Origin of the sequence: Rathayibacter sp. PhB1 (assembly GCF_004362935.1) — a bacterium.
Taxonomy (GTDB): domain Bacteria; phylum Actinomycetota; class Actinomycetes; order Actinomycetales; family Microbacteriaceae; genus Rathayibacter; species Rathayibacter festucae.
This window is the reverse complement of the sequence record NZ_SNYD01000004.1, coordinates 452,290-507,938: the sequence shown is the minus strand read 5'-3', so window position 1 is coordinate 507,938 and position 55,649 is coordinate 452,290. Positions and strand designations below refer to the sequence as shown.

Here is a 55,649-nt window from a genome sequence, read left to right as displayed (position 1 = left end):
GCCGACGCGGTCGTCGCGGCGCACGCGCTCCGCGAGGTGCTGCGCGAGGCGGGCCTGGAGTCGTTCGTGAAGACCTCCGGCAACCGCGGGCTGCACGTGTTCGCGCCGATCGTGGCCGAGCACGAGTTCCTCGACGTGCGGCACGCGGTGATCGCCGCCGGTCGCGAACTCGAGCGGCGGATGCCCGAGCAGGTCACGACGGCGTGGTGGAAGGAGGAGCGCGGCGAGCGGATCTTCGTCGACTTCAACCAGGCCAACCGCGACCGCACGATGGCCGGCGCCTACAGTCCGCGGCCGCTCGCGCACGCTCCGGTCTCCTGCCCGGTGGAGTGGGAGGAGCTCGACGGGATCGATCCGACCGCGTTCACGATCCGCACCGTTCCCGAGCGCCTGAGCACGACCGGCGACCCCTGGGCGCGGATGCACGACGCCCCCGGCACGCTCGACGCGCTGCTCGGCTGGTGGGAGCGCGACCTCTCCGCGGGCCTCGGCGAGCTGCCCTTCCCGCCCGACTTCCCGAAGATGCCGGGCGAGCCGCCCCGCGTCCAGCCCAGCCGCGCGAAGAAGCCGGCGGCGGCGTCCGCGGAGGACGCCGCCGAGTAGCGTCAGCCCAGCACGTCGCCCAGGTCGTACGCCGTCGGCTGCTCCAGCTGCTCGAAGGTGCACGAGCCGGCGTCGCGGTCCGGCCGCCAGCGCTCGAACTGCACGGTGTGCCGGAACCTCGATCCCTCCATCTGGTCGTAGCGCACCTCGAGCACCGTCTCCGGCCGCAGCCGGACGAACGAGGTGTCGCGGCTCCCGGAGAAGCGACTGCGCTCGCCGTCGCCGCGCACCGTCTCGCCGTCCGCGTCCCGCTCCACGACGGCGGCGAGCTCGTCGATCAGCTCGACCCGCCGGGCGTCGGTGAAGGCGGAGGCGCCGCCCACCTGCCGCAGCGTCCCGTCGGTGTCGTACAGGCCGAGCAGCAGCGAGCCGAGCCCGGGCTTCGAGGTGTGCTCGCGGTAGCCGATCGCGATCACGTCGGCCGTGCGGTGGTGCTTGATCTTGAGCATCGTCCGCTTGCCCGGCGCGTAGGGCGCGGCCAGCGGCTTGGCGATCACGCCGTCCAGCCCCGCGCCCTCGAACCGCTCCAGCCAGTCGCGGGCGAGCGCCTCGTCGTCGGCGGTCCGGCCCAGGTGCACCGGCGGAGTCACTCCGTCCAGCAGTGCGGCGAGCGCCTCGCGCCGCGCCGAGTACGGCTCGTCGAGCAGGCTCCGGCCGTCCACGGCGAGCAGGTCGAAGGCGACGAGCATCGCCGGGGTCTCGGCCGCGAGCATCGCGACGCGGCTGGCCGCCGGATGGATGCGCTGCGAGAGCAGCTCCCAGTCGAGCCGCTGCGCGCCGCCGGGCCCGGTCGCCAGCACGATCTCGCCGTCGAGGACGCAGCCGTCGGGCAGCAGCCGGAGGAACGCCTCGACCAGCTCGGGGAAGTAGCGGGTGAGCGGCTTGGAGCCGCGGCTGCCGATCTCGCAGACTCCGCCGGAGACGGAGACGATGGCGCGGAAGCCGTCCCACTTCGGCTCGTAGGAGTAGCCGCCGTCGACCGCGTCCTGCGCGGGCACGGCGGCGACCGCCTTGGCGAGCATCGGGGCGAGGGGGAGGGGGAACGGGAGGTCCATCCTGCGATCATCCTCGCCGCGGCCGCCCCGGCGCACCCCTCCCGCAGAGGCTCCTCCCCAGGGTCGAGCGCGTGACGAACAGATCACAAGCGCCACTCCCGGTACCTTTCGCGCCAGCGGATACGGAAGACTGCGCCTCATGAGCATGTGGGGACAGCACTCCGGAACGCGCGCCAGACCAGACCGATCGGCGCGTCCGCTCCGAAGAGGAGCTGTGACCCTCGAATGTCGGAACGACGCCGGACGGAGCCGCCGCTGATGGCGCGCACCGCCGTCTCGGCCGCCCGGCAGCTGTTCTCGCGCTCGCGGCGCAGCGACTCCCCCGGGGAAGGGGAACCCCCGTACGGAGTCGAACCCGACGTGACCGAGTACCTGCCGGCTCCGGCGCGCGACGAGGAGGCTCCCCGCCGGGACGCCCTCCTCGAGCAGCACGCCCCTCCGGCGCACGCGGATGCCGGGTTCGTCTTCGACGTGCCTGCGCCCGCGATCGGCGAGTACTGCGAACTCGACGCGGATGCTCTCGAATTCCCCCATCCGGGGGTCGCCTCCTTCGTCCCCGATCTCTCGCGCCCGGTCCGCGGCGGAGGATCGCACAGTGCGTTCCGCAGCCCGCCGCCGCCCGCCCCGGCGCCCGCTGCGCCGTCGCCGATGATCGACCTCCCGCGCGACTTCGCGCCCTCCGAGGAGATCGAGGAGTCGCACACCCGCGAGCAGCAGGCCGAGGAGTTCGCGCCGCCGGCCCCGCCGTCGCGCTTCGAGCCGCAGCCCGTCGACGCGCAGGTCTTCGACGCGCCGCCGGCGCCGCCCGTCCTCGCCCCGCCGCTCGCCGAGCAGCCGGTCGAGCCCGCCGCGGAGGAGACCGACGAGACCGAGTGGTCCGGGGCCGAGGAGCCCGCGGACCTCGAGTTCGACGGCACCCGTCTCGCCGCGCCCCGGCCGCCCGCGGCTCCGCCCGCCGACGCGCAGCCGGTCGACGCGCAGTTCTTCGAGCCGCCGACCTCCGCGCCGTCCGCCCTCCAGCCGCCGGACCCCGTCGATGCCGCGCCGCCCGTCGCGCCTCCGCTTCCGCCGGTGCCGCCCGTCGCGCCGCCGCTCCCGCCGGCACCGATCGTCGACGCCGCGCTCCTCCGCGGCTTCGCCCTCGCGCCGACCGACACCGACGGCCCCGCCCTCGCGCCCGTCATCGGCGAGGTCTGTGAGCTCGACACCGAGCACCTCGAGTTCCCGCACCCGAACGCCGCCTCCTTCGTCCCGGTCCAGGGCCGCAGCCGCGGCGCCTTCGGACTGCTCCTGCCCGATCCGGCCCGCCGCTCCGCGCCCGTCGAGCCCGAGCGGTACGACGCGCCCGAGCAGTACGACGAGCCCGAGCAGTACGACGCGCCCGAGCAGTACGACGAGCCCGAGCAGTACGTCGCGCCGCAGCAGTACGTCGAGCCGGACCAGTACGACGCACCGCCGCAGTACGACGCACCCGAGCGGTTCGCGCAGGAACCCGAGCTGCACACCGCCCCGCAGCACCGCACCGAGGACCCCGCCCAGGACCTCTTCGGCGAGCGCTTCCTCGCTCCCGCGCCGTTCCCCGGCCGCAGCGACTCCGACGGCGACACCCGCGACGACGACGACGCCCCCGGCTTCCTCGCGCCGCCCGTGCCCGCCACAGCGCACCAGTGGCACGGCGCTCCCGTCTCCGCGGAGGCCGCGGACGACGAGGGCAGCCCCCGCCCCCGCCGGAAGACCGTCCTGATCGTCGCCGGCATCGGCGCCGCCGTGCTGCTCATCGGCGGCGCGCTCGTCGCCGTCCCGCTGATCACGAACGGCGGCGGAGACGGCGGCAGCGCCACCGGCCCCGTCGCGGCCGCCGCTCCCGGCACCACCGAGGCCGCCGTCGCCTGGGTCGCGGACACGATCGACCCCGCCTCGGTGCTCCTGGTGCAGGACGACCTCGTCGGCGACGTCACCGACGCCGGCTTCCCCGGTGACACCGTCGTGTCGGAGTCGACGCTCTCCGCGGCGGCACCCGACTCGGCCTGGCGCGCGGCCGACTACATCCTCGTCACGCCGAGCCTGCGGGCGAGCGCGACCGGCGAGACCGAGACGGCGCTCGACAACTCGGAGGCCGTCGCGAGCTTCGGCAGCGGCGACACCGCCGTGGAGGTGCGCCGCGTCCTCGACCAGGGCACCGACCAGGCCGCCGCCGCGGCCACCGTCCTGACCGCCGCGCGCGCCTCGGCCGGCGGCCAGCTCGCGGCCAACCCCGCGCTGACCACGACCGACGCCGCCCGCGCCCTGCTCGAGGGGGGCCGCGTCGACTCGCGGCTCCTCCTCCTGCTCGGCCAGCAGCTCGCCTTCACCCCGCTCTCGGTCGCCGACTTCCCCGTCGGCACCAGCGAGGTCGACGGCGTCCGCCACCGGATGATCCTGTCCGGCTACAACGGCGCCGCGCTCCCGGCCGACGCCGCCGCGCTGCAGAGCGCGACCACCTGGCTCGGCAGCCAGTCGGGCGACTTCGTCCCGACCTCCGTCGAGTCGACCCCCGAGGGTCTCCTCGTCACCCTCGACCTCGATGAGCCGACCGGGCTGCTCCCGGGCGCTCAGTAGCACGACCCACCCGAAGGACCCGCCATGAACCCGATCCGCCCCCTCCGTCTCGCGCGCGCCGCGCTCGCCCTCGCCGCGGTGTCCGCGCTCGCCGCCCTCGGCGCCGCGCCCGCCTCGGCGGCCGAGGCGCCGCCGGCCACCGGCTGGGTGCGGGTCGCGCACCTCTCGCCCGACACCAAGTCGGTCGACGTCACCCTGACCGCCCTCGGCGGCGGCGGGGCGAGCTTCGAGCTCGACGGCGTCGCCTACGGCGCGGTCTCGCCCTACTGGACGCTGCAGCCGGGCACCTACGTCGTCGCGATGGTCCCGTCCGACGCCCCCGAGGGCACCGCCCCGGTCATCGAGCAGTCCGTCGACGTCTCGGCCGGCACCCCGCTGACCGTCGCCGCCCTCGGTCGCAATGCCGTGCTGCGCACCACGGTCTTCACCGACGACCTCACCCCGCCCGCCGACGGCCAGGCCCGGGTCCGCGTCGTCCAGGCCTCGACCACCGCGAGCCAGGTGGACGTCGCCACCACGACCGGCACGCTGCTCGCGACCGGAGCCGCCCAGGGCACCGCCACCGGCTACACCAGCGTCCCCGCCGGCCCGTGGAGCCTCGACCTCTCGGCCGGCGCCGTGACCGCGAAGGCCGACCTCGACCTCGCGCCAGGCTCCGTCGCCTCGCTCTTCGTCCTCGACGACGCCTCGAACGGCCTCGTCGTCTCGCCCGTGCTCGACTCGGCCGCCATCGGCGACCTGCCCACGGGCGGCATCCAGACCGGAGGCGGCGCCACCGCCGTGCACGTCGCCTCCACCACGTCCGCCGCAGCGCCGCTCGTCGACGGACTCCTCGGCGTGCTCTCGGTCCTCGGCGTCTTCGCCGCGGTCGCCGGTGCCCTCGCCCTGATCGCGCGCCGCTCCTCGGTCGGCACCGGCCGAGCGAGCTGATGCGCCGCCTCGCCGGAGCGGGAGCCGCCCTCGCGGCGCTCCTGCTCCTGGCCGGCTGCGCCACCGCGGGGGAGGAGGCCGCCCCCGCGGCGACGCCCGCCGCCTCCTCCGCCGCCCCCGCCACCACGGCGCCGGCCACCCCGTCCCCGGGTGACGCGGGCGCGCTGCAGAACCCGGTCGCCGCCGCCGCTCCCGCCCGCTCGGCGGTCACCCCGGTCCGCGTCGTGATCCCCGCGATCGGCGTCGACTCCACCCTCGAGTCGCTGACCCGCGACGACACCGGCTGGATCCAGCCGCCCGTACAGGTCGACGAGGCCGGCTGGTACCGGGACGGCGTCGTCCCCGGCGACGTCGGCCCCTCCGTCATCGCGGGTCACGTGGACTCGCGGATCGGCCCCGGCGTCTTCCTGGACCTCACGGCCCTCGTCCCCGGCGACACGGTCGACGTGATCCTTTCCGACGGCAGCACGCGCACCTTCTCCGTCACCGGCTCCGTCTCGGTGCCCAAGGAGGACTTCCCGACCGAGGACGTCTACGGCCCGAGCCCCACTCCGCAGCTGCGGCTGATCACCTGCGGGGGAGTGTTCGACGACTCCTACGGCCACTACGTCGACAACGTCGTCGTCTCGGCCGACCGCATCGCCTGACGGTCCGCCGTGACGGCGCCCGACTCGGAGGCGGCGCGCCGTTTCGAGGCGTAGCGTCGAGGACTATGAGCACCTCTTGGAAGCGCTGGGTCCCCGCCGCCGCCGTCCCCCTGGTCGTCGTCGCCGCGGCCGTCACCCTGCCCCTGTCCGCGAGCGCGGCCGGGGACCTCCCGGAGAAGTCCGCCGCCGACCTCCTGACCTTCGTCGCCGAGAGCGACACCACCGCCTTCTCGGGCGAGGTCCAGCAGACCTCCGCCCTCGGGCTCCCCGACCTCTCCGCGCTCGGCGGCACCGGCTCCAGCGCGCAGGGCGCGGACGACGCCTCGGCGACGAGCGCGCTGATGGAGCTCGCGACCGGCTCGCACCAGGCCCGCGTCTTCGTCGACGCCGAGCACGGCGCGCGCCTGCAGGTCCTCGACCGCCTCGCCGAGCGCGACGTCGTCGCCACGAAGGCCGACGGCGTCTGGATCTACGACTCCGCCGAGAACTCCGCGACCCACCTGCTGCCGCCCACCGGCGACACCTCCGCTCCGCCGACCGAGGCTCCCGCCGGCGAGATCCCGACCCCGTCCTCGGTCGCCGAGCAGTTGCTCGCCTCGATCGACCCGACCACCACCGTCGCCGTCGGCTCCGACGTCCGCGTCGCCGGCCGTGACGCCTACGAGCTCGTGCTCACCCCGCGCGACAGCAGCACCCTCGTCGGCTCGGTCACCGTCTCGATCGACGGCGAGACCGGCCTGCCCCTCGGCGTGGCCGTCACTCCCGTCGGCGGCACCGCGCCCGCCTTCAGCGTCGCCTACACGAGCATCGACGTCTCGGCGCCCGACGCCGCGATGTTCTCCTTCACGCCGCCCGTCGGCGCGGAGGTCACCGAGAAGGCCGCACCGACGCACGAGCAGGACGCGTCCACCGACGCCACCGACGTCCCGGCCGCGCCCGAGGGCGACTCCGGCGTCACCACCACCGGCACCGGCTGGGGCTCGATCGTCGAGCTGCCGGCCGGCGACGCCGAGCCGCTCGCCCAGCTGGACGCCGTGACCACGGCCGTCGACGGCGGCCGGGTGCTCTCCTCCGCCCTGTTCACGGTCCTCCTCACCGACGACGGACGCGTCCTCGCCGGCGCCGTCCCGGTCGACGCGCTGACCGCCGCCGCCGGTCGGTGACGACCGGAGAGCTCGCGGTCGAGACCCGGGGCCTCACCAAGCGCTTCGGGCGCCAGGAGGCGGTGTCGGGTCTCGACCTCGCCGTCCCGCGCGGCGCCGTCTTCGGCTTCCTCGGGCCCAACGGCTCGGGGAAGACCACGACCATCCGGATGCTCCTCGCCCTGGCCGCGCCGACCGAGGGCGACATCACCGTCCTCGGCACGGCGATGCCGCGCGGCGCCGCCGAGGTGCTGCCGCGGGTCGGCGCGCTCGTCGAGGGGCCCGGCTTCTACCCCTTCCTCTCCGGCCGCGCGAACCTCCGCCGGTTCGACGCCGCCGAGGCCGGCACCTCCGCGCGCAGCCGCGACAGCCGGGCGGAGGAGGCGCTCGCCCGCGTCGGCCTGTCCGCCGCGGCGGGCAAGAAGGTCGGCTCCTACTCGCTCGGGATGAAGCAGCGCCTCGGCATCGCCGTCGCCCTGCTGTCGCCGCGCGACCTGATCGTCCTGGACGAGCCGACCAACGGGCTCGACCCGCAGGGCACCCGCGAGGTCCGCTCGCTCGTGCGCAGCCTCAACGCCGACGGCACGACGGTCCTCGTCTCCAGCCACCTGCTCGCTGAGATCGAGCAGCTCTGCACCCACGCCGCCGTGATGCGCACCGGCCGCCTCGTCGCGCAGGGCGGGCTCGACGAGCTCCGCGGCGACGCGGCCTCCCTCGAGCTGCTGACTCCCGATGTCGTCGACGCCCAGCGCGCCCTCGTCGAGCTGGGGCTCGCACCTCGGCTCGTCCCCGCCGAGCACCCGATCGATCCGCCGCTGGTCGTCGCCGCGATGCCGACGACCGCCGCTCCGGAGTCCGTCGTCGCATCCCTCGTCACCGCGGGCGTCCGCGTGCGCGGCTTCTCCGTCCGCCGCCCCTCGCTCGAGGAGCGCTTCGTCCAGCTCACCGGGGAGGGCTTCGATGTCGAGCGCTGAGACCACCGCCACCACCGCCGCCGCCCCCGCCCGCACCGGGCGCCGCCTCGGCATCGGCTCGCTCCTCGTCTCCGAGCTGGCGCTGCTCTTCCGGCGCCGCCGCACCTGGGCGCTGCTCGCCGCCCTCGCGGCCATCCCGATCCTGCTGGCGGTCGCCGTCCGGCTGTCCGGCGGCGACGGCGGCGGGCCCTCCTTCGTCGGCGCGATCGCCGGCAACGGCCTCTTCACCGGCTTCGCGGCGATCACGGTCGCCGTCCCGCTCTTCCTGCCGCTGACCGTCGGCGTCGTCGCGGGCGACGCGATCGCGGGGGAGGCGTCGCTCGGCACCCTGCGCTACCTGCTGGTCAGTCCGGTCGGCCGGATCCGGCTGCTCGCGGTCAAGTTCGCCGCCGCGATCGCGTTCTGCCTCGCCGCGGCGCTGACCGTGATGGTCGTCGGCATCCTGATCGGCCTGGCGCTCTTCCCGGCCGGCCCGGTCACCCTGCTCTCGGGCACGACCGTCCCGCTCGCGGACGCCGTCGGCCGCGCGCTCGCGATCGCGGTCTACGCGGCGCTCTCGCTGGTCGGCCTCGCGGCGATCGGCCTGTTCATCTCGACGCTCACCGACGTCCCGGTCGGCGCGATGGCCGCCACGGTGGTCGTCTCGATCGCGGCGCAGATCGTCGGCTCGCTCTCGCAGCTCGACGCCCTGCACTCGTTCCTGTTCACCGACCGCTGGTTCGACTTCGCCGATCTGCTGCGCGATCCGATCGCCTGGAGCTCGTTCGGCGAGAACGCGCTCCTGCAGCTCGCCTACGTCGCCGTCTTCGGCTCGCTGGCCATCGCGCGCTTCACCACCCGCGACGTCCTGTCCTGAGCCGGAAGCACCGCCGATACGACGGAGGCCGCCCTCCCCGCAGCAGCGGGAGGGCGGCCTCCGTCGTTCGCGAGGCTGAGCGTCAGCCCTGCGGCGTGATGCCGAAGGTGACGGAGCCGCCCTCGTCCACCTGCGCGTCGAGCACCTTGTCGCCGAGGGCCACGGAGGCGGCGACGTCGAGGAAGACCCGCGCACCGTCCTGCTCCACGACCGCATCGGTGGTCTCCGGGGCCGGCGCGACGGCGACGGCGAAGTTGCGGGCGTCGAGGTCGTCGCCGCTGATGCGGAGTCCGCCCTCGACGGGGGTCTCGGTCTGACCGGTGATGGTCTTGACGACGGTGCTGGCGTTGTCGGTGAGCGTGAGCATCGGGTCGTTCCTTCCGTCCGTGATCGATGAGGGAGCCACGATGCCGAGATCCCCGGCCCGTCTCAACCCGGAGCCGCGGACGTGGAGGGGATGCACACCTCCGCGTCCCTCACCGCAAGCCACGGCAAGGTTTGCCTTGACGCGGAAAGTTGCCGCAAGCTACCGTGGCCGTCACGTGCACCCGCGCTCTCGACGACGAGAAGAGGACGACCCCGATGAGCTTCCCCGCCCGCCGCGTCACCCTCAGCGACGTCGCCGCGGCGACCGGCGTCTCGGTCGGCACCGTCTCGAAGGCGCTGAACAACCGCGGCCAGCTGAGCGGCGACACCCGCGGGCGGATCCTCGCCGCCGCGGCCGAGCTCGGCTTCGCGCTGCCGGCCGCCGCGAGCGGGCCGGCCCCGGAGCAGCGGGTGCTCACCATCGGCCTGGTGACCTCCGACGACATCGGCCGCTTCAGCATCCCGGTGATGTGGGGCCTCGAGGACGCCTTCCCCGCCGAGCAGGCCTCGGTGCTGCTCAGCAACTCCCGCGGCGACCGGGTCCGCGAGCGGCACTGCGTCGAGATCCTCGCAGCCCGCGGCGTCGACGCGATCGTCGTGATGACCAACCTCACCGGCCCGCGCGCGGCGCTGCCCGCGACCAGCGTGCCGATCGTCTACGTGATGGGCTCGTCCGACGACCCGGCCGACATGTCGGTCGTCGTCGACCAGACCCAGGGCATCCTGCTCGCTCTGGAGCACGTCGCCGCGCTCGGCCGCCGCGACATCGCCTACGTCGCCGGGCCCCGCCTCGACTACTCCGCCCGGATCCGCGCCGAGGCGGTCCAGGAGCACGCGCCCTCCTTCGGCCTGCGCCTGGTCGGCGACCGCTCGCTCTACGGCAACTGGACCGAGACCTGGGGCCGCCAGGCCGCGCAGATGCTGCGCCAGCGGGTCGAGCCGGTCGACGCGGTGCTCTGCGGCAGCGACGAGATCGCCCGCGGCGTCGCCGACGGCCTCCGCGAGGCCGGCGTGAGCGTCCCGCACGACGTCGCGATCGTCGGCTTCGACAACTGGGCCGCCGCGGCGATGAACTCCCGTCCCGCGCTCACCACGGTCGACATGAACCTCGAGGAGCTCGGCCGGGCGGCCGGCGCCCGCGCGCTCGAGGCGATCGACGGCCGCGCGCGTGCCGGGATCGAGGCGCACCCCTGCCAGCTGATCGTCCGCGACTCCACCTGATCCGGCGCTCACCAGCGCCGCCCGCACCCGCCCGCACGCGCGCACCGACCGCACGCACGCACCGACCGCACGCGCGCACCCGACCGCACGCACCGACCGAACGACGAGGGACCGACGATGCACTCTCCTCTCCGCCTGCTCGACCCGCACCTGCCCGACCTGACCCGCCGCCGCGCGCTCGCCCTCGGCGGCGCGGGTCTCACGGCCGCGCTCGGCCTGACCGGCTGCTCCGCCGTGCTGCCCGAGGCCGACGTCTCCGCGCCCTCGTTCGCCGCCGCCCCGAGCGGCACGATCCGGTTCTGGTGCCGCAGCGTCGCCTTCACGCCGGCCCAGCTGATCGTCGAGAAGTACCACGCGGCGCAGAGCGCGGTCCGGGTCGAGCTGACCGTGCTGCCCGAGGGGCAGATGGTCACCAAGCTCGCCACGGCGATCCGCGCGGACGCCGTGCCCGACGTCGTCGCTCCCGACTCGGTCACCACCCCTGTCTTCAGCTCCCGCGAGGCGCTGACCGACCTCACCCCGCTGATCCAGGCGCTGCCCTACGCCGACCGGCTCAACCGGCCGCTGCTCGACGTCGCCTCCTACGACGGCAAGGTCTACGGACTGCCCGCGCTCTCCAACGTGTCGCAGCTGTTCTGGAACAAGCGCCTCTACGAGCAGGCCGGCCTCGACCCGGAGCAGGGACCGACCGACTTCGACCAGTACCTGACCCACGCGCGGGCACTCCAGCAGCTCGACGGGGTCTCCGGGGTGACCTTCACCGGCAACTCCGCCGGCATCCTCGGCTACGTGATCCAGCCGCACTTCTGGGCCGACGAGAGCCCCTTCTACGACGGCGTCGTCGGCCGCCAGCGCGCGACCGTCTCCGGCAACGAGCCGCTGCGGCGCACCCTCGAGCTCTACCGCACCTTCGAGCAGGAGGGCCTCGCCCAGCCCGGCGCCTCGGCCGACAGCGGCACGGCCTGGGGCAAGGACTTCCTCGACGGCACCGTCGGTCTCTTCCCCGGCTCCTACGACCTGATCGTCGGCGGAGCCACCCCCGAGTTCCTCGGCGACCTCGGCGTCAGCGCGTTCCCCGGCCCCGACGGCGGCGTCTCGCAGTTCTCCGGCGGCGCGGTGCTCTCCATCCCGCGCGGCGCGAGGAACCCCGAGGCGGCCTGGGACTTCATGCGCTTCGTCACCGAGCTGGAGCAGCAGTCCGAGCTCGCCGCGCTCGGCTGGTACCCGGTGCGCGACGACGTGCTCGAGACCGGCTTCGTCGACGAGTTCCCGCTGATGGTCCCCGGGATGGAGCGGATGAACGAGGGCTTCGCGGCCCCGACCACTCTGTACACCCAGCTCACCAACACCGTGCAGTCCCCGTGGCTCGCGATGTTCCGCGGCGCGGTCTTCGGCGACGACGACCTCGATGCGGTCCTCGACCGCGGCCAGGAGGAGACGGCCCGCGTCCTGGAGGTGAACCAGGCATGAGCGTCGCCCTCGGAAAGAAGGACGCCCGCACCGGGCTCCTGATGATCCTGCCCGCCCTCGTGCTCGTCGTCGTCTTCGTCGTCGTACCGCTGATCTTCGCGGTGGTGATCTCGGTGACGGACTGGCCGCTGGTCGGCACCGTCGGCTTCGTCGGCTTCGACAACTACGCGACGGCCTTCTCGGACACCACGTTCTGGGCGTCCGTGCTCTACACGCTCGGCTTCGCCGTCGTCTCGACGCTGTTCGGCATCGTCGTCGGCTACCTGCTCGCCGTGCTGGTGCGCTCCAACCGCCGCGGGGCGGGGATCATCCGCACCGCCGTCTTCGTGCCCTACGTGATCGGACTCACCTCGCTGAGCTTCGTCGCGCTGCTCGAATTCCGTCCCGACAGCGGCGCGCTCGACCAGGTGCTGATGGCCGTCGGCCTCACCGACGCGCCCACCGCCTGGCTGCTCGACGCGACGAGCGCGACGACGCTGATCGTCCTCCTCGGCGCCTACGTCGGCTCCGGCTTCACGATGATCGTCCTGATGTCCGGCATGCAGGGCATCGACGACGCCCTCTACGAGTCCGCGGCGATCGACGGCGCGGGCCGGTGGAAGCAGGAGTTCCTGGTGACGGTGCCGCTGGTGAAGCGCTACCTCGGGCTGCTCAGCGTGCTCGGCTTCGTCGGCGCGATCCTCGCCTTCACCCAGTTCTACGTGATCACGGGCGGCGGGCCGGGCACCGGCACCCTCACCGTGATGCTCTACGTCTACAACAAGGCCTTCGGCGATCTGCAGGTCGGCTACGCCACCGCGCTGTCGTTCGTGGTGGTGGTCATCGCCGCCGTGCTGACCCTGCTCCAGTTCCGAGTGATGAAGGACGACTGATGCCCACCCGCACTCCGACACCCACCCGCCCGCCGACGCCCGCCGCTGCCCCGATGCCCGCTCGGCGCCGCAGCACCCCCGCCGCCCGGCTCCGCACCGTCCTCTACGTCGTGCTCGGCACGCTCGTCTCGGTCGCGTTCGTCGCGCCGGTCGCCTGGTCGATCCTGCGCTCGTTCCAGCCCGGCGCGCAGATCGTCGCGCCCGCCGCCGAGCAGTCCTTCTCGAACCTGACCCTCGACAACTACACCGGCCTGCTCGGCTCGATCGGCGCGGGGACCTACATCGTCAACTCGCTGATCATCGCGCTCGGCACCGCGGTGCTCAGCGTGGTCGTGACCACCCTCGCGGCCTACGCGCTGGTGCTCTTCCCGTTCCGCGGCTCGAACGTCGCCTTCGGCCTGATCCTGCTGACGATGATGGTCCCGTTCCAGGCGGTGCTCACCCCGCTCTTCCTCGAGATGAACGCGCTCGGCCTCACCGACACGCACCTCGGGATCATCCTCTTCTACCTCACCTTCAACCTGCCGTTCGGGGTGTTCCTGATGCGCAACTCCTTCGCGCAGATCCCGCGCGAGGTGACCGAGGCCGCGCGGATCGACGGGGCCGGGCCGTTCCGCATCCTCTTCTCGGTGCTGCGGCCGATGATCGTCCCGGGGGTCGCCACGGTCTTCCTCTTCGCCTTCCTCGGCGCCTGGAGCGACTTCCTCGGCGCGCTGACCTTCCTCACCCGGCAGGACCTCTTCACGCTGCCGGTCGCCATCCAGAACATCTCCTCCGGCGCCTTCGGCCAGACCGACTTCGGCTACGTCATCGCCGGCGCGGTGCTGCTGATGATCCCGTGCCTGCTGCTCTACGCCGCCATCCAGAAGTACTACGTCCGCGGTCTCGTCGCGGGCGCCGTCAAGGGCTGAGAGGTCTCCCGTTGCCCCGCACCGCCCCCGCTGTCCGCCCGGTTCGCCGCTTCCCGCTGCGCTCCGTCCGCCTGCTGCCGAGCGCCTTCGCCGACGCCCAGGCCACGGGCCTGCGCTACCTCCTCGCGCTCGACCCCGACCGCCTGCTCGCGCCGTTCCTGCGCGAGGCCGGCCTGCCCGCGGGGGAGGGCTACGGCAACTGGGAGTCGGACGGGCTGGACGGGCACGTGGGCGGGCACGCACTCTCGGCGAGCGCTCTGATGCTCGCGGCCACCGGCGACACGGCCGCGCGCGAGCGGATGGAGACCCTGCTCGACGGATTCGAGCGCGCCCAGGACGCGGTCGGCACCGGCTACCTCGGCGGCGTCCCCGGCGGGCGCGCACTGGGGGAGGAGCTCGCCGGCGGCGAGGTCGACGCCGACCTCTTCACCCTCAACGGCCGCTGGGTGCCGCTGTACAACCTGCACAAGACGCTCTCGGGGCTGCTCGACGCCGCGTCCGCCGGCGGCTCGGAGCGGGCGCTCGCGATGGCCGTGCGGTTCGCGGACTGGTGGCTCGGCGTCTCCGCCGGGCTCGACGACGACGCCTTCGAGGCGATGCTGCACGCCGAGTTCGGCGGGATGAACGAGGCGTTCGCCGATCTCGCGGAGCAGGTGGCCGCCGCGGACCCCGGCGACCCCGAGCGCGCCGCCGCCTACCGCGCCGAGGGCGCGCGCTTCTCGCACCGCGCGCTGCTCGACCCGCTGATCGAGCGGCGCGACGCGCTCGACGGGCTGCACGCGAACACCCAGATCCCGAAGGCGGTCGGCTACGCGCGCCTCGGCGGCGAGCAGCTGCCGGCCGCACGCTTCTTCTGGGAGCGGGTCACCGGCGAGCGCACCGTCGCGATCGGCGGCAACAGCGTGCGCGAGCACTTCCACCGCGCGAGCGACTTCACGCCGATGATCCTCGACCGCGAGGGCCCCGAGACCTGCAACACGGCCAACATGATCGAGCTGAGCGGCGTCCTCTTCGAGTCGAGCGGCGAGGAGCGCTACCTGGACTACGTCGAGCGCGCGCAGTACAACCACCTGCTCTCCTCGCAGCACCCCGACGGCGGCTTCGTCTACTTCACCCCGCTGCGGCCGGCGCACTACCGGGTCTACTCCGCGCCGCACGAGGGGATGTGGTGCTGCGTCGGCACGGGGCTCGAGAACCACGCCCGCTACGGCGAGCTGGTCTACGCCCTCGTCGGCGACGAGTCGCGCGACGGTGACCGCGCACGGACCGGCGGCGACCTGCTGATCGCCCTCTACCTGCCCTCGACCCTCGACGCCCCGGAGCACGGGCTGCGCGCGCTGATCGACACCGCCTTCCCGCAGGCGGACGACGCGACCATCACCGTGGACCTGGAGCGCGCCGCCGCCGTGCGGCTCCGCCGGCCGTCGTGGGTGGAGTCGATGACCGTGACGGTCGACGGCGCAGCGCTGGACACCGCGGCCGCCGAGGGCTTCGTCCGCACCGCCGTCCTGGAGCCCGGCCGCCACGAGATCCGGGTCGTCTTCGCGCTCGGCTTCCGTGCCGAGCCGCTGCCCGACGGCTCCGCCTGGTCCGCGTTCTCCTACGGCCCCGTCGTGCTCGCGGCCAGGACCGACGACGCCGACCTCGACGGACTGATCGCCGACGGCCGGCGGATGGCGCACGTCGCCGCGGGCCCGCTCCGCGACCTCGCCGCGACCCCGGTCGTGACCGGGGGAGTCGGCGCCGTCGCCCTCCTCGACCGCGCGACCCTGACCGCCGAGCTCCGCACCGACGCCGGTCCGGTCCGCCTCGAGCCGTTCTCCGCACTGCACGACAGTCGCTACACGCTCTACTGGCCCATCGGCTCCGACGCCGCGGCGCGCCGGGCCGAGCTCGCCGCGCTCGACCGCGAGGCCGCCTCCGCAGCCGCGGTGATCGACTCCGTGACCGCGGGCGAGCAGCAGCCCGAGTCGGACCACGCCTTCGTCGGGCACCGCAGCCGCGCGGGCGGCGCCGACGGCGTGCACTGGCGCAGCGCCGAGGGCCCGGACGGCTGGTTCGGCTACACCCTCGTCGATCCGTCGCAGCGCGCCGCGGTGTTGCGAGTCCTGCTGCGCGACCGCGACGGCGGCGGCGAGCACGAGCTCCGGATCGACGGCCGCCCGCTGGGTGAGCTGCTCGCCGTCCGGACGCTCGACGACGCCGTCGAGGTGGAGTACGCGATCACCCCGTCCACGGGCGAGGACGGCCTGGTCGAGTTCTCGCTGCACGCCGTCGGCTCCGGGCCGACCGGCGATCTGCTCGCGGTGTCGCTGGTGGAGGGAGTGGCGGGAGCGGGGGAGTAGCGGGGAGTAGCCGGTCGCCCGCCCTGCGAGACTGTCCGGATGCACCCCGCCGACGCCTGCCCGTGCGGAAGCCGCCGCCACTACGCCGACTGCTGCCGCCCCGCCCACCTCGGCGAGACGCCCTCGCCGACCGCGGAGCGCCTGATGCGCAGCCGCTACAGCGCGAACGTCCTCGGCAGCGCCGGCTACCTGCTGTCCAGCTGGCACCCGTCCACCCGCCCGAAGCGCGTCGACCTCGACGACGACGTCCGCTGGCGGCGCCTGCAGATCGTCGACACCTCCTTCGGAGGCGAGGACGACGCGGAGGGGCTCGTCGAGTTCCGCGCCTCCTACCGCTCGTCGGAGGGGCCGGGCCTCGTGCACGAGCGCAGCCGCTTCCTCCGCGAGGACGGCCGCTGGTACTACGTCGACGGCGATCTGCTCGGCGACGGATCCTGACCGCCCCGGCCATCCAGCACGCGAGCGGCCTACCCTGGGGAGATGGCCAAGGACTTCCGCCGCGCGGACCACGCGTCCCGCTACGAGCTGCACCAGGACGGCGCGCTCGTCGGCGTCCTCGACTTCCACGAGAACGACGAGAGCGTGTCGCTCGTGCGCTCCTTCACCTCGCCGCCGCACCGCGGCCAGGGGCTGGCCGGCGAGCTGGTCGCCTTCGCCGTCGACGACATCGAGGCGTCGAGCGGCCGCAGCATCGTGCCGATGTGCTGGTACGTCGGCCAGTGGTTCGACCAGCACCCGGAGCGGGCGCACCTGCTCACTCGCGGCGCGCAGGCGTAGGCCGAGGCTCTAGGTCCTGACGATCGGTTCGACCCCGGCGAGGTCGGGCCCGAGCCCGATGTCCACGAGCCGGATCCGCCCGACGTAGGAGCGCGCCGGCTCGAGCAGCAGCCCCGCCTTGATCGCCCCGAAGGTCACGGTCACGTCGGCGGGCAGGACGGTCTCGTCCGGTACCGCGCCGTCGTCGGGCCCGATCCCGCTGGGCAGATCGACGGCGACCACGACGGGCGCGTCCTCGCGTCGTCCGAGCGCCTCGATCACCGTCGCCACCACCTCGCGCGGCCGCCCGCGCAGCGCGGGGTCCGCCGTGCCGATGCCGAGGATGCCGTCCACGATCACGTCCGCGCGGGCGACCGCCGCCGCGAGCGCGGCCGGGTCGTCGTCAGCGACGCGGCCGCAGCCGTCGTCCAGCGCGACGGCGAGTCCGCGCTGGTGCGCCCGGTCGGCGGTCAGCACGAGCGACACGTCACTGCCGGAGGAGGAGATCTCGGCCGCCGCGTACAGGGCGTCCCCGCCGTTGTTGCCCGGCCCGACCAGCACGAGCACGCTGCCCGCGCCGCGCCGGTCCCGGCGCGTCGTGAGCGCGGCCCGCAGCTCCCGCGCGAGCCCGTCCGCTGCCCGCTGCATCAGCGGCTCTCGACGCGCCAGATGCGGCGCCTCGGCGGCCCGCACCTGCGCGGAGGAGTATCCCTCGGCCATCCCTCCACTCTGCGCCCCGCCCGCCCCCACGGCAACCGCCCCCACCTGATTCGGAGCACCCCAGGCGCGCAGGGTGTCCGCCTCACGCTGGTCGACCAGCCCGAGCCATGCTGGTCGAGTAGCCCGAGTCATGCTGGGCGAGCCGCCCGACCCATGCTGGTCGAGTAGCCCCGCAGGGGCGTATCGAGACCCACCGTCACCCGAAGGACGGGTCTGCAGACAGATCGACTGACGCTGGTGGATCCACTGGGAAGAGGCGCCCGCGGACATGCTGGTCGAGTAGCCCCGCAGGGGCGTATCGAGACCCACCGTCACCCGAAGGACGGGTCTGCAGACAGGCCGACTGACGCTGGTGGATCTCGATACGCCCGCTCCGCGGGCTACTCGATCAGCATGCAGAGAGCCCTGCTTGCAGAGCCGACGGACGGCGTCCCGCCGCATGCTGGTCGAGTAGCCCGCAGTGCGTATCGAGACCCGCGCCGCCGGGAGCCGCTTGCCGTGCATGCTGGTCGAGTAGCCCGCAGGGCGTATCGAGACCCGCCCGCCACCACCCGCCCCCGCGCTCACCCCGCCTGCACCGCCCGGTCCGCCTCCTCGACGATCGCGCGCATCGCCGCCTCCGCCGCCTCGCCGTCGCCCTCGGCCACCGCGGCGGCGACCGCGCGGTGCAGCCCCACCGCCTCCGAATCCGCCTCGCGCGGCATCAGCGCGTGCCGCGTGCGCCCGGCGAGCACCTCCGCGACGAGGTCGCCGAGCTGCGCGAGCATCGGATTCCCCGACGCCGCCAGCAGCGTGCGGTGGAAGACGACGTCGGCGGCGAGGTAGGCCGCCTGATCGGCCGCCCGAGCGTGCTCGGACATCCCGCCCGCCGCCTCGGCGAGCGCGATCCGCTGCCCGGCCGTCGCGTGCTCCGCCGCGAGCCGCGCCGCCAGCGGCTCGACACCGAGGCGCAGCTGACTCAGCCGGTGCAGCTGCACCTGCCGATCCGGCCCGTCGAGGCTCCAGCCGATCACCCGCGGATCCAGCGCGTTCCAGCACTCCGGCGGCTGCACCCGCGTCCCCGCTCGCCGCCGCGAGACCACCAGCCCGAGCGACTCCAGCACCCGCACCGCCTCGCGCATCACCGAGCGGGAGACCCCGCGGCGCTCCGCCCGCTCGTCCGCGCTGAAGGCGCTGCCGGGGGCCAGCGCGCCCTGCACGATCTGCGCCCCGAGCTCGTCGAGCACCACCTCGTGCAGCGAGCGGGGTCCGTCCATGCCCTCAGTATTCCGGCGCACGCCTCGCCCGGCCAGCTATTCGTCGGACATAATCGAGGTCATGACCGCATCGGCCAGTCCCTCCACCACTCCCGTCCGCGCCCTCGTCGTGATGGGCGTCTCCGGCAGCGGCAAGTCCACGATCGCCACCCTGCTCGCCGACCGCCTCGGCTGGACGTTCGTCGAGGGCGACGAGCTCCACCCCGCTGCGAACGTCGCGAAGATGGCCGAGGGCGTCCCGCTCGACGACGAGGACCGCGCCCCCTGGCTGGCGACGATCGCGGCCCGCGTGGACGCCCTCGTGAGCGGCGGCGACTCCGTCGTCGTCACCTGCTCCGCCCTGCGGCGGCGCTACCGCGACGTGCTCCGCCGCGACGACCTCGTCTTCGTGCACCTCGCCGGCACCCGGGAGCTCATCGCCGACCGTCTCGGCGCGCGCACCGGCCACTTCATGCCGCCCGCCCTGCTGAACTCGCAGTTCGAGGCCCTGGAGCCGCTCGGCGAGGACGAGCGGCACGTCACCGTCGACCTCGCGGCCGCTCCCGAGGACGAGATCGCGCAGATCGTCGAGACCCTGGGCCTGCAGGCCGCCTAGCCCAGCAGCCCTTCGAGGCTCGCCGCCGGCAGCCCGAACGCCTCGGCGACCGCCGCGTTCACGACCTGCCCGTCGTGCGTGCTGAGCCCCTTCGCGAGCGCCGGATCCGCCGCGAGCGCCGCCTTCCAGCCGCGGTCCGCCAGGGCGACGACGTAGGGGAGCGTCGCGTTCGTCAGCGCCCGCGTCGACGTCTCCGGCACCGCGCCGGGCATGTTGGCGACGCAGTAGTAGACGCTGTCGTGCACCGCGAAGACCGGGTCGTCGTGCGTCGTCGGCCGCGATCCCTCGAAGCAGCCGCCCTGGTCGATCGCGATGTCGACCAGCACCGAGCCCGGCTTCATCGTCGCCACCATCTCGTCCGTCACGAGCTTCGGCGCCCGCGCACCCGGGATCAGCACCGACCCGATCACCAGATCGGCCTCCGCCATCTGCGCCGCGATCTCGTAGGTCGAGGACGCGCGCGTCTGGATCCGCCCGTCGAAGCGCGCCTCGAGCTCGCGCAGCCGCGGGATCGACAGGTCCACGACGGTCACGTCGGCGCCCATGCCGAGCGCGTTCGCCGCGGCGTGCTCACCCGCCACGCCGCCGCCGATCACGACGACCTTGGCCTTCGGCGTCCCGGGCACTCCGCCGAGGAGGGTGCCGCGCCCGCCGGCCGCCCGCATCAGGTGGTAGCCGCCGACGGTGATCGAGAGCCGCCCGGCGACCTCGCTCATCGGCGAGAGGAGGGGCAGGTGGCGATCGGGGAGCTGCACCGTCTCGTAGGCGATGGCGGTGGTGCCGGCGGCGAGCAGCGCATCGGTGCACGCGCGGGAGGCGGCGAGGTGCAGGTAGGTGAAGAGGATCTGCCCGGAGCGCATCCGCGGGTACTCCGCCTCGATCGGCTCCTTGACCTTGACCACGAGGTCGGCCTCGCCCCAGACCTCGTCCGGCCCCGCGACGATGCGGGCGCCGGCGGCGGCGAAGTCCTCGTCCGAGACCCGCGAGCCCAACCCGGCGCCCGCCTCGACCAGCACCTCGTGCCCGCGCCGCACCAGCTCGTGCACTCCGGCGGGCGTCGCCGCCACGCGGTTCTCGTTGTTCTTGATCTCGGTGGGGATGCCGATGCGCATGACTGCTCCTTCGCGGTGGACTGCCCCTATCGTGCGAAGATCATGTTTCGAACGGGAGAACATCCGCAGGATCGCCGAGAATCGGAGTGTTCACCGCAGGATCCGCGATCAGAAGGAGCCGTGCCGCCATGAGACCGCAGGATCTGCACGACCTCGGCGACCTCGATCCGATCGACCGGACCCTCGTCCGCCTGCTCCGCGCCGACGCCCGCACGCCGAACAGCCGCCTCGCCGAGCAGGCGGGCATCGCGCCCTCCACCTGCGTCTCGCGGGTGCGCTCCCTCGTCGAGCGCGGCATCATCACCGGCTTCACCGCCGAGCTCGATCCCGCGGCCCTCGGGCTGACCCTGCAGGCACTGATCAGCGTCAATATCCGCGCCGGTCAGCGGCAGGCGATCACCCGGTTCGCCGAGGAGATCCGCGCGCTGCCCGAGGTCGTGCAGCTGTTCTTCCTCGGCGGCTCGGAGGACTTCCTCCTCCACGTCGCCGTGCGCGACTCGAACGACATCCGCGACTTCGTGGTGTCGAACCTCTCGGCGCACCCGGCGGTCGCCTCGACCCGGACGAGCCTCGTCTTCGACCACCACCGGAAGGGACCGGCGCTGCCGGAGTGACGCGGTGCGCTCAGCGCGCTCCGGGACTCAGTTCGTGCCGGGACTCAGTGCGCTCCGGGGCTCAGGTCGCCGCCGCCGCGCTGCGTCAGCCCGGGGATCCGCCGCGCGAGCCCGGCGATGTGCTCCTCCGCGATCTCGATGCGGGTGTCGCGCAGGCGCTGGCGCAGCAGGGCCTCGACGTCCTCCTCGGGCCGGAGCTCGGCATCGCCGGCGACCTGCAGCAGGATGCCGCGGAGCTTCTCGTCCAGGGGTGCGTCGTCGCTGCCGTGCTGAATCGGGTGGTCCTGCGATGCGTTCGTCATGTCCCCATGCTGCCACCGTCCGCGCGGCCCGCACGGCAGGATGGCCGCATGCCGTTCTCCCGCGCCGAGCTCGCCTCGTACCGCGACCGCACCGTCGAGGACCTGCTCGACGGCGACGTCCGCCTCCTCTTCGTCGGCATCAACCCCGGCCTCTGGACGGCCGCGACCGGCGCGCACTTCGCGCACCCGGGCAACCGCTTCTACCCGGCCCTCGCCGCCGCCGGGATCCTCGACCGCGTGCTCCGCGTCTCGGAGGGGATGACCGCCGAGGACCGCCGCGCCCTCGCCGACCGCGGCGTCGGCATCACCAACCTCGCGCCCCGCGCCACCGCCCGCGCCGACGAGCTCACGCCGGAGGAGCTCCGCGCCGGCGCCGAGCGCCTGGTCCGCACCGTCGAGCGCGTCCGCCCCGCCGCCGTCGCGATGGTCGGCATCACCGCCTACCGCGCCGCCTTCGGCCGGACCAAGGCGCGCCAGGGCAGGCAGGACGAGCCGATCGCCGGCGCCCCGCTCTGGGTGCTGCCCAACCCCAGCGGACTCAACGCGCACGACACCGTCGCGTCGCTGGGGCTGGCCTACCGCGAGCCGGCCGTCGCCGCCGGAATAGTCCCCGACCCTCGGAGGTTGCAAAGTCCATGAGTACGCATGAAATCAAGTTCGGTGTCGACACCTTCGGCGACGTCACGACCGCCCCCGACGGCTCGCTCCAGTCGCACGGCCAGGTCCTCCGCGACGTGGTGGAGGAGGGCGTCCTCGCCGACGAGGTCGGCCTCGACTTCTTCGGCGTCGGCGAGCACCACCGCGCCGACTTCGCCGTCAGCGCCCCGGACGTCGTGCTCGCCGCGATCGCCGCGAAGACCGAGCGCATCCACCTCGGCTCCGCGGTCACCGTCCTCTCCTCCGACGACCCCGTGCGCGTCTACCAGCGCTTCGCCACCCTCGACGGCCTCTCGAACGGCCGCGCCGAGGTCATCCTCGGCCGCGGCTCCTTCACCGAGTCCTTCCCGCTCTTCGGCCTCGACCTCTCCCAGTACGAGGTCCTCTTCGAGGAGAAGCTGGAGCTGTTCCACGAGCTCGTGCAGGGCGGCCCGGTCACCTGGCAGGGCACGGTCCGCCCGGCCCTGACCGAGCAGAGCGTCTACCCGACGATGGAGGGCGACCGCCGCCTGCGCACCTGGATCGGCGTCGGCGGCAGCCCCGAGTCGGTCGTCCGCGCCGCGCGCTTCGGCTTCCCGCTGGTCCTCGCGATCATCGGCGGCGCCCCCGCCCGCTTCCGCCCCTACGTCGACCTCTTCGGCCGTGCCCTCGACCAGCTCGAGCAGCCGCGCCTGCCCGTCGCCGTGCACTCGCCCGGCTTCATCGCCGACACCGACGAGGAGGCGCACGAGCTGTACTTCGGCCACTACAAGGGCATGCTCGACTCGATCGGCCGCGAGCGCGGCTGGGCCCCGCTCACCCGCGAGCGCTTCGCCGAGGAGGCGGGCCCCGAGGGCGCCCTGCACCTCGGCTCTCCCGAGACGGTCGCCCGGAAGATCGCGAACACCGTCGGCGCCCTGGGGATCGACCGCTTCGACCTCAAGTACAGCGCCGGCACCCTGCCGCACGCCGCGATCATGCGGAACATCGAGCTCTACGGCACCCAGGTGATCCCGCGCGTCCGCGAGCTGCTCGCGGACCGCTGACCCGAGTCCGGTTGCCGACCCGCATCCGGGCGCCGTGGAGCGTGCGCACTGCGCGCTCCCACCGGGCGCCCGGGCGGCGTCGATATGCTCGGAGACCGGGCGTTCACCCGCCGCCCCCGACCCTCCGGAAGCACATGCCAGACAGCCACGCCGCCCGCACCCCCTACGAGGTGCTGGGCGTCCCCGCGAGCGCGTCGGAGGACGAGCTCAAGCGCGCCTACCGCCGCCTGCTCCGCGAGACCCACCCGGACACCGGGGGAGACGCGGCCTCGTTCCACGCCGTGCAGGTCGCCTGGGAGCGGATCGGCAGCGCAGGCGCCCGCGTCGACTACGACCGCGGAGCGCCCGCCCCCGGAGCCTCCTCGCACGCGCCGTACACCGGTGCGCCCCGCCAGCAGACCGCGTCCTCGGTGCGCGCCCGCTCCTACGGCCACCCGGGCGGCGCCGCCCGCGAGTACTACCTCCGCCTCGTCCGCGAGTGGGTCGGCCGCGGCGTCGAGATCGACGACCCCTTCGACCCCGCGCTGGTGCGCTCCGCCCCCCGCGAGGTCCGCTCCTGGCTGGCCAAGGCCCACGCGGAGGAGGCGACGGCGTCCCTGGTCGGCGCCCTCGGCATCGCCTTCACGATCTGGAACGACGTCGCGGTCGGCGACGGCGGAGTCAAGATCGATCACCTCGTGCTCGGCCCGTCCGGTCTCCTCGCCCTGACCTCGGCCGACTGGGGCGAGCCCGTCCGCCTGCGCAAGGGCGAGGTCGAGGGTGCCGGCCTGGCCGAGGACGAGAAGCCGCTCGCCTCGCTCTCGAAGGCCGCCCGCCGCCTCGGCCGCGAGCTCGGCGTGCGCTTCTCCGCGAGCGTGATCGTCGTCCCCGACGACGCCCTCGAGCAGCCCTACGAGCAGGTCGAGCGGGGTCGCCACGCGGGAGACGTGCTCCTCCGCCGCTCCCTCCTCCCGCAGCTGCTGCGCTCCGGCACCGACGACCCGCGCCTCGGCGGCTACGGCGAGTCCTTCGAGGTCCGCACCCGCGTCCAGAACCGCGTCCGCTTCGTCTGACGCACGGCGCCGCTAGCCCGCCCCCGCCCGGCGGGCAAGGGGCTGTCGGCGCCACCCGTCCCCGCCCGACGATGGAGCCGAACGATGGACGCCTGCCCTCCGGCACGGCGACGACGACGAGCGGAACGAGGCGGACGATGGTGCGATTCGGCTACACCCTGATGACCGAGCAGAGCGGCCCCAAGCAGCTGGTGGGCTATGCGGTCGATGCCGAGCGGCACGGCTTCGAGTTCGCGGTCTCGAGCGACCACTACTCGCCCTGGCTGACCGAGCAGGGGCACGCCTCCTACGCCTGGACGATGCTCGGCGCGGTCGCGCAGGCGACCTCGACCATCGAGCTCGCCACCTACGTGACGGCGCCGACCATCCGCTACCACCCCGCCGTGATCGCGCAGAAGGCGGCGACCCTCGCGATCCTCTCCGACGACCGCTTCCTCCTCGGCCTCGGCTCGGGCGAGAACCTGAACGAGCACGTGGTCGGCGAGGGCTGGCCCGCCGTCTCCGCGCGCCAGGACATGCTCGAGGAGGCGGTGCACATCATCCGCGCGCTGCACACCGGCGAGCTGGTCACCTGGGAGGGCGACTACTTCCGCGTCGACTCCGCCCGGATCTGGGACCTCCCGGACAAGCCCGTGCCGATCGGCCTCGCCGTCTCGGGCGAGAAGTCGATCGAGCGCTTCGCCCCGCTCGGCGACCACCTGATCACCACCGAGCCCGAGGCCGAGCTGATCTCGCAGTGGACCGCCGTCCGCGGGGCCGACGCCGCTCCGTCGCGCTCGATCGGGCAGATCCCGATCTGCTGGGCGCCGGACAAGGAGCAGGGGATCGCCCTGGCGCACGAGCAGTTCCGCTGGTTCGCGGGCGGCTGGTCCGTCAACGCCGACCTGCCCACCCCGGCCGGCTTCGCGGGCGCCAGCCAGTTCGTGCGCCCGGAGGACGTCGCCGAGTCGATCGCCTGCGGCCCCGACCTCGACGAGCTCGCCCAGAGCGTCGTCCCCTTCATCGAGGCCGGCTTCACCGACATCGCCTTCGTCCAGGTCGGCGACGCCCTGCAGCAGCGCTTCCTCGACGAGGTCGCTGAGGACCTCCTCGAGCGGGCACGCGCGCTCGCTCCCTGAGGCGCAGAGCCGGCCGTCAGAAGCCGCGCAGCCGCTCGATCTCGCGGCGATCGCGCTTGGTCGGGCGGCCGGCGCCGCGGTCGCGCTCGATGATCGCGGGTGCCGCCTCGCGCGGCGGCGGCGGGGGAGTGCGGTCCTCGAAGCACTCGGCCGCGACGGGAGCGCCGACGCGCTTCACGATCAGGCCGCGGACGACGAGCTCGCGGTCGAAGCCGCCGATGCGGGCGCGGACCTCGTCACCGACCTTCACGGTCTGCGCGGCCTTGGCCCGCTCGCCGTTCACCCGGACGTGACCGGCCCGGGCGGCCGTCGTGGCGGCCGAGCGGGTCTTGTACACGCGGACCGCCCACAGCCACGCGTCGACCCGGACGGAGCCGGTCACCGGGATCTGCATCCGCCCAGTCTACGAAGCCATGATGGGGGTGGTCCCATCGACGAGGGATCCGCGGCCGCACAGGCCGCCGACCGAGGAGGTTCACCATGAGCACGTACCACAGCTACGGCGAGGACACCGGCGAGGGCGTCCCCACCCGCGGAGCGCCCGAGCACAGCGGCTCGCCGTCCGAGCTGCGCGAGAGCCCCTTCCCGCACGCCGGACTCGAGTTCACCCTGGTCCCGTCGGGCCACGAGGAGTGGCAGGTCCGCCACCCCGAGGGCCGCGCGGTCGGCGTCCTCGCGATCATCTCGCACAGCGGCGAGGAGGGCGAGGCGGTCTTCGTCACCCGCCGTGTCGGTTCCGACGAGGCCGTCGCCGAGGGCACCGACTGGCGCGGCATCGTCACCGCCGTGATCAACGACGAGGCGGCCGACGAGCGCGTCCAGGGCAGCCCCGACCCCGCCCTGGACTACACCCGCGGCGGTCTCATGCACCACGGCACGGCCGACATCGAGGACCAGGTCTGAGCGGTCGCGCCTGAGCGGGCCGGTCCGAGCGACCGCCCCTAGCGCGCGAGGAGCGCCGCGTTGATCCGGGCCGTGAGCTCGTGGTCGACGCGGCGCTCCTGCGCGTCCACCGCGCGGATCGGCGCGGCGTTCCGCGCGCTGGAGACCAGCCAGGCGGCCTCGGCCGCCGCGAGGTCCTCGGCCCGCAGCGGGCGCTCGGCCGTGCCGAGCCCGAGCCCGCCTGCCAGCTCGAAGAGGTCCGCCTGCGTCGTCCCCGGCAGCAGCCCCAGGCTCGGCGGCGGAGTGACCAGCTCGCCGCCCGCGAGCAGCACCAGATTCGAGGTCGGCCCCTCCAGCAGGAAGCCGTCGCTGGAGACGAACAGCGCGTCGTCCGCTCCGCGCCGCAGCGCCTCGCGCGAGGCCGCCCGGTTGACCGCGTAAGAGAGCGTCTTCGCGCCGGCGAGCAGCCACGGCGACGTGTGCTGCACGTCGGAGCGCAGTCCGCGGTCGAGCAGCACCACCCGCACGCCGTCCCGGCGGGCCGGCCCGAAGTCCGGGCTCGTCTGCACGAAGACGACGCCGGTCGGCCGCCCGTCGCCCTCGACCCCGCGGCTCAGGATCGTCTTCACCATCGCCTCGGGCACCCGCGGGTGAGCGGCGACCGCCTCGTCGATCGCCGTCCGCCAGGCGGCGCGGTCCGGGTGGGGAAGGTCCAGCATCCGCGCCGAGGTCTCGAACCGGTCGAGGTGCGCGTCGAGCGCCTGCAGCCGCCCGTCGACGAGGTTGATCGTCTCGAAGACCCCGTCGCCGCGGGTGAAGCCGAGATCGGTGACGTCCAGCCCGCCCCGACCGGTCGCATCGAGCACGGGTGCGGAGCCTCCGTCGTGCGCCGGAGCGTCGAGCGAGGGGCGGCCGAGGACGACGAGGGTGTCAGCGGGCATGGGCGGTGCGGTCCTTCCGGGGGCGGAGCGGGAGACGGGCGAGCACGACGACCAGCAGCGCACCGAGGAGCGCGCCGGTGCCGTTCGAGACGAGGTCGCGCACGTCCGCGACGCGCGAGGGCAGTGCGAGCAGCTGGATCGTCTCGACGATCACCGAGACGCCGAGGCCGATCGGCGCGGCGAGCAGCCGGCGCCGCCGCGGCAGCTGCATCGCGACCAGCGCGCCGAGCGGCACGAACATCAGCACGTTGGCGACGAACTCGGCGACGTCGAAGGTGAACCAGGCGGTCAGCGGCGTGGAGGCCAGGAACGCGATGATCCCGCGGACGAGCGCCGAGGGCTGACCGGCCGGGTACGGCGCCGGCGTCAGGGTGATCAGCGCGATCACGCCGAGCCAGGCGAGCGTCGCGGGCAGGAGGATCCTCGAGCGGCGCATTCGTCGATTCTGCCAGGTGCTCGATTCGAGCCGGTGAGCGACTCGGTGCCGTCCGGCGGGCGGTCCGGGACGGTCGGCGCGATGTGGAAGGCTGGAGCGCATGACGAGCGACGGCCCGGCCGACGGCGGAGCGCTTCCGCGCCACCCCTTCGACGCCGCGCTCGGCGACGGCTGGGTCGAGATCGGCGACGGGCGCCGCTTCTGGGGCCGCTTCGGCGCCGCCGGGCTGCTGCTGCGCGACCCGGACGGCCGCGTCCTGCTCCAGCACCGCGCCACCTGGAGCCACTTCGGCGACACCTGGGGACTCCCGGGCGGCGCCCGCCACCCCGAGGAGACCGCCTTCGAGGGCGCCCTGCGGGAGTCGGTCGAGGAGGCCGGAGTGCCCGACGGGATCGTCGTGCCCGTCCTCTCCCGCGTCGTCACCATCGGCCCCTGGAGCTACACCACCGTCGTCGCCCGGGCCCTCGAGCACTTCACCCCGCGGATCGCCGACGCCGAGAGCCAGGAGCTGCGCTGGGTCCCGCCGGCCGAGGTCGACGCGCTCCCGCTGCACCCGGGCTTCGAGGCCTCCTGGCGCGAGCTGCGCGCCCTCGACACCGAGCCGTGCGTCCTCGTCGTCGACGCGGCCAACGTCGTCGGCTCGCGTCCGGACGGCTGGTGGCGCGACCGCGCCGGCGCGGCGGAGCGCCTCGTCGCGGCGCTCGGGCGCCTCGCGGCACTCGGTGTCCCAGGCTCGCTGTTCGCCGTCGAGGCCGACACGGTCTGGCCGCGGATCGCCGTCGTCCTCGAGGGCGACGCCCGGGCGGCACGCACCGCCGACGCGGTCGGCGCGGCTCCGCGCGGGCGGCTGAGCGTCGAGAGCGCCGCCGGCTCGGGAGACGACGCGATCGTCGAGCACGTCGCGGCGATCGGATCGACCGCTCGCGTCGTGACCGCCGACCGCGGCCTCGTCGCCCGGATCGAGGAGCTCGGCGCCACGGCTCTGGGCCCGCGCACCCTGCTCGACCTGCTGGACTCCGCGGCGCCGACCACCCCTCCGGCAGCCCGGGAATAGCGCGCGGATCGGGTCGGTTGCATCCCTCATGGCCACGACAGCGATGACTCTCGACACTCACGACCAGACCGTCTCCGACGGCATCGTCCTCATCGACTTCTGGGCGGAGTGGTGCGGCCCGTGCCGCCAGTTCGCCCCCGTCTTCGAGGCGACCAGCGAGAAGAACCCCGATGTCACCTTCGCGAAGGTGGACACCGAGGACCAGCAGCAGCTCGCCGGCAGCTACGGCATCTCCTCGATCCCCACCCTCGTCGTCTACCGCGACGGCATCCCGCTGATGGCGCAGCCCGGCGCCCTCCCCGCCCCGGCCCTCGACTCCCTGCTCGAGCAGGTCCGCGGCCTCGACATGGTCGCCGTCCGCAAGCAGTACGAGGAGGCGAAGGCCGCGCAGGAGTCCGGCGCCCCGCAGAAGTTCGACCACGGCGCGCAGATCTGATCCGCACCACCCGCACGACGACGGAACCCCCGGCAGCCGCTCAGGCCGCCGGGGGTTCCGTCGTTCGTGCGCGAGTCCCGCGGCGAGCGGGATCAGCCCGTGTTCTGGAGGCCGGCGGCCACGCCGTTCACGGCCAGCAGCAGCAGCCGCTGGTTCTGCTCGGTGCCCGAGCCGCCCGGATCCGTGCGCAGCGCCCGGAGCGCGCGCAGCTGCAGCAGCGACAGCGCGTTGACGTACGGCGTGCGCAGCCGCACGGCCCGCCCGAGCACGCGGTGCCCGGTGAGCAGGCTCTCCTCGCCGGTGATCGAGAGCACCCAGCGGCGGGTGAGCTCCATCTCGTCGAGCACGAGGCCGGCGAGGTCGTCGCGGGAGTCGAGCGCCAGGTATCGGCGGGCGATGCCCTCGTCGGTCTTCGCCAGCGACATCTCGACGTTGTCGATCATCGTGGTGAACAGCGGCCAGGTCTCGTAGGCGGTGCGCAGCTCGTCCAGGTCGCCGACCGCCTCGAGGGCGCTGCCGAGTCCGAACCAGCCGGTCAGGTTGACGCGGGCCTGGGTCCAGGCGAAGACCCACGGGATCGCGCGCAGGTCCTCGAGCGACTCGACCGAGAGGCCGCGGCGGGCCGGCCGCGAGCCGAGCGCGAGCAGGCCGACCTCCTCCTGCGGGGTGACCCGGGCGAACCAGGGCGCGAAGCCGTCGGCCTTGACCAGCTCGAAGAAGCGGCGGCGCGACTCGCGGTCCATCGTCGCGGCGACGTCGCGGAAGCGGTCCGCGGCGCCGGCGTTGCGCTCGCCGATCGAGGGCGAGGAGGCCAGCAGCGTCGCGCCGGCGACCTGCTCGATGTGCCGAGTGGCGATGTCCGGGTTGCCGTAGCGGGCGAAGATGACCTCGCCCTGCTCCGTCAGCTTGAAGCGGCCGTCGACCGAGCCGGGCGGCTGCGCGAGCACCGCGCGGTTCGCCGGTCCGCCGCCGCGGCCGAGGGCGCCGCCGCGGCCGTGGAAGAGCGTGAGCACGATGCCCTCGTCCTCGGCCCACTTCGCGATGCGCGCCTGCGCGTCGTAGAGCGCGAGCGTCGCCGAGACCGGGCCGACGTCCTTGGAGGAGTCGGAGTAGCCGAGCATGACCTCGAGCCGGTTCCCGGTCGCCGCGAGGCGCGCGCGCACCTGGGGCAGCTCGATCATCTCGGCCAGGATGTCCGTCGACGCGTCGAGGTCGGCGAAGGTCTCGAAGAGCGGGACCGCGTCGATGATCGGCGGGTTCCCGTCGGTCGCCGCCTCGGCGAGGTCGAAGACCGTCTTGAGGTCCTCGGCCGACTGGGTGAACGACACGACGTAGCGGCGGGCCGCGTCGGTGCCGAAGCGCTCCTGGATCGTCGCGATGGCGCGATAGACCGAGAGGACCTCGATGCTGCGCTCGTCGAGCTCGCCGCCGGCGCGGACCGCCGCGAGGGTCTCGCGGTGCACCTTCGAGTGCTGCCGCACCTCGATCTCGGCGAGGTGGAAGCCGAAGGTCTCCACCTGCCAGAGCAGGTCCTGAAGGTCGCCGTAGGCCGAGCGGACGTCGCCCGCCTCGATCAGCGAGTCCTGCAGGGTCCGCAGGTCGGCGAGCAGCTCGGCCGCGGAGCCGTAGGCGAGCGCGCCGCCGGAGCGGGTCGCCGCGAGCCGGTCCGCCGTGAAGAGCAGGACGCGGCGGTGGGTCTCGCTCGGTGAGCGCTCGGCGATGACCGCGGCGAGCTCGGGCGCCTTCCCGACCCCTGCGGCCCAGAGCGCCTCGACGGCCGCCGACGGGGGAGTGGTGCCGGCGTCCAGCGTGAGGGAGCGGCCGACCCGGCGGGCGACGCGCTCGAGCCCGATCAGGACGTGCTCCGCAGCGATGTCGACGGCCTCGAGGGTCGTCTCGGCGGTGACGAACGGGTTGCCGTCGCGGTCGCCGCCGATCCAGGTGCCCAGGCGCACGAACGCGGGGGCGATCGGCTTGCGGGTGCCGGAGGCTTCGCCGAGCAGCGCGTCGTCGAGCCGGCGGTAGACCCGCGGCAGGACGGAGAACAGCGACTCGTCGAACACGCTCATCGCGGTCCGGACCTCGTCGAGCGGGCTGGGCTTCGACTCGCGCAGCGGTGCCGTGCGCCAGAGCGTGTCGACCTCGGCGAGCAGGCGCCGGCGGTTCTCGACCAGCACGACGCCGCCCGTGCGCGGGTCGTCCCGCTGCTCGAGCAGGGCGCTGATCCGGCGGATGGTGGAGGAGACCGCGCGGCGGCGCGCCTCCGTCGGGTGCGCGGTGAGGACGGGGCGGAACTCCAGGCGCGAGAGGCGCTCGAACGCCTCCTCCTCGCCCAGCTCGTCGGTGAGGGTCGCCATCGACGCGATGATCGAGTCCTCGGGCCGCTGGGCGCCGGCGTCGGCGTCGCGGCGGCGCAGGACCCGCACGCGGTGGAACTCCTCCGCCACGTTCACGAGGTGGAAGTAGCAGGTGAAGGCCCGCGCCACCTCCTCGGCGCGCTCGGCGGTCAGTGACGCGACGAACTCCTCCGCCGCGGCCAGCTCGTCCGGGTGCCCGCTGTCGTAGGCGCCGATCGTCAGGGCGCGGAGCCGCTCGACGTCGGTGTAGAGGCTGTCGTCGCCCGATTCCCGCAGGACCTGGCCGAGGAGCTCGCCCAGCAGATGGACGTCGCCGCGGATGCGGTCGTCCATCGGCGGCGCGACGGTCCCGTCGGCGGAGGAGGCGGAGGAGGCGGGTGCTGCGGTCGCGGCTGGCGCGTCGGAGATCGGAGGCACGGCACGACCTTAGCGGCGGCGCGTGTCCGGCGGATGACGCCACTGTCACGCGGCGGAATGGAATGATCGAGGGGTGACCGTGACCGCTGCACCTCCCGCCCCCGCCGTCCAGACCGAGCAGGCCGCCCCTCACGTCGTCGTCCTCTTCGGGGCCGTGGGCGACCTGTCCCGCCGCAAGCTCATCCCGGGCATGGCGCACCTGGCGCTGTCCTCGCTCGCGCCCGACCTGCAGATCGTCGGCACCTCGCTCGAGGAGCACGACGACGAGTCCTTCCGCGCCTTCGCCAAGCTCGCCTACGACGAGTTCGGCAGTCGCTCGCTGACCCCCGCCCAGTGGGACGAGTTCGCCTCCAAGCTCCGCTACGTCCCGCAGTCCGCCGGTCCCGCCGCGCTGGCGAAGGCGGTCACCGACGCGGAGAAGGTGCTCGGCCCGGACGTCAGCCGCCTGCACTACCTCAGCGTCCCGCCGCGCGCCGCCCTCTCGGTCGTCCGCATGCTCGCGGAGGCCGGCCTCGTCGAGCGCTCGCGGATCATCATGGAGAAGCCCTTCGGCGTCGACCTCGAGAGCGCCGTCGTCCTCAACGCCGAGCTGCACGAGACGTTCGACGAGGAGCAGATCTTCCGGATCGACCACTTCCTCGGCAAGGAGCCGGCGCAGAACATCCTCGCCTTCCGCTTCGCCAACGGCCTCTTCGAGCCGATCTGGAACCGCAACTTCATCGACCACGTCCAGATCGACATCCCCGAGAAGCTCACCCTCGACCGCCGCGCCGAGTTCTACGAGTCGACCGGCGCGTACAAGGACATGGTCGTCACCCACCTCTTCCAGGTCCTCGCCTTCATGGCGATGGAGCCGCCGACCGCCCTCGAGCCGAAGGCGATCAGCGAGGAGAAGAACAAGGTCTTCCGCTCGATGCGGCTGCTGAACCCCGAGAACGTCGTCCGCGGCCAGTACATCGGCTACCGCGAGGAGCCGGGAGTCGCGCCCGACTCCGAGACCGACACCTTCGTCGCCCTCAAGTGCGAGATCGACAACTGGCGCTGGGCCGGGGTGCCGTTCTACCTGCGCACCGGCAAGCGGATGGCGGAGGGGCAGCGGATCATCTCCATCGCCTTCCGCGAGCCGCCGAAGAGCATGTTCCCGCAGGGCTCCGGCGTCGGCGCGCACGGCCCCGACCACCTCACCTTCGACCTGGCCGATGCCTCCAAGGTGTCGCTGTCCTTCTACGGCAAGCGCCCCGGCCCGGGCATGCGGCTCGACAAGCTGAGCATGCAGTTCGCGCTGCAGGAGACCGATCGCGCCGGCGACGCCCTCGAGGCCTACGAGCGGCTGATCCTCGACGCGATGCGCGGCGACCACACGCTCTTCACCACCGCCGAGGGCATCGAGCGCCTCTGGGAGGTGTCCGCGCCGCTCCTGCAGGACCCGCCGCCCGTGCGCCTCTACGCACCGGGCTCCTGGGGCCCGAACGCGATCCACCAGCTGATCGCCCCGCACGCCTGGCGGCTCCCCTTCGAGCGGGTCTGGCGCGACAAGCGCTGACGAGGCTCACGGCATGGCGCGCGCGGCGGAGGACCGCATCTGGACGGTCCCGAACATCCTCAGCATGGTGCGGCTCGCACTGGTGCCGGTGTTCCTCGTGCTCATCATCGAGGGCGAGGACGCGCTCGCCCTGCTGACCCTCGTCCTCTCCAGCCTCACCGACTACCTCGACGGCTGGATCGCGCGCCGCTTCGACCAGATCACGCGCCTCGGCGCCGTCCTCGATCCGGCCGCCGACCGCCTCTACATCTTCGCGACGGTGATCGGCCTCGCCGTCCGCGAGCTGGTGCCGTGGTGGCTGGTGGCCGTGCTGGTCGCGCGGGATCTGATGCTCGTCGTGCTCGCGGTCGTCCTCGCGAACCACGGCTACGGACCGCTGCCGGTGCACCACCTGGGCAAGTTCGCCACGTTCTGCCTCTTCTACGCGCTGCCGCTGATCATGCTCGGGCAGGCCTTCCCGGCGCTGGCCCCGGCGTCCCTCCCCGTCGCCTGGGCCTTCGCGCTCTGGGGCGCGTTCCTCTACTGGTGGGCGGGGATCGTCTATGCGGTGCAGACCCGAGGCCTCGTCCTGGGGGTCGACGGAGCGTCAGGGGCGACCGGCGGGCCCTCCGATTCCGATACGCTGAGGGGATAGCGAGGAGGTACGTCTTGGTCGAGTCCGTGCGCGGAGCGTCATCCGCAGATCCGTCCGTTCCCGTCGAGCCGTCGACGGAGACGACCCTCACGTTCACCGACGACATCGGCGCCCAGCTGGCGGCGCTCGACAACCGGGCGTCCCGCGAGGAGGCCGAGGCCGTCGGCGCTCTGCCCTCCGGCTCCGCCCTGCTCGTCGTCCGTCGGGGCCCCAACACCGGGGCCCGCTTCCTGCTCGACATCGACTCGACGACTGTCGGCCGGCACCCGGATGCGGGCATCTTCCTCGACGACGTCACCGTCTCACGCCGGCACGCCGAGTTCGTGCGCCGCGGCACCTCGTTCGAGGTCCGCGACCTGGGCTCGCTGAACGGCACCTACTTCGACGGTGTCCGGATCGAGTCCGCGATCCTCACCGACGGCTCCGAGGTGCAGGTCGGCAAGTTCCGCCTCACCTTCTACGCGTCCCGCGCCGACCTCGTCGCCGCTCCGGACGCGTAGCCGTGGGTCGTTCGACCGCTCGCGCACTCCCGTCCGGCCCGGCCGCTCTCCTGAGCATCGGCCAGGTCCTCTCGCACCTCACCACCGAGTTCCCCGACGTCACGCCGTCGAAGCTGCGGTTCCTCGAGGAGCAGGGGCTCGTCTCGCCCGCCCGCACCGACTCGGGCTACCGCAAGTTCTCCAACGGCGACGTCGAGCGCCTGCGGATGATCCTCGCGCTCCAGCGCGACCACTACCTGCCGCTCAAGGTGATCCGCGGCTACCTCGACGACGTCGACGCCGGACGCGAGCCGTCCCTCCCCGCCGGTGCCGGCGGCGCCGCACCCTCGCTGCTGGCTCCCGCCACCCGGCTCACCCGCGACGGTCTCGCGAGCGAGTCGGGAGCGAGCCCGGCGCTCGTGCGCGAGGCGATCGCCGCCGGGCTGGTCCGCGGCGGGGACGTCTTCGGCGAGGAGGCGGTCACGACGCTCAAGGCGCTCGTCGACCTCGGCCGCTCGGGGATCGAGCCGCGCCACCTCCGTCCGCTCCGCATCGCCGTGGAGCGCGAGATGTCGCTGATCGAGAGCGTCGTCGCCTCGAGCACCCGCCGCGGCGACGCGTCCGGCTCGGCCGGTGCCGCCGAGAACGCGATCGGCCTCGCCGCGCACCTCGGCACCATCCGCGAGGCGATGGTGCGCAGCGCCCTCTCGCGGATCGCGCGCTCGTGATCCGCGGCCGACGCGGACGACACGCCCTCCCGGAAGAGCGGATGTCGTTTACTCGGCATCCCCGGGTCGGTAGCTTAGGGAGCGCGTTCGGAGCGACCGGCGTTCGTATCCGGAAGGCACAGGGATGAGAGAAGTCAGCCGCGACGTCAGCGGCCAGCGCGACCTCGTCCTCTTCACCGACGGACTGCCCGACCTCGACGCCGACGCGGGCTACCGCGGCGCCGTCGCCGCACGGGCCGCCGGGATCACCTATCGCCAGCTCGACTACTGGGCGCGCACCGAGCTCGTCGAGCCGACCGTCCGCGGCGCCTCCGGCTCCGGCACCCAGCGCCTCTACGGCTTCCGCGACATCCTCGTGCTCAAGCTCGTCAAGCGACTCCTCGACACCGGCATCTCCCTCCAGCAGATCCGCACCGCCGTGAACCAGCTCCGCGAGTCCGGCGTCGACGACCTCGCGCAGACCACGCTGATGAGCGACGGCGCGAGCGTCTACCTCTGCACCTCGAACGACGAGGTCATCGACCTCCTCAGCCGCGGCCAGGGCGTCTTCGGCATCGCCGTCGGCAAGGTCCTCCGCGAGGTCGAGACCAGCCTCGTCGAGCTCGACCACCAGTCCGTCGACCCCTCCGACGAGCTCGCCCGCCGCCGCGCCTCCCGCAAGGTCGGCTGACCCACCCCTCCTGCCGGTCGATCGCTCCCTGCCGCGCGGCGCCCGCACCACATGTTGGTCGAGTAGCCCCGGAGGGGCGTATCGAGACCCACCGTCCCCAGCACGCCGGGCCTGCAGACTCCTGCTCTGACACCGGTGGATCTCGATACGCCCGCGTCGCGGGCTACTCGATCAGCATGCTGTGCCGTACCGGCACTGCGTTCGATCGAGACGCGCCCCTCATGCTGGTCGAGTAGCCCCGAAGGGGCGTATCGAGACCCACCGCCGCACACAGCGACGGCGCCGCAGCCGAGGCTGCGACGCCGTCCGCGGACCTCGCCGGGCTAGCTCGTCGCCGCCGGAACCGCCTGCTCGCCGATGCGACCGGTGCGGATGACGCGGTCGAGCAGCAGGTCGAAGTTGTGCGCCATCTCCTGCGCGCTCTCGCCCGGCCAGACGTGCACCGGCTTCGCGGCGCCCTGCGCCTGCTGGAGCGAGGTGCGCTCGGGCAGCTGCGGGCTGAGGACCAGCGGGCCGAACATGTCGCGCAGCTCCTTGATCCGGAACTGGTGCTCGAGCGACTGCACGCGCGCGCGGTTGACGATGATGCCGAGCGGCTGCAGGCGCGGGCTGAGACCGCGGCGGATCTCCTCGATCGCGCGCAGCGCGCGGTCGGCGGCGGCCACCGAGAACAGGCCCGGCTCGGTGACCACGGCGACCCGGTCGCTCGCGGCCCAGGCCGTGCGGGTGAGGGCGTTGAGCGAGGGCGCGCAGTCGATCAGGACGAGGTCGTAGTCGGCCTCGACGCTCGCGAGCGCCTCCTCGAGCTTCCAGATGTCGCGGATGCTGGGGTGCGGTCCGTCGAAGTTGATCGCGGACGGGCTGCCGATCAGGACGTCGATCGTGCCCTGGCGCTCCTTCGTCCAGCCGGAGGGCGCGATCGCCGAGCGGACGATCTTCTCCTTGGGCGACGTGAGGACGTCGGCGATGTTGAGGTGACCGGCGACGTTGATGTCCATGCCGGTGGAGACGTCGGACTGCGGGTCGAGGTCGACGACCAGCGTTCGCAGGCCCTTCGAGAACGCCGCGGATGCAAGGCCGAGCGTCACGGTGGTCTTGCCGACGCCGCCCTTGAGGGAGCTCACGCTGAGTACATGCATGGCTGAGTACTTTACTTTCCTCCGGGTGGGAGAACCTAACCGTTCCCTGCACAGGGTTCCACTCGGCACCTAGCAGGCGCGAGGGCGGGAACCGAGCCCCCGTGCGCCGCCGGGCCCGTCGGTACACTGGCGGCAAGCGGAAGGAGGCTCGTTCGCATGGATGAGCGCAACGACGACCAGCCCGATCTCGACACCGGCCCGACTCCGCGGACGGCGCTCGACGCGGCGCGGGACTCCGAGCAGTACGCCCCGCGTGCGAGCGACACCGCTCCGACCCGCATCCCCGACGGCATCCGGCTGGAGTCCCCGGCCCCGGCGCGCCGTCGGTCGAGCGCTCCGGCACCCGTGGAGGACCCGACGATCGACGTCGGACGCCTCGGCATCCCGGACGCACCGGGCGCCGTCCGGCCCGTCTCGGCCGGCGTCGCCTCGCGCGACGAGGTGTCGGTGCTCCCCGAGGACGCGGGCGAGCGGCCGCGCGGTCGCGGCGAGCAGCGTCCTGCCGAGTCCGCCCCGGAGATCGAGCGCGAGTCCGAGACGGCTGCTGCGGATCCGGCTCCCGGCGTCACCCGGCGCGACCGCCTCCGCGCGGAGTCGGGCACCGGCGGGTCGTCCTCCGCGCCCGAGTCCGCGTCGATGCTGACGCCCGACCGGCTCCTCGAGGTCAACCGCAAGACCCGGCCCGCGCCGACCGGCGGCTGGAACCGCTTCGTCTACGGACTCACCTTCCACACCGTCAATCTCGGCGACTCCGCGAAGGTCCAGGCCTGGAAGGCGATGGACGAGCGGATCGGCCGCCAGTTCGAGGGCGGCACCCGCTTCGTCCCGGTGATGACCCGCAAGGGCGGCGTGGGCAAGACGACCGTCACGACCCTGCTCGGCATGGCCCTCGCCGACTCGCGCGAGGACCGCATCATCGCGGTCGACGCCAACCCCGATCGCGGCACCCTGGCCGAGCGGGTCCCCAAGCAGACCCGCTCGACCGTCCGCGACGTCGTCAACCGCGCCTCCGGCGTGACCGGCTTCACCGAGTTCTCGACGATGGTCTCGCGCGACGAGACCCGGCTCGACGTGCTCGCCTCGGACACCGACCCGCAGCTCTCCGAGGCCTTCGACGAAGACGATTACAACGTCGTCGCCGACCTCGTCGAGCGCTTCTACTCGATCATGCTCACCGACTGCGGCACCGGCATCGTGCACTCCGTGATGCGCGCCACGCTGCAGCGCGCGGACAGCGTCGTGATCGTCTCCGGCGGCAGCGTCGACGAGGCGCGCCTGGCCTCCGAGACCCTGACCTGGCTCGACGCCAACGGCTACGGCGATCTCGTCCGGAACGCCGTCGTCGCGCTGAACACCGCGACGCAGGGCACCAGCCTGGTGAAGCTCGAGGAGATCGAGTCGCACTTCCGCTCGCGCGTGCGCGACATCGTCCGCATCCCGTACGACCCGGTGCTCGCCGCCGGCTCGGTCGTCAAGTGGGAGCAGCTGCGCCCGGCGACCCAGGAGGCGGCGCGCCTGCTCGCCGCGCTCGTCGTCGAGGGCATCCCGGTCCGTCGTGCCTGACGCGGTTCTGCAGGGCGCCGTGGCGGCCGACTCCACGGAGACCCTCGCGTTCGATCTGATCGTGCTCGGCGCCGGCTCCGGCAACTCGATCGTCGGCCCCGAGTGGGCCGGCTCCCGCGTCGCGATCCTCGACGACGGCGAGTGGTTCGGCGGCACCTGCCTCAACGCCGGCTGCATCCCGACCAAGATGTTCGTGCACGTCGCCGACATCGTGACCGACGTCGACCAGGGCGACCGGGTCGGCGTGCACAGCCGCGTCGCCCGACCCGAGTGGGCCGAGGTGCGCGACCGCGTGTTCGGTCGCACCGACGCCATCAGCGCCGGCGGCCTCGACTATCGGGCGAACCGCTCCGAGAACGTCACCGTGCTGCGCGAGAGCTTCGGCTTCGAGTCGCTCGGCGACGGCGACCGGCCGCACGTGCTGGTCAGCGCGAGCGGGGTCCGGATCAGCGCACCGCAGGTGGTCGTCGCCGCGGGCTCGCGTCCGCGTCCGCTCCTCGCGGCCTACGAGCCCGATCCGCGGATCCACGACTCCGACTCGATCATGCGGATCGACGAGCTCCCCGCACGGATGCTCGTCCTCGGCGGCGGTGCGGTGGCCGTCGAGTTCGCCCACATCTTCTCGGCCTTCGGCACCGCGGTGACGGTGGCCGTCCGCGGTGACCGTCTGCTCCGCTCGCTCGACGAGGGCATCGCCCGCGGCTTCACAGCGCTGGCACGCGAGCGCTGGGACGTCCGCACCGGCGTCTCCGCCGAGAGCGTCGAGGCGACTCCGACCGGACTCGTCACGACCTTCGACGACGGCTCCCGCGTCGAGACCGACACGATCCTCGTCGCCACCGGGCGCGACCCGAACAGCGACACCATCGCCGCGGCCTCCGTCGGCATCGACCTGCACCCGGACGGCCGTGTCGTCGTCGACGACGAGCAGCGGGTCCTCTCCGGCGGACGCGTCGTGCCCGGGCTCTTCGCCCTCGGCGACGTCTCCTCGGAGTGGCAGCTCAAGCACGTCGCCAACCACGAGGCGCGGCTCGTCGCGCACAACCTCCTGCACCCGGGCGAGATGCTCTCGAACACCCTCGCCCCCGTGCCCGGCGCGATCTTCGCGCACCCGCAGATCGCGCACTTCGGCCTCACCGAGAAGGAGGCGGGGGAGCGCGGCATCGACGTCGTCGCCGTCACCGAGGAGTTCGGCTCCACCGCCTACGGCTGGGCGATGGAGGACGACTCGAGCATCTGCACCCTCGTCGTCGGACTCGACGGCGAGCTGCTCGGCGCGCACCTGATGGGCCCGCAGGCGAGTATCCTCATTCAGCCGCTCGTCCAGGCCGCCAGCGCGGGGGTCGGGATCCGCGGTCTCGCCCGCAGCCAGTACTGGCCGCACCCCGCGGCGAGCGAAGTCGTCGAGAACGCCCTCCTCTCCGCCGAGGAGGCACTGAGGGAGCGCACCGCATGACCGAACGCCAGATCCGGATCTTCGGCGATCCCGTCCTGAAGACGGTGTCCGCCCCGATCGAGACCGTCGACGACGGGATCCGCGGTCTGGTCGAGGACCTCGTCGACAGCGTGCGCACCCCCGGCCGCGCCGGCGTCGCCGCCCCGCAGATCGGCGTCAACCTCCGCGCCTTCAGCTACAACGTCGACGGCGTCGTCGGCTACATCCTCAACCCCGAGATCGTCGAGCTCAGCGGCGAGCCGGAGCCCGTCGACGAGGGCTGCCTCTCCGTCCCCAACCTCTGGTACCCCGCGATCCGCTACCCGCACGCCAAGGTCCGCGGCACCGACCTCGACGGCAACGAGGTCGTCCTCGAGGGCGACGGCCTGATGGCCCAGGCCCTCCAGCACGAGTGCGACCACCTCGACGGCCGCCTCTACCTCGACCGCCTCTCCAAGGACGACCGCCGAGCCGCCATGAAGGAAGTCCGCGAGAGCTCCTGGTTTTGAGTCGATTCCGAGCCGGTCCCTGCCCGGCTCGGCGCGGTCGGCTCTCCGAGGTGGCCGGGTTCCGCAGAGCGTCGTGCGTCCGCCGACGGCGAAGCGCTGGAACGCGCTTCGCCGGATACGGCTCGGCCTTCGGCCATCGTGCCCGAACGCATGCTGAAAGCGCAGCTCGCGCTCCATGGTGATCGAGTAGCCCGCGGAGCGGCGCTGCATGCTGATCGAGTAGGCCGCGGAGCGGGCGTATCGAGATCCACGGTGGCGCAGACGGTGGGTCTCGGTACGCCCTGCGGGCTGCTCGACCGGCGGAGGACCTGCGGTCTCCGCGGTCCGTGCTGATCGAGTAGCCCACGGAGCGGCGCTGCATGCTGATCGAGTAGGCCGCGGAGCGGGCGTATCGAGATCCACCAGCGTCAGGAGTGGAGTGTGCAGACCCGCCCTGCTGGCGACGGTGGGTCTCGATACGCCCCTGCGGGGCTACTCGACCAGCATGAGCGTGCCCATGCTGATCGAGTAGGCCAGCGTGGGCCTGCCCATGCTGATCGAGTAGGCCGCGGAGCGGGCGTATCGAGATCCACCGTGGTGCAGACGTGGACCCGTCAGCGGAGGCTGATGCCCTCCGTGGCCGGGGCGGCGCTGTAGACGCTGCTGATGGTCGCGGCGAAGTCGTCGAGGATGACGTTCCGCTTGATGCTCATCTTCGGGGTGAGGTGTCCGCTCGCCTCGGTGAACTCGGTGGGCAGGATCACGAACTTGCGGATGGACTCGGCGCGCGAGACGCGGGCGTTCGCGGCGTCGACGGCGCGCTGCACCTCGGCGAGGACGGCCGGGTTCACGGCCGCCTGATCGAGCGAGAGCTTCGCGTCCTGGCCGTTGTTCGCGAGCCAGGTCGGCAGCATCTCGGAGTCGAGGGTCACCAGCGCCGCGATGAACGGGCGCTGATCGCCGACGACGACGACCTGGCCGACGAGCGGGTTGGCGCGGATCGGGTCCTCGAGCGCGGCCGGCGCGACGTTCTTGCCGCCCGCGGTGACGATGATCTCCTTCTTGCGCCCGGTGACGCGGAGGTAGCCCTCCTCGTCGAGCGAGCCGAGGTCGCCGGTCTTGAACCACTCGCCGTCGAAGGCCTCGGCCGTCGCCTTCTCGTCGTTCCAGTAGCCGCCGAAGACGTCGATGCCGCGCACCTGGATCTCGCCGTCGGTGGCGATCCGGATGGAGCAGCCGGGCATCGCCGGGCCGACCGAGCCGATCTTGAACCGCTCCGTCCGGTTGACCGTCGCGGGCGCCGTCGTCTCGGTGAGACCGTAGCCCTCGAGGATCTTGATGCCGAGGCTGTGGAAGAAGTGGCCCAGCCGGTCGCCGAGCGGCGCCGACCCGGACACGGCGAAGCGGACGTTGCCGCCCATCGCCGTCCGCAGCTTCGAGTAGACGAGCCGGTCGAAGAGCAGGAACTGCAGCTTCAGCGCGAGCGGCACCGAGCCGGCCTCGACGGCGATCGAGTGGGCGACGGCGACATCGGCCGCGCGCCGGAAGATCTTGCCCTTGCCGCCGGCCTCGGCCTTCTGCTCCGCCGAGTTGTACACCTTCTCGAACACCCGGGGCACGGCCAGCAGGAACGTCGGCTTGAAGGAGCCGAGGGAGGGGAGCAGCTGCTTCGTGTCGGCCTGGTGGCCGACCTTGACTCCGCCGTGCACGCAGAGGATCGCGATGAAGCGGGCGAACACGTGCGCGGTCGTGATGAAGAGGAGCGTCGAGGCGCCCGGCTGGTGGATCAGCTCCGTGAGCGCGACCGCGGAGTTGCGGCTGAGCTCGACGAAGTTGGAGTGCCGGATGATGCAGCCCTTGGGTCGGCCGGTCGAGCCGGAGGTGTAGATGATCGTCGCGATGTCGGCGCCGGTGGCGATCGAGCGGCGGCGCTCGATCTCGGCGTCCGGCACGTCGACCCCGCGCGCGGCCAGCTTGTCGAGGTCGCCCAGGCCGATCTGCCAGGCGAGCCGGACGTCCGGCAGATCCGGGCGGACCTCGTCGAAGCGGGCGAAGTGGTCCGCCGTCTCGACGATGACGGCCCGCGCCCCGGAGTCGAACAGGTTCCACTGGACCTGGGCGGGGGAGGAGGTCTCGTAGACCGGCACGAGCACGCCGCCCGCGAACCAGACGGCGAAGTCGATCAGCGTCCACTCGTACCGGGTCTTGCAGATCAGGCCGACCTTGTCGCCGGGCTCGATGCCCGCCGCGACGAGTCCCTTCGCGAGCGCGGTCACCTGGTCGAGGAACTCGCGGGCGGTGACGTCGCGCCAGCCACCGGACTCGGGGAGGGCGAACAGCGCCCGGTCGGGCGTCTCCCGCACGCGGTCGAGCAGCAGCGCCGTCGTGTTGGCCTGCGGATCCGGCGCGACCACGAGGGGGGAATCGAACTGCTCCACGGCAACTCCTTCGGTACCTGAATGATTGTCGGGTCCAGCCTACCGGCGCATCCCGACTGTGTATCCACTCAGGATAACGATCCGCACGTCGGTTCTCGGCGGGTCACTACACTCGATGTGGCCGCCGCTCCAGGGCGGACCCGCGGCGCAGCGGCGTCGGAGGCTAGCGGAAGGCGGTTCGCGTGCACGCGATCGGTATCGACATCGGCGGCACGAAGATCGCGGGAGCGCTGGTCGACGAGTTCGGCGGCATCGTCCGCGAGGACCGCCAGCCGACGCCCGCCGGTCACCCCGAGCTCATCGTCGACGTCGTCGTGGAGATGGTGGCGCGCCTGCGCGAGGGCCTCCCCGCGGGCGACGTCTCGGCCGTCGGCGTCGCCGCGGCCGGCTTCATCGACGCCTCGCAGTCGATCGTCTACTACGCCCCCAACATCAACTGGCGCAACGAGCCCTTCCGCGAGAAGCTCTCGGCGCGGATCGACCTGCCGATCATCATCGAGAACGACGCCAACGCGGCCGGCTGGGCCGAGTTCCGCTACGGCGCCGGCCGACTGGTGAGCGACATGCTGATGCTGACGATCGGCACCGGCGTCGGCGGCGCGATCGTCATCAACGACCGGCTCCTGCGCGGTGGCTTCGGCGCGGCGGCGGAGATCGGCCACATGCGGGTCGTCCCCGGCGGCCTGCCCTGCGGTTGCGGTGCTCGCGGCTGCATCGAGCAGTACGGCTCCGGCCGCGCACTGCAGCGCTTCGCCGCCGAGCTCGCCGATGCCGGCGGGATCGGCCAGGGCATCGCCGACGCGCGTGCGAGGAACGGCGGCGAGCTCGACGGCGGCGTCATCGCCGAGCTGATCAGCGCCGGCGACCTGGGCGCCCTCGCGGCCCTCCGCCAGCTCGGCCACTGGCTCGGCGAGGCGGCGGCGAGCCTGAGCGCGGTCCTCGACCCGCAGATGTTCGTGATCGGCGGGGGAGTGGCGCAGGCCGGCGACCTCCTGCTCGACCCCATCCGCCAGGCCTACCTCGACAACCTGCCCGCCCGGGGGTACCACCCCGAGCCCGAGTTCCGCATCGCGGAGCTCGTCAACGACGCGGGGGTCGTCGGCGCCGCCGACCTCGCCCGCCTGCACGCGAGCTCGCTGTGACCCCGGTCGCGGACCGCTGAGGAGCGCCCCTTGTTCTACTGGTTCATGAAGCACATCGTCGCGGGGCCCCTGCTCAAGACGATCTTCCGGCCCTGGGTGGTCGGCGCCGACCGCGTCCCGGCCACCGGCGGCGTCATCCTGGCGAGCAACCACCTCTCCTTCATCGACTCGGTGTTCCTCCCGCTGGTGATCGAGCGCAACATGGTCTTCCTCGCCAAGAGCGACTACTTCACCGGCAAGGGCCTCAAGGGCTGGGCGACGAAGCTGTTCTTCACCGCCACCGGCATGCTGCCGATCGACCGCTCCGGCGGCAAGGCGTCGGAGGCCTCGCTGAACACGGGGCTCCGCGTCCTGGCCGGCGGTGAGGCGCTCGGCATCTATCCCGAGGGCACCCGCAGCCCCGACGGACGGATGTACCGCGGCCGCACCGGCGTCGCGCGGATGGTCCTCGAGGCGCGGGTGCCCGTCGTCCCGGTGGCGATGATCGACACCGCCCGGATCATGCCGATCGGCAGCCGGCTCCCGAAGCTCGGGCGGATCGGCATCGTCTTCGGCGAGCCGCTCGACTTCAGCCGCTTCGAGGGCATGGAGGGCGACCGCTTCATCCTCCGCTCGATCACCGACGAGATCATGTACGAGCTGCTGGCACTGAGCGGCCAGGAGTACCTCGACGTCTACGCGACCTCGGTCAAGGAGAAGCGCGCGGCCCTGCTGCGCTGAACCCGCTGGGCCGAGCCGGCTGCACGGCCCCGGACAGGTGGGCGACTGCGCGCACCTCCGGAGAACGCTCCGCCGAGCCGATAAGCTCGTCAACCGTCGCCGTCCGACCGGGCGGCGATCACTGCGCGCGCCGCGCGCCCGTCAGAACCAGGAACCCTCGTGGTCATCGATCCGAACGAACCGTACGTCCTCGCCGCCCCCTCCGTGGTCGCCGGCCTGGACTATTGGCGTGAGCTCGAGGTCAAGCAGCAGCCGAACTGGCCGGACGCCGCCGCGGTCGCCGCCGCGTCCGCCGAGGTCGCCGCGCTGCCGCCGCTCGTCTTCGCGGGCGAGGTCGACCAGCTGCGCGAGCGCTTGGGCGCCGCGGCCCGCGGCGAGGCCTTCCTGCTGCAGGGCGGCGACTGCGCCGAGACCTTCGCCGGAGCGACCGCGGACCAGATCCGCAACCGGGTGAAGACCGTGCTGCAGATGGCCGTCGTGCTCACCTACGGCGCGAGCATGCCCGTCATCAAGATGGGCCGCATGGCGGGCCAGTTCGCCAAGCCCCGCTCGAGCGACCTCGAGACCCGCGGCGACGTGACGCTGCCCGCCTACCGCGGTGACATCGTCAACGGCTACGACTTCACGCCGGAGTCGCGGACCGCCGACCCGCGCCGCATCGTGCAGGGCTACCACACGGCCGCCTCGACGCTGAACCTCATCCGCGCCTTCACCCAGGGCGGCTTCGCCGACCTTCGCCTCGTGCACTACTGGAACAAGGGCTTCACCGAGAACCCGCAGAACCAGCGCTACGAGCAGCTCGCCCGCGAGATCGACCGCGCGGTGAAGTTCATGGTGGCCTGCGGCGCGGACTTCGAGGGCATGAAGCGCACCGAGTTCTACACCGGCCATGAGGGCCTGCTGATGGACTACGAGCGCCCGATGACGCGGATCGACTCGCGCACCGGCACGCCGTACAACACCTCCAGCCACTTCATCTGGATCGGCGAGCGCACCCGCGAGCTCGACGGCGCGCACGTCGACTTCCTCTCGCGCGTCCGCAACCCGATCGGCGTCAAGCTCGGCCCGTCGACGACGCCCGAGACGATGCTCGAGCTGATCGACAAGCTCGACCCGGACCGCGAGCCCGGCCGCCTCACCTTCATCACGCGGATGGGCGCCGGCAGGATCCGCGACGCCCTGCCGCCGCTGCTGGAGGCGGTCAAGGCGAGCGACGCTCTGCCGCTGTGGGTCACCGACCCGATGCACGGCAACGGACTGACGACGCCCACCGGCTACAAGACCCGTCGCTTCGACGACGTGGTCGACGAGGTCAAGGGATTCTTCGAGGCGCACCGCGCCGCGGGGACGCACCCCGGCGGCATCCACGTCGAGCTCACCGGCGACGACGTCACCGAGTGCCTCGGCGGCTCGGAGCACATCGACGAGGCCACCCTCGCGACGCGCTACGAGTCGGTCTGCGACCCGCGCCTCAACCACATGCAGTCCCTCGAGCTGGCCTTCCTCGTCGCCGAGGAGCTGCGCGAGCGCTGAGCCGGCTGCTGCCCGCCGGCGGGCCCGTCCTGCCGATCGAGGAGCCCGCTGGGCGGGCTCGTCCTGCTGATCGAGGAGCCCGCTGAGCGGGTCCCCCTCATGCTGATCGAGTAGCCCGCGGAGCGGGCGCCCTCATGCTGATCGAGTAGCCCGCGGAGCGGGCGTATCGAGATCCACCGTCGTCGGACGGGTGGGTCTCGATACGCCCCTGCGGGGCTACTCGACCAACATGTTTCCGCCGCTGGTCGTACGCCCGCGGCAGTCTTCGCTGAGCGAGTGGCCGGCGCAGCGGGCCCTCCCATGCTGATCGAGTAGCGCGCGGAGCGGGCGTATCGAGATCCACGGTCGTCAGATGGGTGGGTCTCGATACGCCCCTGCGGGGCTACTCGACCAGCATGCCCACGCGGCATGCCCACGCGGCATGCATTCGCGGCGTGCCGACGCGGCGTGCCGCGCTCGGCCGCCGTGCTCCGCGGTCAGATCGTGATCGTGATCGAGAGCTGGACCGTGGTGCCTCGCTGCACGAGGGCGCCCTCCTTGTCGGACTGGTTGGTCACCTTCGTCACCTCGTCCGGCACCTGGTCGATCAGCGGGGTCGTCAGGCCGTAGCTCCACTTCAGGTCGACGGCGCTGAGCGCGGCCTTGGCCTGGTCGCGGGTCATGCCGACGACGTTGGGGACGGCGACCGGCTGCGGGCCCTTGGAGACGACGACGGAGACGGTGTCGCCGGTGGTCGCGGGCGCCTCCGGGTTGATCTGGGTGAGGACGACGCCGGCGGCGACCGTGTCGCTCCAGTCCTCGCGCTCGCGGTCGAGGGCGAGCCCGGCGTCCTTCGCCGCGGCGGTCGCCTCGTCGACGGTCAGGCCGACGACGTTGGGGATCGCCCCGAGGCTGACCGTCATCGCGATCGTGCTCGTCTCGGACATCGTCGCGGGCAGCTCGCCGCCGTCGGGCAGGGACGCCGAGACGACGACGCCCGCGGGGACGTCGGCGTCGAAGATCCGCGTCACATCGCCCACGGTGAACGGCGCGGCCTGGATCGCGGCCGTCGCCTCCTCCTCGGAGACACCGGCCAGTGCGGGCACCTCGATCTGCCGCGGGCCGCTGGAGACGACCAGCGTCACGACCTCGCCCTTGTGCAGCCCCTGGCCGCCGGGCGGATCGGTGCTGAGCACGGTCCCGGCCGGGACGGTCAGGTCATTCGCCTGCTGCGGCGACACCTCGAAGCCCTGGCTCACCAGCGCGGCCGTCGCCTCGTCCTGCGAGCGGCTCACCACGTCCGGCACGTTCACGATCGCGCCCGGGCCCTCGCCGTACCACCACGCCGTCCCGCCGCCGATGAGGGCGAGCAGCAGCACGATCACCGTCAGCAGCACGCCTCGGCGGCGCCGCGTGCGGCGCTTGGTCGCGAGCCGCGCGACCGCGTCGTCGTCGTCGCGCTGCTCGAGCTCCGCCGCCGAGCCCTCGATCACGGAGGTGTGCCCGGTCACCGCCTCGTCGAACAGCAGCGCGGTGGCGGGCTCCGCCACCGGAAGGGGGGTGACGGCCTGGGTGTCCGCGCCGCGGCGGTCGGTCGGCGTGATGCCCATCAGGCGCTCGGCCTCGAGCAGCTGCGCCAGCATCACGCCGGCGTCGCGCGGACGCATGTCCGGGTCGCGCTCCGTCGCCCAGAGCACCAGCTCGTCGAGCGAGGTCGGCACCGAGGGCACCTTCGCGCTGGGGTAGGGGACCGAGTCGTTCGCGTGCTGGTAGGCGATCTGCATCGGCTGCTCGCCCGTGAAGGGCTGCTCGCCGGTGAGCATCTCGTAGATCATGATGCCGATGGCGTAGATGTCGCTGCGGGTGTCGGCGGTGCCGCGGGTGACCAGCTCGGGGGAGAGGTACGCGATCGTGCCGAGCAGCGCCTGGCCGGAGGCGGTGTTCGCGCTCGCCGCCCGGGCGAGGCCGAAGTCGCCGATCTTGATCCGGCCGTCGTCGGCGAGCAGCACGTTCTCGGGCTTGAGGTCGCGGTGCAGGATCCCGGCCCGGTGCGCGGCCGCGAGGCCGGACAGCACCGAGTGCATGATGTCGACGACCTGCTGGGCCGTCAGCCGCCCGCGCTCCTTGAGCAGGTCGCGCAGCGTGATGCCGGGGAGGTACTCCATGACCAGGTAGGCCATGTCGGAGTCCTGGCCCTGGTCGAAGACGCTGACCACGTTCGGGTGGGCCAGGCGGGCGGCGGAGCGCGCCTCCTGGACGAAGCGGTTCTTGAACGTCGCGTCGTCGGAGAGGTGCCCGTGCATCACCTTGATGGCGACCCGGCGCTCGAGACGCTGGTCGTGCGCCAGGTAGACGGTGGCCATGCCGCCCCGCGCGATGCGGGAGCGCACCTCGTACCGGCCGTCGACGAGACGGCCGAGGAGAGGGTCGAGCTGGCTGGTGGTCACGCGACGAGTCTAGGCAAGACGCTCCGGACAACCGGCGTGCAACGCGGAGGCGGCTCGTGGCACTCTTGACGGGTGACCGACTCGTCCGCTGCCTCCGCCTCCCCGCCCACTCCCGAGATCGAGTGGCTGACCGTCCCCGACCTGGTCGAGGTCACCGGTCTCGGCGTCAGCCGGGTGCGCCGCCTCCTGGAGGAGCGCCACCTGCTCGGCACCCGCCGCGACGGCAAGCTCGTCGTCCCCTCCGTCTTCCTCCGCGACGGCGAGCCGCTCAGCGAGATCCGCGGCACCGCGATCCTGCTGTCGGACCAGGGCTTCTCGGACGACGAGGCGATCGACTGGCTGCTCTCGGACGAGGACAGCCTCGGCACCAGCCCGGTGCAGGCGCTGCTCGCCGGCCGCAAGGCCGAGGTGCGCCGCGTCGCCCAGGCGCTCGCCTGAGCCGAGCCGGCACCGGACCGAGCCGGTCCGGCTGATCCGCTCTACGCCGTCCGGGCGGTGACCCGGTCGGCGAGCTCGCGGAGCTCCGCGACGCCCTCCTCGCGCAGCGGCGCGTCCGGCAGCACGGCCAGCGCGGCCTCGACGTCGCGGGCGATGCGCTCCTCGAGCCGGTCGAGCGCCCCGGAGCCCGCCACGATCTCCTGAGCGCGGGCGATGTCGTCGGCGCTCGCGTCCGCACGGCCCACCACGGCGTCGAGCTCGTCGCGCTCGCCCGCCGAGGCGGCCGCGCGGGCGAGGCCGAGCAGCACGGTCCGCTTGCCCTCGCGGAGGTCGTCGCCGGCGGGCTTCCCGGTCACGGCCGGATCGCCGAAGACCCCCAGCACGTCGTCGCGCAGCTGGAAGGCGATGCCGAGCGGCAGGCCGAACCGGCGCAGGGCGTCGATCTGGGCGTCGTCGCCGCCGCCGAGCGAGCCGCCGATGGTCAGCGGCGCCTCGATGCTGTACTTCGCGCTCTTGAAGACGACCACGCGCTCCGAGCGCTCGAGGTGCTCGTGCTCGGGGTGCCGCACCCAGGCGCTCTCCTCGAGGATGTCGAGGTACTGGCCCAGGGTCACCTCCGTGCGCATCAGGTTGAACTCCGCCCGGGCCCGCGCCGCGGCGGTGCGGTCCTCGAGCGCCCACTCGGCGTCCGCGAAGATCTCGTCGGACCAGACCAGCAGCAGATCGCCGAGGAGGATCGCCGAGGAGCGGCCGAACTCGTCCGCGTCGCCCGACCAGCCGCCGCCCGCGTGCAGCGACGCGAAGCGGCGGTGCGCCGAGGGGGCGCCCCGGCGGGTGTCGGAGTTGTCGATCACGTCGTCGTGGACCAGGGCCGCGGCGTGGAACAGCTCCAGGCTCGCGCCGACCCGGGCGATCGGATCCGAGGCGCTCCGGTGCGCGTCGCTCGGGACCGCGGAGACCGCCGTCCAGCCCGCCTCGCAGAAGCGCGCCCGGAAGCGCTTGCCCCCGCTGAGAAAGTCCCGCGAAAGGTCGCCGAGGGCGGAGACGTCCTCTCCGATGGAGCGCAGAATTGGCGTGCGCCCGGTGAGGAATTCATCGATTCGGAACTGGACGCGATCGACCAGACGAGTGCTGTGGTTCACCCGACCAGCCTATGCACCGATGGCGCCTGGCGCCTCGGCGGGCCGCGGTCTACACTGAAGCGCCACCAGCCCGGTCGAGCAGACCGCCCGCCCACCCTCGGTGCCGTCCCCGCCGGGTCGACGCCACACCCTGAAGGGGTCCCGATGCCGCTTTCGGAACACGAGCAACGGCTCCTCGACGAGATGGAGCGCAATCTCTATCAGAACGACGCCGACTTCGTCGCGGCGGTCAGCAAGGGCCGGGGCGGCACCAACTACCGCGCGCTCGTGCTCGGCATCCTCCTCGCCATCGTCGGCCTGGGAGTCCTCGTCGCCGGCGTGATCGTCCGTCAGCCCCTCGTGGGCGTCGCCGGCTTCGCGCTGATGCTGGCCGGCGTGGTCGTCGCGATGCGCCCCGCGCCCGGCGGCTCCACCACCTCCGGAATCCCCGAGGCGGGTCGGCCCTCGAAGCCGCGCTCCGCAAGCGGACGCCAGGGGTCCAACTTCATTGACCGTCTGAACGACCGGTGGGACAACCGCGGCGACGGCCGCTCCTAGCGCTCCACGGCGCGGGTCCTCCACCCCGCACCACCCACAGGGTCGATCCTCACGGATCGGCCCTTTTTTCGTGCCCGGACGCTCCCCGGGAGTGCGATTCCCCTCCACTGCGCTCCACCGCTGCGGATCCGCGGAACGACGCGGATCAACAGGGTGACTGCGGCGCGCCGCGGCGGTTCGGAGGGTTGTGGGTGGGGGGAAGTGGAGTACTGTGGGGCCCACACCAACCTTGGCCGGAGAGAAGTGGGGGCAGTCCGTTGTTCCTCGGCACTCATTCCCCCAAGCTCGACGAGAAGGGCCGCGTCATCCTTCCCGCCAAGTTCCGCGACGAGCTCTCCTCCGGAGTCGTCGTCACGCGCGGCCAGGAGCGGTGCCTCTACGTCTTCAGCCAGCGCGAGTTCGAGGCGATGCACGAGAAGATCCGCCAGGCGCCGGTCACCAGCAAGCAGGCCCGCGACTTCCTCCGCGTGTTCCTCTCCGGCGCCAGCGCCGAGACGCCGGACAAGCAGAACCGCATCACCCTCCCGGCACCGCTGCGGGCCTACGCCGGTCTCGACCGCGACCTCACCGTCATCGGTGCGGGCAATCGCGCCGAGATCTGGGCCCAGGACGCCTGGGACAGCTACCTCACCGAGCAGGAGTCCGTGTTCTCCGACACCGAGGAGGAGGTGATCCCCGGACTGTTCTAGCTCCTGCCGCGCGACTCCCAGCCACTCGGCGCCCGGACGCACCTTCCCCGGTGTCCGGTCGTGAGCTGGATGGGGATCGGACGGCAGGAACAGGACGGCGGGACCGCCATGACAGAGAATACCGAGAGCACCCCTGCGCACCGCGCCGACGTGCGCCCCGACGACGCGACCCGCGCCGACGCGCGCCCGACCGAGGAGCGGCACCTCCCCGTGCTGCTCGAGCGCTGCGTCGAGCTGCTCGCTCCGGCGCTCGAGCGCGACGGCGCCGTGCTCGTCGACGCGACGCTCGGCATGGGTGGCCACTCGCTCGCGCTGCTCGAGCGCTTCCCGCGCCTCCACCTCGTCGGCCTCGACCGCGACCGGGAGGCCCTCGAGCTGGCGGGTGCCCGGCTCGCCGCGCACTCCGCGCGGATCGACCTCGTGCACGCCGTCTACGACGAGCTGCCCGACGTCCTCGACGAGCTCGGCATCGACACGATCGACGGCGCCCTCTTCGACCTCGGCGTCTCCTCGCTGCAGCTCGACGAGACCGAGCGCGGCTTCTCCTACTCCAAGGACGCTCCGCTGGACATGCGGATGGACGCGTCGGCGCCGCTCACCGCGGCGAGCATCCTCGCGGACTACGACGAGATCGCGCTCCGGCGGATCTTCCACGAGTACGGCGAGGAGCGGCTCGCGGCGCGCTACGCCAAGAAGATCGTCGAGGCCCGCGCGTCGGCGCCGATCGTGCGCTCCGGCCGGCTCGTCGAGATCATCCAGGCGGCGACCCCGGTCGCGATCCAGCGCAACGGGCACCCGGCCAAGCGCGTCTTCCAGGCGCTGCGCATCGAGGTCAACCAGGAGCTCTCCGTGCTCGAGCGGGCGATCCCCGCCGCACTCGGCCGGATCGCCGTCGGCGGGCGCCTCGTCGTCGAGGCGTACCAGTCGCTCGAGGACCGCATCGTCAAGCGCGCCCTGCAGGCCGCCTCCTCCTCCACGGCGCCGGTCGGCCTGCCGATGGAGCTGCCCGAGCACCGACCCGAGTTCCGGCTCGTCATCCGCGGCGCCGAGCTCGCCTCGGACGACGAGAAGGCCGCCAACCCCCGAGCAACACCCGTGCGACTGCGCGCGGCCGAGAGGATCAGGAGCACCGCATGAGCGCGACCGCCGTCATCGACCCCGTCATCGACCGCAGCACCGCACGACCGGCGCAGCCCGCCGAGCCGGCCCAGCGACCCCGCATCGAGGCGGTCCCCGCTCCGGTGCGCCAGGCCCGGCCGAAGCTCGTCTACGGGATCGTCGCCGTCGCGGGGCTGTTCGCGATCATCGTGATCCAGCTCCTGGTCAGCGTCGGCCTCTCCGAGGGCGCCTACCAGATCGCGACGCTGCAGGGCGAGCAGAAGACGCTCACCCGCGGCAACGCGGAGAAGCAGGACGCTGTCGACACCCTCAGCTCGCCGCAGAACCTCGCGACCGCCGCGCAGGGTCTGGGCATGGTCGCGAACACCGCGCCCGTCTACCTCCGCCTCTCCGACGGTGCCGTGCTGGGCGATCCCGCCACCGCCGCCGCGAGCGAGGTCGGCACCGCCGCGACCGCCTCCGCCGTGCCGAACGCGCTGATCGCACCGCCGGCCGCCGCGGCCGCACCGGGCTCCGCCACGGCGGTTGCACCGCTGCAGGGCGAGCTGCCCGCCCCGATCACGCACTGACTCCGCCCGAGCACGCACTGAGCCGCTCCGACCACGCACCGAAGGGCCCCTAGCGCCGTGAGACACCACCGTTCGAGCAGGCGACGCACCGCCGTCACCTTCCTCGTCATCGCCGCCGTCGTCGGACTGTTCATCGGCAAGCTGGTCGACATCCAGGTCGTCCGCGCCAACGAGCTGACCGACGAGGCGGCGCAGAACCAGTCGAACAGCGTCATCACCTACGGCACCCGCGGCTCGATCGTCGACCGCTCCGGCACGGTGCTCGCCGACGCCACGACCCGGTACCGGCTGACGACCTCGCCGAAGAACGTCGCGGAGTTCCTGCGCGAGATGCCCGACGGCCAGGAGGTGATGGTCAGCGTCGAGCAGGCCGCCTCCGAGATCGGCGCCATCACCGGGCAGACGGTCCCGCAGATCGTCACGGCCGTGAGCGACGCGGTCGCGAAGGACCCGAAGGCGAACTACCTGATCCTCTCCGAGGGCCTCGACCTCGAGGCGTACCAGAAGCTCGTCGCCCTCGACATCCCGTGGACCTACTTCGAGACGCAGCAGGGCCGGACGTATCCGAACGGCGCGGTCGCCGGCAACCTGGTCGGCTACGTGGGCGGCGACGGCGCCGCGCAGGAGGGCATGGAGTACGCCGAGAACGCCTGCCTCGCCGGGGCCAACGGCTCCGAGAGCTACGAGCGCAGCGCCGACTACGTCCGCATCCCCGGCAGCACCGTGGCGGAGACCCCCGCGGTCGACGGCGGGACGCTCGAGCTCACGATCGACGCCGACCTGCAGTACTACTCGCAGCAGGTGCTCGCGCAGCGGGTCGCCGAGGTCGGCGGCAGCTACGGGATCGTCGTGGTGCAGGAGGTCAAGACCGGCAAGCTCCTGACCGTCGCCGAGACGCCGACCGTCGATCCGAACAACGTCGCCGCCAGCGCGCCAGACGACCGCAGCTCGCGGGCGTTCCGCGCTCCGTTCGAGCCGGGATCGACCTTCAAGCCGATGACCGCGGCGATGCTGATCGATCAGGGCCTCGCGAGCCCGACGAGCCAGGTCGTCGTCCCCGACACCTTCGAGAAGGACGGCGCCTCCTTCAGCGACGACTTCGCGCACACGCCCACGAACTACACGCTGACCGGGATCCTCAAGGACTCCTCGAACGTCGGTATCGCGATGATGGGCTCCAAGCTCTCCGCCTCGCAGCGCTACGACTACCTGACGAAGTTCGGCCTCGGCGCCTCGACCGCCGTGGGCTTCCCGGGCGAGTCCGGCGGCCTCCTCGCGGACTCCGACGACTGGGACAACCAGACCAACTACACGACCATGTTCGGCCAGGGCGTCTCGGCGACCGCGGTCCAGGTGGCGAGCATCTACCAGACCCTCGGCAACGGCGGGGTGCGCCTGCCCGCGCAGCTGGTCGAGGGCTGCACCACGCCCGACGGCTCCGTGATCGACGTGCCCGACAGCACCGGGACCCCGGTGGTCTCCGCCGGTGCCGCGAAGGACGTCGTGGACATGCTGCAGACCCACTACAACGAGGGCTGGCTGGCGAACGACATCCACGTCGACGGCTACAACATCGCCACCAAGACCGGCACGGCGCAGCAGCCGGACGGCAAAGGCGGCTACTCGAAGAGCTACACCGTCTCGCTGGCCGGCCTCGCCCCCGCGGAGGACCCGGAGTACGTCGTGACGGTCACCATCGCCGATCCGGTTAAGATGAACACGTCCCAGGCGACGGCCCCCGTGTTCCAGCAGGTCATGACCCAGGTGCTCAAGACCAACCGGGTGGAGCCGTCCACGGTCCCGCCGGTCGAGTACCCCACCACGTGGTGACCGCCCTCCCCGGGACCAGACGCAGCAGACCAGAGACAGCACCGGCGCGAGAGACAGCACGGCCACGAGAGACAGCACCAGCAGGAGAGAGAGGGCGGGCATTGCACGACACTCGCCCGCAGTCCTCCCTCCGGCCCGAGCACCCGGCACCGCGCGCGCTCGCGCAGCTCGTCGCCGAGTTCTCGCTCGGGCCCGTCCGCGGGATCGACGGCGTCGAGGTCAGCGGGGTCACCCTCGACTCGCGCTGCGTCCAGCCGGGCGACCTCTACGTCGGCGTCGCCGGCCGAGCCGCGCACGGCGCCGCCTTCGCGACCGGTGCCGCCGCCGCGGGAGCGGTCGCGGTGCTGACCGATCCCGAGGGCGCCGAGCTGGCCGCCGGCAGCGGCCTCCCCGTGCTCGTCACGCCCGACCCCCGCGCCGCCCTCGGCGACGTCGCGGCCTGGATCCACCGCACCCGCGAGGACGCGCCGACGCTGTTCGGCGTGACCGGGACCAACGGCAAGACGAGCGTGGTCTACCTGCTCGACGCGCTGCTGCGCCGCCTCGGCGTCGTCTCCGGTCTCAGCTCGACCGCCGAGCGCCGCATCGGCGACGTGGCGGTCGTCAGCTCGCTGACCACCCCGGAGGCGAGCGAGCTGCACGCGCTGCTCGCCCGGATGCGCGAGTC

55 protein-coding genes (2 of these 55 only partly in view) are annotated in these 55,649 nt (G+C 73.0%); 41 read left to right on the top strand and 14 right to left on the bottom strand.

Annotated features, from left to right (window positions below; genetic code table 11):
- On the top strand, window positions 1-603 hold the 3' portion of the coding sequence (ligD, locus tag EDF17_RS12795; RefSeq protein WP_185019966.1) for a non-homologous end-joining DNA ligase. It extends 450 nt beyond the left edge of the window; the window shows 603 of its 1,053 coding nt (coding positions 451-1,053); its start codon lies beyond the left edge, outside the window; its stop codon occupies window positions 601-603.
- Window positions 604-605: 2 nt separating this feature from the next.
- On the opposite strand, the gene EDF17_RS12790 is transcribed toward ligD, so the two are convergent.
- Window positions 606-1,658: an ATP-dependent DNA ligase gene (locus tag EDF17_RS12790; RefSeq protein ID WP_123446089.1), complete on the bottom strand. Its 1,053-nt coding sequence runs from the start codon at window positions 1,656-1,658 to the stop codon at window positions 606-608.
- Window positions 1,659-1,883: 225 nt separating this feature from the next.
- On the opposite strand from EDF17_RS12790, the gene EDF17_RS12785 reads away from it, so the two are divergent.
- The 6 genes from EDF17_RS12785 to EDF17_RS12760 all read left to right on the top strand — a co-directional run bounded on the left by EDF17_RS12785 (window position 1,884) and on the right by EDF17_RS12760 (window position 8,805).
- Window positions 1,884-4,256, top strand: a complete 2,373-nt coding sequence (locus EDF17_RS12785) for a hypothetical protein (RefSeq protein WP_133672051.1) — start codon at window positions 1,884-1,886, stop codon at window positions 4,254-4,256.
- 24 nt (window positions 4,257-4,280) lie between these two features.
- Window positions 4,281-5,186 carry a DUF4397 domain-containing protein gene (locus tag EDF17_RS12780; RefSeq protein ID WP_123446091.1) on the top strand — a complete coding sequence of 302 codons (906 nt, stop codon included), beginning with the start codon at window positions 4,281-4,283 and terminating at the stop codon, window positions 5,184-5,186.
- Window positions 5,186-5,833, top strand: coding sequence for a class F sortase (locus EDF17_RS12775; protein ID WP_123446092.1), 648 nt, complete (start codon window positions 5,186-5,188; stop codon window positions 5,831-5,833). Before EDF17_RS12780 ends, EDF17_RS12775 begins: the two co-directional genes overlap by 1 nt.
- A 65-nt stretch (window positions 5,834-5,898) precedes the next feature.
- On the top strand, window positions 5,899-6,996 hold the full coding sequence (locus tag EDF17_RS12770; RefSeq protein WP_123446093.1) for a hypothetical protein: 1,098 nt from the start codon (window positions 5,899-5,901) through the stop codon (window positions 6,994-6,996).
- Entirely contained in the window at window positions 6,993-7,949 is a 957-nt protein-coding gene (locus EDF17_RS12765) for an ABC transporter ATP-binding protein (protein ID WP_123446094.1), read from the top strand. The genes EDF17_RS12770 and EDF17_RS12765 overlap by 4 nt, the downstream gene beginning before the upstream one ends.
- Complete coding sequence (locus tag EDF17_RS12760; protein ID WP_123446095.1) at window positions 7,936-8,805, top strand: ABC transporter permease subunit; 870 nt, start codon at window positions 7,936-7,938, stop codon at window positions 8,803-8,805. Before EDF17_RS12765 ends, EDF17_RS12760 begins: the two co-directional genes overlap by 14 nt.
- 82 nt (window positions 8,806-8,887) lie before the next feature.
- On the opposite strand, the gene EDF17_RS12755 is transcribed toward EDF17_RS12760, so the two are convergent.
- Entirely contained in the window at window positions 8,888-9,172 is a 285-nt protein-coding gene (locus EDF17_RS12755) for a hypothetical protein (protein ID WP_123446096.1), read from the bottom strand.
- 215 nt (window positions 9,173-9,387) lie between these two features.
- Here EDF17_RS12755 and EDF17_RS12750 point away from each other — a divergent pair, with 215 nt between their 5' ends.
- The 7 genes from EDF17_RS12750 to EDF17_RS12720 all read left to right on the top strand — a co-directional run bounded on the left by EDF17_RS12750 (window position 9,388) and on the right by EDF17_RS12720 (window position 16,767).
- Entirely contained in the window at window positions 9,388-10,392 is a 1,005-nt protein-coding gene (locus EDF17_RS12750) for a LacI family DNA-binding transcriptional regulator (protein ID WP_133672049.1), read from the top strand.
- Window positions 10,393-10,509: 117 nt separating this feature from the next.
- Entirely contained in the window at window positions 10,510-11,862 is a 1,353-nt protein-coding gene (locus EDF17_RS12745) for a sugar ABC transporter substrate-binding protein (RefSeq protein ID WP_123446098.1), read from the top strand.
- Window positions 11,859-12,734, top strand: a complete 876-nt coding sequence (locus EDF17_RS12740; RefSeq protein WP_123446099.1) for a sugar ABC transporter permease — start codon at window positions 11,859-11,861, stop codon at window positions 12,732-12,734. The genes EDF17_RS12745 and EDF17_RS12740 overlap by 4 nt, the downstream gene beginning before the upstream one ends.
- Window positions 12,734-13,645 (top strand): carbohydrate ABC transporter permease, encoded by a 912-nt coding sequence (locus EDF17_RS12735; RefSeq protein WP_243732880.1) that lies wholly within the window; start codon window positions 12,734-12,736, stop codon window positions 13,643-13,645. Before EDF17_RS12740 ends, EDF17_RS12735 begins: the two co-directional genes overlap by 1 nt.
- A gap of 11 nt (window positions 13,646-13,656) precedes the next feature.
- On the top strand, window positions 13,657-15,990 hold the full coding sequence (locus EDF17_RS12730; protein WP_166649671.1) for a beta-L-arabinofuranosidase domain-containing protein: 2,334 nt from the start codon (window positions 13,657-13,659) through the stop codon (window positions 15,988-15,990).
- Window positions 15,991-16,029: 39 nt separating this feature from the next.
- On the top strand, window positions 16,030-16,428 hold the full coding sequence (locus EDF17_RS12725; protein WP_123446101.1) for a YchJ family protein: 399 nt from the start codon (window positions 16,030-16,032) through the stop codon (window positions 16,426-16,428).
- A 42-nt stretch (window positions 16,429-16,470) separates the two neighbouring features.
- Entirely contained in the window at window positions 16,471-16,767 is a 297-nt protein-coding gene (locus EDF17_RS12720) for a GNAT family N-acetyltransferase (protein ID WP_123446102.1), read from the top strand.
- Between the two features lie 9 nt (window positions 16,768-16,776).
- Here the strand turns inward: EDF17_RS12720 and EDF17_RS12715 are convergent, their stop codons facing one another.
- Window positions 16,777-17,466: an NAD(P)H-hydrate epimerase gene (locus EDF17_RS12715; RefSeq protein ID WP_123446103.1), complete on the bottom strand. Its 690-nt coding sequence runs from the start codon at window positions 17,464-17,466 to the stop codon at window positions 16,777-16,779.
- 563 nt (window positions 17,467-18,029) lie between these two features.
- Window positions 18,030-18,722 carry a FadR/GntR family transcriptional regulator gene (locus tag EDF17_RS12710; RefSeq protein WP_123446104.1) on the bottom strand — a complete coding sequence of 231 codons (693 nt, stop codon included), beginning with the start codon at window positions 18,720-18,722 and terminating at the stop codon, window positions 18,030-18,032.
- Window positions 18,723-18,783: 61 nt separating this feature from the next.
- Here EDF17_RS12710 and EDF17_RS12705 point away from each other — a divergent pair, with 61 nt between their 5' ends.
- Complete coding sequence (locus EDF17_RS12705; RefSeq protein ID WP_123446105.1) at window positions 18,784-19,317, top strand: gluconokinase; 534 nt, start codon at window positions 18,784-18,786, stop codon at window positions 19,315-19,317.
- Here EDF17_RS12705 and ald read toward each other — a convergent pair.
- The gene (gene ald, locus EDF17_RS12700) at window positions 19,314-20,429 is read right to left on the bottom strand and encodes an alanine dehydrogenase (protein ID WP_123446106.1); all 1,116 of its coding nucleotides are present in this window, start codon (window positions 20,427-20,429) and stop codon (window positions 19,314-19,316) included. The genes EDF17_RS12705 and ald overlap by 4 nt on opposite strands.
- A 128-nt stretch (window positions 20,430-20,557) precedes the next feature.
- Between ald and EDF17_RS12695 the strand changes: the two genes are divergently transcribed.
- Window positions 20,558-21,043 (top strand): Lrp/AsnC family transcriptional regulator, encoded by a 486-nt coding sequence (locus EDF17_RS12695; RefSeq protein ID WP_123446107.1) that lies wholly within the window; start codon window positions 20,558-20,560, stop codon window positions 21,041-21,043.
- Between the two features lie 44 nt (window positions 21,044-21,087).
- Here EDF17_RS12695 and EDF17_RS12690 read toward each other — a convergent pair whose 3' ends face one another.
- Window positions 21,088-21,345, bottom strand: a complete 258-nt coding sequence (locus EDF17_RS12690; protein WP_123446108.1) for a hypothetical protein — start codon at window positions 21,343-21,345, stop codon at window positions 21,088-21,090.
- Window positions 21,346-21,393: 48 nt separating this feature from the next.
- On the opposite strand from EDF17_RS12690, the gene EDF17_RS12685 reads away from it, so the two are divergent.
- The 4 genes from EDF17_RS12685 (at window position 21,394) to EDF17_RS12670 (ending at window position 25,197) form a co-directional block, all read left to right on the top strand.
- Window positions 21,394-21,984 (top strand): mismatch-specific DNA-glycosylase, encoded by a 591-nt coding sequence (locus EDF17_RS12685; RefSeq protein ID WP_123446109.1) that lies wholly within the window; start codon window positions 21,394-21,396, stop codon window positions 21,982-21,984.
- Window positions 21,981-23,027 carry an LLM class flavin-dependent oxidoreductase gene (locus EDF17_RS12680; RefSeq protein WP_123446110.1) on the top strand — a complete coding sequence of 349 codons (1,047 nt, stop codon included), beginning with the start codon at window positions 21,981-21,983 and terminating at the stop codon, window positions 23,025-23,027. Before EDF17_RS12685 ends, EDF17_RS12680 begins: the two co-directional genes overlap by 4 nt.
- A 134-nt stretch (window positions 23,028-23,161) precedes the next feature.
- Window positions 23,162-24,079 carry a J domain-containing protein gene (locus EDF17_RS12675; RefSeq protein ID WP_123446111.1) on the top strand — a complete coding sequence of 306 codons (918 nt, stop codon included), beginning with the start codon at window positions 23,162-23,164 and terminating at the stop codon, window positions 24,077-24,079.
- 137 nt (window positions 24,080-24,216) lie between these two features.
- Entirely contained in the window at window positions 24,217-25,197 is a 981-nt protein-coding gene (locus EDF17_RS12670) for a TIGR03557 family F420-dependent LLM class oxidoreductase (protein ID WP_123446112.1), read from the top strand.
- Between the two features lie 16 nt (window positions 25,198-25,213).
- On the opposite strand, the gene EDF17_RS12665 is transcribed toward EDF17_RS12670, so the two are convergent.
- Window positions 25,214-25,591, bottom strand: a complete 378-nt coding sequence (locus EDF17_RS12665; protein WP_123446113.1) for a S4 domain-containing protein — start codon at window positions 25,589-25,591, stop codon at window positions 25,214-25,216.
- Between the two features lie 86 nt (window positions 25,592-25,677).
- Between EDF17_RS12665 and EDF17_RS12660 the strand changes: the two genes are divergently transcribed.
- Window positions 25,678-26,100 carry a hypothetical protein gene (locus tag EDF17_RS12660; RefSeq protein WP_123446114.1) on the top strand — a complete coding sequence of 141 codons (423 nt, stop codon included), beginning with the start codon at window positions 25,678-25,680 and terminating at the stop codon, window positions 26,098-26,100.
- Between the two features lie 38 nt (window positions 26,101-26,138).
- Here the strand turns inward: EDF17_RS12660 and EDF17_RS12655 are convergent, their stop codons facing one another.
- Both EDF17_RS12655 and EDF17_RS12650 read right to left on the bottom strand, forming a co-directional pair.
- Window positions 26,139-27,020 (bottom strand): aminotransferase class IV, encoded by an 882-nt coding sequence (locus EDF17_RS12655; RefSeq protein ID WP_123446115.1) that lies wholly within the window; start codon window positions 27,018-27,020, stop codon window positions 26,139-26,141.
- Window positions 27,010-27,456, bottom strand: a complete 447-nt coding sequence (locus EDF17_RS12650; protein WP_166649670.1) for a VanZ family protein — start codon at window positions 27,454-27,456, stop codon at window positions 27,010-27,012. The genes EDF17_RS12655 and EDF17_RS12650 overlap by 11 nt, the downstream gene beginning before the upstream one ends.
- 100 nt (window positions 27,457-27,556) lie before the next feature.
- Here EDF17_RS12650 and EDF17_RS12645 point away from each other — a divergent pair, with 100 nt between their 5' ends.
- Together EDF17_RS12645 and trxA are read left to right on the top strand one after the other, a co-directional pair.
- Window positions 27,557-28,510, top strand: coding sequence for an NUDIX hydrolase (locus tag EDF17_RS12645; protein WP_123446117.1), 954 nt, complete (start codon window positions 27,557-27,559; stop codon window positions 28,508-28,510).
- A gap of 28 nt (window positions 28,511-28,538) precedes the next feature.
- Window positions 28,539-28,946 carry a thioredoxin gene (gene trxA / locus EDF17_RS12640; protein ID WP_123446118.1) on the top strand — a complete coding sequence of 136 codons (408 nt, stop codon included), beginning with the start codon at window positions 28,539-28,541 and terminating at the stop codon, window positions 28,944-28,946.
- Window positions 28,947-29,038: 92 nt separating this feature from the next.
- Here trxA and EDF17_RS12635 read toward each other — a convergent pair whose 3' ends face one another.
- A complete protein-coding gene (locus tag EDF17_RS12635) occupies window positions 29,039-31,636 on the bottom strand; it encodes a phosphoenolpyruvate carboxylase (RefSeq protein WP_123446543.1) in 2,598 nt (865 codons plus the stop codon).
- A 163-nt stretch (window positions 31,637-31,799) separates the two neighbouring features.
- Here EDF17_RS12635 and zwf point away from each other — a divergent pair, with 163 nt between their 5' ends.
- The 5 genes from zwf (at window position 31,800) to EDF17_RS12610 (ending at window position 35,774) form a co-directional block, all read left to right on the top strand.
- Window positions 31,800-33,263, top strand: a complete 1,464-nt coding sequence (gene zwf, locus EDF17_RS12630; RefSeq protein WP_123446544.1) for a glucose-6-phosphate dehydrogenase — start codon at window positions 31,800-31,802, stop codon at window positions 33,261-33,263.
- 13 nt (window positions 33,264-33,276) lie between these two features.
- Window positions 33,277-33,897 carry a CDP-alcohol phosphatidyltransferase family protein gene (locus EDF17_RS12625; RefSeq protein ID WP_123446119.1) on the top strand — a complete coding sequence of 207 codons (621 nt, stop codon included), beginning with the start codon at window positions 33,277-33,279 and terminating at the stop codon, window positions 33,895-33,897.
- Window positions 33,898-33,923: 26 nt separating this feature from the next.
- A complete protein-coding gene (locus EDF17_RS12620; protein ID WP_123446545.1) occupies window positions 33,924-34,397 on the top strand; it encodes an FHA domain-containing protein in 474 nt (157 codons plus the stop codon).
- Between the two features lie 2 nt (window positions 34,398-34,399).
- Window positions 34,400-35,104 carry a MerR family transcriptional regulator gene (locus tag EDF17_RS12615; RefSeq protein ID WP_123446120.1) on the top strand — a complete coding sequence of 235 codons (705 nt, stop codon included), beginning with the start codon at window positions 34,400-34,402 and terminating at the stop codon, window positions 35,102-35,104.
- Between the two features lie 124 nt (window positions 35,105-35,228).
- Entirely contained in the window at window positions 35,229-35,774 is a 546-nt protein-coding gene (locus EDF17_RS12610; protein WP_123446121.1) for a MerR family transcriptional regulator, read from the top strand.
- 323 nt (window positions 35,775-36,097) lie between these two features.
- On the opposite strand, the gene EDF17_RS12605 is transcribed toward EDF17_RS12610, so the two are convergent.
- Window positions 36,098-36,913, bottom strand: a complete 816-nt coding sequence (locus tag EDF17_RS12605; protein ID WP_123446122.1) for a ParA family protein — start codon at window positions 36,911-36,913, stop codon at window positions 36,098-36,100.
- Window positions 36,914-37,069: 156 nt separating this feature from the next.
- Here EDF17_RS12605 and EDF17_RS12600 point away from each other — a divergent pair, with 156 nt between their 5' ends.
- Genes EDF17_RS12600 through def form a run of 3 tightly spaced genes read left to right on the top strand, consistent with a single transcriptional unit; the run spans window position 37,070 to window position 40,420 of the window.
- Window positions 37,070-38,476: a MinD/ParA family protein gene (locus EDF17_RS12600; RefSeq protein ID WP_243732879.1), complete on the top strand. Its 1,407-nt coding sequence runs from the start codon at window positions 37,070-37,072 to the stop codon at window positions 38,474-38,476.
- Window positions 38,469-39,932 (top strand): mycothione reductase, encoded by a 1,464-nt coding sequence (locus EDF17_RS12595; protein ID WP_243732878.1) that lies wholly within the window; start codon window positions 38,469-38,471, stop codon window positions 39,930-39,932. The genes EDF17_RS12600 and EDF17_RS12595 overlap by 8 nt, the downstream gene beginning before the upstream one ends.
- Complete coding sequence (gene def / locus EDF17_RS12590; protein WP_123446123.1) at window positions 39,929-40,420, top strand: peptide deformylase; 492 nt, start codon at window positions 39,929-39,931, stop codon at window positions 40,418-40,420. The genes EDF17_RS12595 and def overlap by 4 nt, the downstream gene beginning before the upstream one ends.
- 593 nt (window positions 40,421-41,013) lie before the next feature.
- Here def and EDF17_RS12585 read toward each other — a convergent pair.
- On the bottom strand, window positions 41,014-42,837 hold the full coding sequence (locus EDF17_RS12585; RefSeq protein ID WP_123446124.1) for an AMP-dependent synthetase/ligase: 1,824 nt from the start codon (window positions 42,835-42,837) through the stop codon (window positions 41,014-41,016).
- Between the two features lie 182 nt (window positions 42,838-43,019).
- On the opposite strand from EDF17_RS12585, the gene EDF17_RS12580 reads away from it, so the two are divergent.
- From EDF17_RS12580 to EDF17_RS12570, 3 genes are all read left to right on the top strand, one after another.
- The gene (locus EDF17_RS12580) at window positions 43,020-43,979 is read left to right on the top strand and encodes an ROK family glucokinase (RefSeq protein WP_123446125.1); all 960 of its coding nucleotides are present in this window, start codon (window positions 43,020-43,022) and stop codon (window positions 43,977-43,979) included.
- Window positions 43,980-44,009: 30 nt separating this feature from the next.
- Window positions 44,010-44,699 (top strand): lysophospholipid acyltransferase family protein, encoded by a 690-nt coding sequence (locus tag EDF17_RS12575; protein WP_123446126.1) that lies wholly within the window; start codon window positions 44,010-44,012, stop codon window positions 44,697-44,699.
- A 204-nt stretch (window positions 44,700-44,903) separates the two neighbouring features.
- On the top strand, window positions 44,904-46,232 hold the full coding sequence (locus EDF17_RS12570; RefSeq protein WP_123446548.1) for a 3-deoxy-7-phosphoheptulonate synthase class II: 1,329 nt from the start codon (window positions 44,904-44,906) through the stop codon (window positions 46,230-46,232).
- Window positions 46,233-46,708: 476 nt separating this feature from the next.
- On the opposite strand, the gene pknB is transcribed toward EDF17_RS12570, so the two are convergent.
- Complete coding sequence (gene pknB / locus EDF17_RS12565; RefSeq protein WP_123446127.1) at window positions 46,709-48,658, bottom strand: Stk1 family PASTA domain-containing Ser/Thr kinase; 1,950 nt, start codon at window positions 48,656-48,658, stop codon at window positions 46,709-46,711.
- A 72-nt stretch (window positions 48,659-48,730) separates the two neighbouring features.
- Here pknB and EDF17_RS12560 point away from each other — a divergent pair, with 72 nt between their 5' ends.
- Window positions 48,731-49,096, top strand: coding sequence for an Rv2175c family DNA-binding protein (locus EDF17_RS12560; RefSeq protein WP_243732877.1), 366 nt, complete (start codon window positions 48,731-48,733; stop codon window positions 49,094-49,096).
- A 41-nt stretch (window positions 49,097-49,137) separates the two neighbouring features.
- On the opposite strand, the gene EDF17_RS12555 is transcribed toward EDF17_RS12560, so the two are convergent.
- The gene (locus EDF17_RS12555) at window positions 49,138-50,238 is read right to left on the bottom strand and encodes a polyprenyl synthetase family protein (RefSeq protein ID WP_123446128.1); all 1,101 of its coding nucleotides are present in this window, start codon (window positions 50,236-50,238) and stop codon (window positions 49,138-49,140) included.
- Between the two features lie 144 nt (window positions 50,239-50,382).
- Between EDF17_RS12555 and EDF17_RS12550 the strand changes: the two genes are divergently transcribed.
- The 6 genes from EDF17_RS12550 to EDF17_RS12525 form a co-directional block, all read left to right on the top strand.
- Window positions 50,383-50,775, top strand: coding sequence for a DUF3040 domain-containing protein (locus EDF17_RS12550; RefSeq protein ID WP_123446129.1), 393 nt, complete (start codon window positions 50,383-50,385; stop codon window positions 50,773-50,775).
- Window positions 50,776-51,032: 257 nt separating this feature from the next.
- The gene (gene mraZ / locus EDF17_RS12545; protein WP_123446130.1) at window positions 51,033-51,464 is read left to right on the top strand and encodes a division/cell wall cluster transcriptional repressor MraZ; all 432 of its coding nucleotides are present in this window, start codon (window positions 51,033-51,035) and stop codon (window positions 51,462-51,464) included.
- A gap of 108 nt (window positions 51,465-51,572) precedes the next feature.
- Window positions 51,573-52,601, top strand: coding sequence for a 16S rRNA (cytosine(1402)-N(4))-methyltransferase RsmH (gene rsmH, locus EDF17_RS12540; RefSeq protein ID WP_123446131.1), 1,029 nt, complete (start codon window positions 51,573-51,575; stop codon window positions 52,599-52,601).
- Window positions 52,598-53,152 carry a hypothetical protein gene (locus EDF17_RS12535; protein WP_123446132.1) on the top strand — a complete coding sequence of 185 codons (555 nt, stop codon included), beginning with the start codon at window positions 52,598-52,600 and terminating at the stop codon, window positions 53,150-53,152. Before rsmH ends, EDF17_RS12535 begins: the two co-directional genes overlap by 4 nt.
- A gap of 57 nt (window positions 53,153-53,209) precedes the next feature.
- Entirely contained in the window at window positions 53,210-54,982 is a 1,773-nt protein-coding gene (locus tag EDF17_RS12530) for a penicillin-binding protein 2 (protein WP_243732876.1), read from the top strand.
- Between the two features lie 101 nt (window positions 54,983-55,083).
- Window positions 55,084-55,649, top strand: partial view of a UDP-N-acetylmuramoyl-L-alanyl-D-glutamate--2,6-diaminopimelate ligase gene (locus tag EDF17_RS12525; RefSeq protein ID WP_123446133.1) — the 5' portion only. Its footprint extends 997 nt past the window's final position; 566 of the gene's 1,563 nt are visible here — the first part of the coding sequence; it begins with the start codon at window positions 55,084-55,086; its stop codon lies off the right edge, out of view.

Coding starts and splice junctions, on each gene's coding strand:
- EDF17_RS12715 (WP_123446103.1), bottom strand. CDS start 17,466: ATGGCCGAGGGATACTCCTCCGCGCAGGTGCGGGCCGCCGAGGCGCCG.
- ald (WP_123446106.1), bottom strand. CDS start 20,429: ATGCGCATCGGCATCCCCACCGAGATCAAGAACAACGAGAACCGCGTG.
- EDF17_RS12610 (WP_123446121.1), top strand. CDS start 35,229: ATGAGAGAAGTCAGCCGCGACGTCAGCGGCCAGCGCGACCTCGTCCTC.
- EDF17_RS12695 (WP_123446107.1), top strand. CDS start 20,558: ATGAGACCGCAGGATCTGCACGACCTCGGCGACCTCGATCCGATCGAC.
- EDF17_RS12655 (WP_123446115.1), bottom strand. CDS start 27,020: ATGCCCGCTGACACCCTCGTCGTCCTCGGCCGCCCCTCGCTCGACGCT.
- EDF17_RS12770 (WP_123446093.1), top strand. CDS start 5,899: ATGAGCACCTCTTGGAAGCGCTGGGTCCCCGCCGCCGCCGTCCCCCTG.
- EDF17_RS12705 (WP_123446105.1), top strand. CDS start 18,784: ATGACCGCATCGGCCAGTCCCTCCACCACTCCCGTCCGCGCCCTCGTC.
- EDF17_RS12645 (WP_123446117.1), top strand. CDS start 27,557: ATGACGAGCGACGGCCCGGCCGACGGCGGAGCGCTTCCGCGCCACCCC.
- EDF17_RS12685 (WP_123446109.1), top strand. CDS start 21,394: ATGCCGTTCTCCCGCGCCGAGCTCGCCTCGTACCGCGACCGCACCGTC.
- EDF17_RS12735 (WP_243732880.1), top strand. CDS start 12,734: ATGCCCACCCGCACTCCGACACCCACCCGCCCGCCGACGCCCGCCGCT.
- EDF17_RS12755 (WP_123446096.1), bottom strand. CDS start 9,172: ATGCTCACGCTCACCGACAACGCCAGCACCGTCGTCAAGACCATCACC.
- EDF17_RS12670 (WP_123446112.1), top strand. CDS start 24,217: ATGGTGCGATTCGGCTACACCCTGATGACCGAGCAGAGCGGCCCCAAG.
- EDF17_RS12535 (WP_123446132.1), top strand. CDS start 52,598: ATGAGCGCGACCGCCGTCATCGACCCCGTCATCGACCGCAGCACCGCA.
- def (WP_123446123.1), top strand. CDS start 39,929: ATGACCGAACGCCAGATCCGGATCTTCGGCGATCCCGTCCTGAAGACG.
- EDF17_RS12725 (WP_123446101.1), top strand. CDS start 16,030: ATGCACCCCGCCGACGCCTGCCCGTGCGGAAGCCGCCGCCACTACGCC.
- EDF17_RS12690 (WP_123446108.1), bottom strand. CDS start 21,345: ATGACGAACGCATCGCAGGACCACCCGATTCAGCACGGCAGCGACGAC.
- EDF17_RS12650 (WP_166649670.1), bottom strand. CDS start 27,456: ATGCGCCGCTCGAGGATCCTCCTGCCCGCGACGCTCGCCTGGCTCGGC.
- EDF17_RS12790 (WP_123446089.1), bottom strand. CDS start 1,658: ATGGACCTCCCGTTCCCCCTCCCCCTCGCCCCGATGCTCGCCAAGGCG.
- rsmH (WP_123446131.1), top strand. CDS start 51,573: ATGACAGAGAATACCGAGAGCACCCCTGCGCACCGCGCCGACGTGCGC.
- EDF17_RS12660 (WP_123446114.1), top strand. CDS start 25,678: ATGAGCACGTACCACAGCTACGGCGAGGACACCGGCGAGGGCGTCCCC.
- EDF17_RS12600 (WP_243732879.1), top strand. CDS start 37,070: ATGGATGAGCGCAACGACGACCAGCCCGATCTCGACACCGGCCCGACT.
- EDF17_RS12710 (WP_123446104.1), bottom strand. CDS start 18,722: ATGGACGGACCCCGCTCGCTGCACGAGGTGGTGCTCGACGAGCTCGGG.
- EDF17_RS12680 (WP_123446110.1), top strand. CDS start 21,981: ATGAGTACGCATGAAATCAAGTTCGGTGTCGACACCTTCGGCGACGTC.
- EDF17_RS12550 (WP_123446129.1), top strand. CDS start 50,383: ATGCCGCTTTCGGAACACGAGCAACGGCTCCTCGACGAGATGGAGCGC.
- EDF17_RS12605 (WP_123446122.1), bottom strand. CDS start 36,913: ATGCATGTACTCAGCGTGAGCTCCCTCAAGGGCGGCGTCGGCAAGACC.
- EDF17_RS12745 (WP_123446098.1), top strand. CDS start 10,510: ATGCACTCTCCTCTCCGCCTGCTCGACCCGCACCTGCCCGACCTGACC.
- EDF17_RS12780 (WP_123446091.1), top strand. CDS start 4,281: ATGAACCCGATCCGCCCCCTCCGTCTCGCGCGCGCCGCGCTCGCCCTC.
- EDF17_RS12675 (WP_123446111.1), top strand. CDS start 23,162: ATGCCAGACAGCCACGCCGCCCGCACCCCCTACGAGGTGCTGGGCGTC.
- EDF17_RS12720 (WP_123446102.1), top strand. CDS start 16,471: ATGGCCAAGGACTTCCGCCGCGCGGACCACGCGTCCCGCTACGAGCTG.
- EDF17_RS12625 (WP_123446119.1), top strand. CDS start 33,277: ATGGCGCGCGCGGCGGAGGACCGCATCTGGACGGTCCCGAACATCCTC.
- EDF17_RS12775 (WP_123446092.1), top strand. CDS start 5,186: ATGCGCCGCCTCGCCGGAGCGGGAGCCGCCCTCGCGGCGCTCCTGCTC.
- EDF17_RS12740 (WP_123446099.1), top strand. CDS start 11,859: ATGAGCGTCGCCCTCGGAAAGAAGGACGCCCGCACCGGGCTCCTGATG.
- EDF17_RS12635 (WP_123446543.1), bottom strand. CDS start 31,636: ATGGACGACCGCATCCGCGGCGACGTCCATCTGCTGGGCGAGCTCCTC.
- EDF17_RS12750 (WP_133672049.1), top strand. CDS start 9,388: ATGAGCTTCCCCGCCCGCCGCGTCACCCTCAGCGACGTCGCCGCGGCG.
- EDF17_RS12665 (WP_123446113.1), bottom strand. CDS start 25,591: ATGCAGATCCCGGTGACCGGCTCCGTCCGGGTCGACGCGTGGCTGTGG.
- trxA (WP_123446118.1), top strand. CDS start 28,539: ATGGCCACGACAGCGATGACTCTCGACACTCACGACCAGACCGTCTCC.
- EDF17_RS12760 (WP_123446095.1), top strand. CDS start 7,936: ATGTCGAGCGCTGAGACCACCGCCACCACCGCCGCCGCCCCCGCCCGC.
- EDF17_RS12785 (WP_133672051.1), top strand. CDS start 1,884: ATGTCGGAACGACGCCGGACGGAGCCGCCGCTGATGGCGCGCACCGCC.